The following is a 57671-nucleotide window of genomic DNA, read 5'->3' as shown; positions in this document are numbered from 1 at the left end:
TACCGACCCCGATCAGGCCGCGCACCACGTTGTTGACGCGACGGTCCACCGCTTCGTAGGTGTGCACGCGGCCGTCGAACAACAGGAACTCGCCGTCGGGATTGTTCATGGCCTGTTCGGACATGATCCGGCCCAGCGAGATCCGGGTGTGGTCGTTCACCTGCCCCAGACGCGCCAGCCTGGGCAGCGTGCGTGCGGTCTCGACGGCCAGCGTGCGTGCCGATTTCTGCGCTGCCACAACGGCATCCGCGGCGGTGCGGGCCAGGCCGAACGCCACCTCGGTCGCCGCCGCGGTACCTGCGGCCACCCGGGAGGCGAACGGGACACCACTGTCCGTCGCCGCGGTCTCCGACCGGACCGCCATCGGCACCACACCGTCGGGCAGCGCCCCGGCGCCGCCGCGCCATTTGACCCACGCGGCGACCGTCGGCCACGACTGAACGGCCGCCTTGGAACCTACGACGAGACCGAAATGTCCAGTCCTGATCAGATATTCGTACACATCGGCCTTGGGCGCGGCGCGCTTGATACCGCGTACCGAGGCCGGCTGGCCGATATCGTCGACCTCACCGACCACCGCGAGGATCGGGCAGTCGATATCGGCAAGGGTCACCAGATCCCCACGCACGGAGAACCCACCGGACATCATCCGGTTGTGCGCGATGAACTGCTTGAGCAGTTCGGAGATCGCCGGTCCCGACCAGGCGATCCAGCCCTCGGAGTCCAAGAAGCGTCGCTGCTGTTCCCGCGGTAACAGCGCCTCACGGTCATGCAACTGGCGCAGGAAGTCCAGCCGGGCCTGCGCGGTCTTCAGCGGATCCAGCATCTGGAAACCGGTGCGCGCCAACCACCCTGGAATGTCGATACGGGAGAAGACGTGGTCGGCCATGAAGTTCGCCGCCACCGCCCCCATGTTCGGGGGGATACCCATCGGCAGCGCGGCCAGGGTGTCCACCGGCGAACCGAAGGTGATGATGCTCGCCAGGTCCTTGGCGCGGCGGTAGGCCGCGGTCTGGTAGCAGAACATCCCGCCCTGGGAGTAGCCGATCAGATGGACGTCGTGCCCGGTCACTCGTTTGACGGTGTCGACGGCCTCGCTCAGCGCCACCACGTGGTCGGCGAGGTTGCGCTGCATCCCGCCCTCGACCTGGTCGGGTGACCCGAAGTCGATGACCCAGGGATCGAGTCCCGAGGCGTGCAGGATCCCTGCGGCGCCGTCGGCGCGGGTCACGTCCCACATATCGGCCGACATCATCATCGGGTGCACCATGAGCACCGGCGCACCGGGCGCCGCCGCACCCGGACGGCTGTCCGGCGGAAAATAACGGCGCAGCTTGTACATCGGGACGCTCTCGACGATCTGGTACGGCGACGGCACCGCGCCGGTCTCCAAGCCGCCGTAGCGGAGCACCTCGATCCCGTTCTGGGCGGTGGCCAGAAAACGGCCGACCGGTCCGGTGATCAACGAGAAATCGACCAACGCCCGCTCCCCTACGTATCACGAGTCCAATCCCCCGATTGCCCCGACATCATGGCACAGCAACAGCTGCCGGCCACCGCGAATATGGTCGGTGAATGGACGTCGCGAGGTCCGCCTAGCCTTAGGGGGACATGGCGCATCTTCTCGGGGCAGAAGCCCTCCACCTCGAATACCCGACCAAGGTCGTCTTCGACTCCGTCTCCCTCGGCGTGAACGAGGGCGACCGGATCGGAATCGTCGGCCGAAACGGCGACGGCAAATCCAGCTTGCTGGCCATGCTGGCCGGCCGGGTGAAGCCGGACGGCGGCCGGGTCACGGTGCGCGGCGGCGTGCGCATCGGCGTCCTCGACCAGGCCGACACGCTGGACCCCACCGACACCGTCGGGCACGCGGTGGTCGGCGATACGCCCGAGCACGAATGGGCGGGCGATCCGCGCGGGCGGGATGTGATCGCCGGCCTGCTCAGCGACCTGGACTGGCACGCGGTGCTGGGCACCCTGTCCGGCGGGCAACGCCGCCGGGTGGCGCTGGCCAGGCTGCTGGCCGGCGATGACGACGTCCTGGCACTCGACGAGCCGACCAACCATCTCGACGTGGAGGGCATCACCTGGCTGGCCGAGCACCTGAAACGGCGCTGGAGCCCCAACGCCGGCGGACTCCTGGTGGTCACCCACGACCGCTGGTTCCTCGACGAAGTGTGCACGGTGACGTGGGAGGTGCACGACCGGATCGTGGAGCCGTTCGACGGCGGCTACGCGGCCTACATCCTCCAGCGGGTCGAGCGGGACCGCCAAGCCGCCACCATCGAGGAGCGGCGGCAGAACCTGGCCCGCAAGGAGCTGGCCTGGCTGCGCCGTGGCGCACCGGCGCGCACGTCGAAACCGAAATTCCGGATCGACGCCGCCAACGCCCTGATCGCCGATGTCCCGGAGATCCGCGACAAAGTGGCGCTGCAGTCGCTTGCCGTGACGCGACTGGGCAAACAGGTGATCGACCTGCTCGATGCGTCGGTGAGCTACAACGGGCGCGAGGTGCTGCACGGCGTCGAATGGCTCATCGCGCCGGGTGAGCGCACCGGCATCCTCGGCGTCAACGGAGCGGGTAAGTCGACGCTGCTCGGCCTGGTCGACGGTTCGGTGCAGCCGACCGAGGGCCGGGTGAAGCGCGGTAAGACGGTGAAGGTCGCGACGCTGACCCAGGGTGTGGACAAGCTGGCCGGACACCTCGACGACCCGGTCCGGGTGGTGCTGACCCAGCTGGCCAGCACCTACACCTTCGGATCGGGCTCCAAGGCCCAGGAACTCACGCCCAGCCAACTGCTGGAACGCCTCGGCTTCGCCAGCGCCCAACTGTCCACCCCGATCAAGGACCTCTCCGGCGGCCAGCAGCGCCGGCTGCAGTTTCTGCTCATCCTGTTGGAGCAGCCCAACGTGCTGATCCTCGACGAGCCGACCAACGACCTGGACACCGACATGCTGGCCGCGATGGAGGACCTGCTGGACTCCTGGCCCGGCACGCTGATCGTCGTCAGCCACGACCGGTACTTCCTGGAACGGGTCACCGATCAGCAGTACGGGATCCTCGGTGGCCGGTTGCGGCACCTGCCCGGCGGCGTGGACGAATACCTCCGGTTGCGCGCCTCGCATGCCGCCCAGACCGGCCCCGCGCCGACCAAACCCGTTGCCCAGGAAGGGCTCTCCGGTGCCGATCTGCGGGCCGCGCAGAAGGAAGTGGCCTCGATCGAACGCAGGCTGGAGAAGCTGACCGGACAGATCGACACAGCTCACCAGCGCCTTGCCGAACACGATCAAGGCGATTTCGAAGGGCTGCAGGGGCTTAGCGGCAAGCTTCGCGACCTGGAGACCGAGGTCGCCGAACTCGAGGAGAAATGGCTGGAGCTGACCGAGATGCTGGGCTGAGTCTCGCAGTGCCCCGGTTACGATGACCCGGTGCGCTACTTGCTGATGCCGGTGACGCTGTTCGTCCGTCACTTTCCACAGCTGGTGGCCTGTTATCTGCTCGGCTACCTCGGCCGTACCGCCGCCATCGAGTGGGCGGCGTGGGCCGGGTACGACAACGACCTCTGGGCGTCGCTCATCATGCCGCTGGCCGGTATGGCGCGGCTCGGCTCCTATGTGGGCATGTTCCTGGTGCTGCGCAGCGGCATCCCCGCACTCGCTGCGCTGCCACCGCGCCCGTCCCGTCAGATCGACGTGTTCGCCACCATCATCGTGCCGTTCTTCGCGATCTATCTGGCGTGGCAGATGTTCCGCGAGGACTGGCTGTCCTTCGAGTATCGCGGCTTGTATTACAAGCTCGGCGCGATGTCTCCGTCGAGCGGTCCGGTCGAGTTACATCCGGAGCTGCTGCCGGTAGGCACGGTCACCATCGTGATCATCGTCGCCGCACTGGTAGCCCGATTCCTGTTCGGCCGGTTGAAGGACAAGATGCCGGCCTGGCTGCTGCCCGTACGCGTGTATCTCGACACGCTGTGGGTGTTCCTGGTGCTCACCTTCTCGGCGAGTCACGGCGTGACGTTCCTGATCAATCCGTCGGCATGGGTGTCCGAACGACGGATCATCGTGTGGTTCAACGACACCCGCGAAGGTGTGTTCTCGCACTTCCACCCGCTGGAGGCGGCGTGGGACGGCGCGATGTGGGCGCTGAGAACCGTATTCGGCGGTGCGGCGGTACCGCTCATCTGGCTCGCCGTCGCGTGCATCGTCTACGGCGCCACAGTCAAGCCCGACTGGCACGCCGCCGCCCGGCGCGTCGGCGGGGACCGGATCGGCAGGTGGCTCGAGCGTTCGGAGACCGCCCGGACACAGCTGAGCAGCGGGTGGAAACGCGTTCCCGGCAAGGTGCGTACCGAGGTCCGCGAGCAGATCACCGGACAGCTCGGCAAGTTCAAACCCATCACCGACTCGGCCCACGTCATCGCCGCCGGCGGTATCTTCGCGGTGTCGCTGTACGTGCTGGCCTATCTGAGCCTGGCCTGGCTGGACATGTCGGGCAGCTTCTTCCGGGCACAACTGGGATCGGGATACCTGTTACGCGGAATGGCCTGGCTGCTCGGCCCCCACGACATCACATTCTGGTACGGCACGTGGGATCTGCTGGCGCTGATCTCGCACTCGATCATCGAGCCGCTGCGGATCTGTCTGATCGCGACCACGCTGGCCTGGTGTCTGGACCGCAGCGCCGCGGCGACAGCTGCACGGCCTACAGCCGAAGCCGAAGCAGAATCGAGAAATCCGGTTTCCTGAGGTCGACCGCCTTCGGCTCGGCGCTCGCCGGAATCAGAAAACTCCACTCCATCGACGTCGCCGGCCCGCACGGAGCCCCCGCGATGGCGCGCCAGGACCGGTCACCGTCGACGAGATAACCGGTACAAGGAATCCCGTCGGCCGGCGATCCCGACCGTTCGACGACGACATTCATCCGGACGGTGCCGCTGGGCACGGGGGCGCCGGACCCGAGCTGCGTCGTCGACCTGCTGACATTACGGACCGACCAGGTCAGCCCGTCGACCTCGATCGGTTGATGCGCGGCGGCGACGTGTGCCGGCCGCACGGTGCGCTCGTAGTCCCCCCATGCCGGCAGGAGGGTGAACCAGGTGATCGCCGTCAGCGTTACGGCTGCCACACCCGTTCCGATGAGATTGCGCTGCCAGAGCCTGCCGGTCATGTGCCGACCTGCGTTCCCGGCGGGATTTGGATGAGGTCGGTGCGCTGCACCCGCGAATCATCAAGACCGATGGTGAAGACCAGCCGGGAGTCCTGCCGTCCGTCGCCGGTCCACGCGCGCACGGTGATGTCGCCGCGCCCCGGCGCCACGAGTTCGGCGGGCACGTCGAAGACCCACGACCCGCGCACGGTGATACCGGGAGCCAACGAGCCGGCGAGCGGCATGAATCCGAGGCGCTGGGTGAGCGCATACGTGTTCGGCCCGACGAGCAGCTGGACGGTCGGCACCTCGTCGGTGCGGGTCGTCATCGCCTCGCCGTCCACCGCCACCCAGGTGCTCACCGCGTCGACCAGGATCGGACGATACTGCTGCTTGCGGATCCGTGGGCCGATGCGCACGCCGGTGACCTGCGCCGTGAGGGTCCGGCCGGTGGCCTGTTGTCCCATCCCGGCGTCGACGTCGAAGGGGGCGTACACGTCGTCAGGGGCCGGCAAGTTGTGCCACATCCACGCCGCGGCCGCCACAACCACGGCGGTGGCCAGGGCGTAGAGCGCCCGCATCACGGCCGGCCTCCGACCGGGACGGTCAATTCACCGTAGTCGTTGCCCAGAATCCAGCCCTGCCCGGCGGTCACGTTCAGCCTCCGCATTTCTTTCCAGACCCGGACGGGCAACTGGCTGCCGACCGACAGCGCGGTCTCCGGCAGCTGCCACAGCAGCACGATCTGGTCGGTGAGACCGGGACCGAGCCGCCCTGCGATCGTGCCGTCTGCCACCCGCATCGGCGCCAGCACTCTGGCCCGCGGCTGATCGACCAGTTGCACCGGCTTGTCCACCACGCCGGGCAGCGTGCCGATGTTGTGGGCGGTGACCACCAGACCGAGATAGCGGCTACCCGGTTGCGCGGGGAACAGCAGCCGGTTACCGGCCCGCACCTCGTTCACCAGCGTGGCGCGCTGCACCGTCATCTCGAACTCGCCGGTGTTGAACTGCTCGCCGGGTTTGAGCTCGGTGACCTGCTTGTTCACCGTGTCCAGCCCACCGAACGCAGCGGTGCCCGCGAGCACCACGATCAGCCCGGCCCGCCGCCACTGTGTGACACCCCAGCCCGAAAGCCACCGCCGGACACGCCCGATGACGGTCACGGTGCTCCCCCCGGGCTCCATGGCTGCCGATGATACCTAGCGCAGCCGGACCCTCAGCTGGTCGAGTGCGTCACGCACCCCGCCCAGTTGCTTGGCCACCTGGACGGGCGCGGTACCGCCGCGGGCATCGCGGGAGTCGACCGAGCCGGCGATGGTCAGCACCTCACGCACCTGCGCGGTCAGCCCGGGATGGATGCCGGCGAGTTCGTCGTCGGCGAGTTCCTCCAGGCCCACCCCGCGCGCCTCGGCCGCTTTGACCGCCGCGCCGGCGGCCTCGTGTGCGACGCGGAACGGGATGCCCTGGCGCACCATCCATTCGGCGATATCGGTGGCCAGCGTGTAGCCCAGCGGAGCGAGTTGCGCCATCCGGTCGGTGTCGAAGGTCAGGGTGCCGACCAGTCCGGCCATCGCCGGCAGCAGCAGCTGCAGCTGCGCCACCGAGTCGAACACCGGCTCCTTGTCTTCCTGCAGATCGCGGTTGTAGGCCAGCGGCTGCGCCTTCAGGGTGGCCAGCAGGCCGGTCAGGTTGCCGATCAGGCGGCCGGACTTGCCGCGGGCCAACTCGGCGATATCGGGGTTCTTCTTCTGCGGCATGATCGAGCTGCCCGTCGACCAGGAGTCGTGCAGCTTGGCATAACCGAATTCCGTTGTGCTCCAGAGGATGATGTCCTCGGACAGCCGGGACAGATCCACCGCGATCATCGCGAACACGAACGCCGCCTCGGCGGCGAAATCGCGGGATGCGGTCGCGTCGATCGAATTGTCCGCCGCCGAGGCGAATCCGAGCTCCGCGGCGATCGCGTCGGGATCGAGCCCCAGCGACGAACCCGCCAGTGCCCCGGAACCGTACGGGGACACCGCTGCCCGCTTGTCCAGATCGACGAGCCGGTCGGCGTCGCGCAGCAGGGGGTGGGCGTGCGCCAGCAGGTGATGAGCCAGCAGCACCGGCTGCGCGGACTGCAGATGCGTCTTGCCCGGCATGATCGCCGTCGGGTGCGTGGCAGCCTGGGTGGCCAGCGCGGCCGCCACGTCGAGCACACCGTCACCGACGGTCTTGATGGCGTCGCGCAGCCACATCCGGAACAGCGTGGCCACCTGGTCGTTTCGCGACCGTCCGGCCCGCAGCCGGCCACCGAGTTCGGGACCGACCCGGTCGATCAGGCCGCGTTCCAGCGCGCCGTGCACATCCTCATCGGTGGGCAGCGGACCGAAGCTGCCGTCCGCGACGTCTTCACCGAGGCTGTCCAGGCCGGCCAGCAGGCCGTCGCGCTGCTCATCGGTGAGCAGCCCGGCGCGGTGCAGCACCCGGGCGTGCGCCTTGGAGGCGGTCACGTCATAGGGTGCGAGCACCCAGTCGAAGTGTGTCGACTTGCTCAGCGCGGCAAGGGCTTCCGAGGGGCCGTCGGCGAACCGGCCACCCCATAAGGACCCCTCGTTGGTGCTCATCTACAGACCGAGGTCGCGCTTGGCCGAGATCTTGCTGGACAGACCGTGCACGTGCACGAAACCCTTGGCCGACGACTGGTCGAAGCTGTCGCCCTCGTCGTAGGTGGCCAGATTGAAGTCGTACAGCGAGGTGGGGCTGCGCCGGCCGTTGACGGCGATGTGCCCGCCGTGCAGCACCAGCCGGATCTCGCCGGTCACATGTTCCTGGGTGTGCGCGACGAACGACTCCAGGGCCCGCTTGAGCGGCGAGTACCAGAGGCCGTCGTAGACCAGCTCGCCCCACTTCTGGTCGGTGCCGCGCTTGTAGCGGCCCAGTTCGCGTTCCAGGGTGACGTGCTCGAGTTCGGTGTGCGCGGTGATCAGGACCATGGCGCCAGGCGCCTCATAGATCTCGCGACTCTTGATGCCGACGAGGCGATCCTCGACCACGTCGAGTCGGCCGACACCCTGGGCACCGGCACGCCGGTTCAGCTCGACGATGGCCTCCAACACGGTGACCGGGCGGCCGTCGATGGACACCGGCACACCCTTCTCGAAGCCGACGATCACCTCGTCGGGGGTGCTCCAGTTGAGCGTCGGGTCCTCGGTGTAGTCGTAGACATCCTTGGTCGGCGCGTTCCAGAGGTGCTCCAGGAAGCCGGTCTCCACCGCGCGGCCCCACACGTTCTGGTCGATCGAGAACGGGGACCGCTTGGTGACGTTGATCGGGATGGCGTTCTCCTCGGCGAAGGCGATGGCCTTTTCCCTGGTCCACGCGTAGTCACGCACCGGGGCCAGCACCTGCAGGTCAGGAGCCAGCGAGGCGAAGCCGACCTCGAACCGGACCTGGTCGTTGCCCTTGCCGGTGCAGCCGTGTGCGACGGTGCCGCCCTTGTGCTCCCGGGCGGCGGCGACCAGGTGCTTGACGATCAGCGGCCGGCTGATGGCCGACACCAGCGGGTAGCGGTCCATGTAGAGCGCATTGGACTGGATCGTCGGCAGGCAGTACTCGTCGGCGAACTCGTCGCGGGCGTCGACGACGACGGCCTCGACGGCCCCGCAGTCGAGGGCACGCTGCCGGACCACGTCCATGTCTTCGCCGCCCTGGCCGAGGTCGATGGCCACGGCCACGACCTCACGGCCGGTCTCCTTGCCGATCCAGCTGATCGCGACCGAGGTGTCCAGACCGCCGGAATACGCCAGGATGACGCGTTCGGACATTCGTTGATCTCCCTTTTTTCTCTGAACTGCTATTTCAAGTTTTGGAACATGGTCGCGAGCTCGGCGCCGGTCATCGGCTCACGCGCTATCACGAAGATGGTGTCATCACCGGCGATGGTGCCGACAACCTGGGGCAACGACGCCCGGTCGATGGCACTGGCCAGGTAGTGCGCCGCGCCCGGCGGTGTGCGCAGTACGGCGATGTTCGCGCTGGCGTCGGTGGACACCAGAAGTTCGCCGAGCAGCTTCGTCACCCGCTCGGTGCCACCGGATACCCCACGCACCGGGCTGCCGTCCTCAGGCACGACGTATACGCCGACCCCACCGTCGGCGCCGCGCAGTTTCACCGCGCCGAGCTCCTCCAGATCGCGCGACAGGGTGGCCTGGGTGACGTCGATCCCCTCCTCGGCCAGCAAGGCCGCGAGTTCGGTCTGGCTACTGATCGGATTCGACGACAGCAGCGTGACGATGCGGGCCTGTCGTCCGACGCGGGTCGGCGAGCTCATGGTCAGGAACGCTCCAACAGCCACACCAGCAGCGCTTTCTGCGCGTGCAGCCGGTTCTCCGCCTCGTCGAACACCGCGCTCTGCGGACCGTCGATCACCTCGTCGGTGATCTCGTGTCCGCGGTGCGCCGGAAGGCAATGCAGCACCACCGCATCCGGGTCGGCGAGCTTGACCAGCTCGTTGTTGACCTGGAACGGGCGGAACGGGCGTACCCGGTCCAGGCCGTCGTTCTCCTGACCCATCGACGTCCAGGTGTCGGTCACCAGGACGTCGATCCCCTCGGCGGCGGCCTTCGGGTCGCTGCTGAGGGTGACGGTCGCCCCGGTCTCGGCGGCGCGGCGTCTGGCGGCGTCGACGAACTGCGGATGCGGTTCGAAACCGGCGGGCGCGGCGATCGTCACGCTGATACCGGCCGTGACACCGCCCAGCATCAGCGAATGTGCCATGTTGTTCGCGCCGTCGCCGAAGTAGGTCAGCTTCAGCCCTTTGAGGGCGGATATCCCGCCCTTGCGTTCGGCCAGCGTCTGCAGATCGGCCAGCACCTGGCAGGGATGGAACTCGTCGGAGAGCGCATTGACAATCGGGACGGAGGCACCACTCGCCATGGCGGTCAGGCGTTCCTGGGCAAAAGTGCGCCACACGATGGCATCGACATAGCGCGACAGCACCACCCCGGTGTCCTCGAGGGTTTCCTCGCGCCCCAGCTGGGTGCTGCGCCCATCGACCACCACGGCGTGTCCGCCCAGTTGCGCGATCCCCATTTCGAAGGAGAACCGGGTGCGGGTGGAGTTCTTCTCGAAGATGACGGCCACCCCACGGGGGCCCTCCAGTGGGCGCTTGCTGAACGGCGCCTTCTTGAGTTCGGCGGCCAGGGCCAGCACCTCGGCCTGTTCGGCCGGGCTCAGGTCGTCATCGCGGAGGAAATGTCGCAGTGTCATGAGGCGTCCAGTATCGCGGGCAGGGCAGTGAGGAACTGTTCGATCTGCGCTTCGGTGATGATCAGCGGTGGGGCCAGCCGGATCACATCGGGTGCGGCGGCGTTCACCAGGAAGCCGGCGTCGCGTGCGCTTGCCTCGACGCCCTTGGCGCTGGGTGCGGTGAGCACGATGCCCTGCAGCAGGCCCTTGCCCCGGACGTGGTCGACGAGCGGATGGCCCAGTTCTTCGATCCCGTGGCTGATGGTCTTACCCAGCACTCCGGCTTTGGCGACGAGATCCTCGTCGGCCAGGGCCTTGAGCACACCCAGGGCCGCCGCGGTGCACACCGGGTTACCGCCGAAGGTGCTGCCGTGCAGGCCCGGGGTGAGCAGGTCGCCGGTCGCACCGAGGGCCAGGCAGGCACCGATCGGCAGGCCGCCGCCCAGGCCCTTGGCCAGGGTGACGATGTCGGGGGTGATGCCGTCGTGTTGATGCGCGTAGAAGGCGCCGGTACGCCCGACACCTGTCTGCACCTCGTCGAGCACCAGCAGCGCACCGTGTTTCGCGGTGATCTCACGCGCCTTGACCAGGTAGCCGGCCGGCGGAACGACAACGCCGCCCTCCCCCATGATCGGTTCGAGGAACACCGCCGCGGTGCGGTCATCCACGGCCCGCGCGAGCGCCTCGGCATCGCCGTACGGCACGTGGGTGACATTTCCGGGCAGCGGCTCGAACGGCGCCTGCTTGGCCGGCTGGCCGGTCAAGGCCAGCGAGCCCATGGTGCGGCCATGGAAAGCGCCTTCAGCGGCAACGATATTCGTCCGCCCGGTCAGCCGGGTGATCTTGAAGGCGACCTCGTTGGCCTCGGTGCCCGAGTTGCAGAAGAACACCCGCGCAGGATGGCCGAGGTGGTCGACGAGTTTCTCGGCGAGCGCGATTCCCGGCTCGGTGGCATACAGATTCGAGGTGTGGCCCAACGTGTTGAGCTGCGTGGTGACGGCGTCGATGACGGCCCGGTGGCGATGGCCGAGCAGGTTCACCGCGATCCCGCCGAGCAGGTCCAGGTAGGACTTGCCGTCGACGTCGGTGACCACCGCGCCCTCCCCGCTGGCCAGTGCCAGCGGCGGGGTGCCGTAGTTGTTCATCATCACCGCTTCCCAGCGGGTTTGGAGACTGAGTTGATTCGCCAAGTCGCTCATGAGCCGACCACCTTCGTACCGGTCCCTTCGTCGGTGAAAAGTTCTACGAGCACGCAATGTTCGACGCGGCCATCAATCACGTGGGCGCTCGGCACGCCGTTGCTGACCGCGCGCAGGCAGGCCTCGATCTTGGGCACCATGCCCGACTCCAGGGTCGGCAGCAGTTGCGTCAGTGTGGCGGTGTCGATCTCGCTGACCAGTGAGGTGCGGTCGGGCCAGTCGGTGTAGAGGCCTTCGACATCGGTGAGCATGAGCAGCTTCTCGGCGCCCAGCGCTTCGGCGACCGCGGCGGCTGCGGTGTCGGCGTTGATGTTGTGCACCACACCGTCCTTGTCCGGTGCGATGGTGGAGATCACCGGAATCCGGCCGGCGGCAATCAGATCGAGCACCGCCGCGGCGTTGACCTGCTCGACGTCACCGACCAGTCCGATATCGGTCGGCACGCCGTCGACCAGTACGCTGCGCCGCACCGCGGTGAGCAGGTGGGCATCCTCACCGGTGATCCCGACGGCGTACGGGCCGTGGGCGTTGATCAGCCCGACCAGTTCGCGGCCGACCTGACCGAACAGCACCATCCGGGCCACATCGAGCACTTCCGGTGTGGTGACCCGGAATCCGCCCTTGAACTCGCCGTCGATACCGAGCTTCTTGAGCATGGCGCTGATCTGCGGACCCCCGCCGTGCACGACGACCGGGTGCACACCGCAGTTGCGCAGGAAGACCATATCGGCGGCGAAGGCGGCCTTGAGGGTGTCGTCGGTCATGGCGTTGCCGCCGTACTTGACGACGACGATCTTGCCGTTGAGCTGCTTGAGCCACGGCAGTGCTTCGGCCAACACCTGGGCTTTGGTGCTGGTGGACGTGGTCCCGGTACTCACGACGAGTAGGCCGAGTTCTCTTCGACGTACCCGTGCGACAGATCGGTGGTCCTGACCGACGCGGTATCGGTGCCCACGGCGAGGTCGATGACGACCTCGATATCCGCGCCGGACAGATCGGCCTCGCGGGCACCGGGGGCACCGGCCCCGTCGATGCACACCGGATAACCGTTGAACGACACACTGATCCGCTGCGGATCCAGCTTCACCGGCGCAATGCCGACGGCGGCCAGCACCCGGCCCCAGTTCGGATCCGAGCCGAACAGCGCGGTCTTGACCAGACTGTCGCGGGCCACCGCGCGGGCGGCCACCAGCGCATCGTCCTCGCCGGCGGCGCCCTGGACCGTGATGGTGACCCGCTTGGTGACACCCTCGGCGTCGGCCTGCAGCTGGGCGCACAGATCGTCGCACACGGCGAACACCGCGTCGTCGAGATCGTCCTGGCTGGGCGCGATCTCGCTGGCGCCGGAGGCCAACAGCAGCACGGTGTCGTTCGTCGAGCAGCTACCGTCGACGTCGAGGCGGTCGAAAGTCCTTGCGGCGGCGCGCCGGAGCGCGGTATCCAGCGATTTCGCGTCGGCAACCGCGTCGGTGGTGATCACCACCAGCATGGTGGCCAGCGACGGGGCGAGCATGCCCGCACCCTTGGCCATGCCGCCGACGGTCCAGTCTCCGGGGTGATGCAGCGCGACCTGCTTGGGCACGGTGTCGGTCGTCATGATGGCCCGCGCGGCCTCTTCGCCACCGGTGAGTCCACCGGCCATCTCGTGCACGATCTCGGTGACCCCGGCCAGCACCTTCTCCATCGGCAGCCGGTCGCCGATGAGGCCGGTCGAGCACACCGCCACCTCGATGGCGCCGGTCTCGGTCCCCCAGTCGGACAGCGCCGCGGCGAGCGCCTCCGCGGTGGCGTGGGTGTCCTGGAATCCCAGCGGGCCGGTGCAGGCGTTGGCGCCGCCGGAGTTCAGAATGACCGCGCGCAACCGCCCGGTGGTGAGCACCTGTTGAGACCACTGCACGGGCGCGGCCTTGATCTGGTTGCGGGTGAACACTCCCGCGGCGCCGTGATCAGGACCTTCGTTGAACACCAGCGCCAAGTCCAGCGCGCCGGATGCCTTGATACCGGCCGAGATTCCGGTGGCCCGGAACCCCGCGGGGGCGGTGACGCCCTGAGTACGGACGAGTTTCCCTTCCCGGGTCGCGTCGTTCTTGCCCTCGGCGCTCACGGTGCCACTCCCACGATGGACAGTCCTTCTGTTTCGGGCCAGCCGAGGGCCAGGTTCATCGATTGCACGGCGGCACCTCCGGTGCCCTTGGTCAGGTTGTCGATCGCGCAGATCGCCACCAGGGTTTTGGCGTCTTCGTCCACCGCGACGGCCAGCTGAGCGGCGTTGCTGCCGATCACCGAACCGGTCTTGGGCAGCTGCCCCTCCGGCAGCAGGTGGATGAAAGGTTCATCGTCATAGGCCTTTTCATAGGCGGCACGGATCTCACCGGCAGTCGCGGCGGTGCGCGCGGTGCAGGTGGCCAGGATGCCGCGCGCCGTGGGGATGAGCACCGGGGTGAACGACACGGTGACGTCCTTGTCGGTGACCTTGCGCAGACCCTGCGCGATCTCCGGGGTGTGCCGGTGCTTGCCCGCGATGTTGTAGGCCCGCGCCGACCCGATGACCTCGGAGCCGAGCAGGTCCACCTTGGCGGCCTTGCCGGCTCCCGACGTGCCACTCACGGCCACGACGGTGACATTCGGATCCACCAGGTCCGCGGCGACGGCGGGCAGCAGCGCCAACAGCGCCGCCGTCGGGTAGCAGCCGGGCACGGCGATCCGGGTGGCCCCGTTGAGCGATTCCCGGTTACCGGGCAGCTCGGGCAGGCCGTAGGGCCAGGTACCGGCATGCGCGGAACCGTAGAACCGCTCCCAGTCGGCGGCGTCGGTGAGCCGGAAATCGGCACCACAGTCGATGATCACGGTGTCGCCGAGCTGTTCGGCCAACGCCGCCGAATGTCCGTGCGGCAGTCCGAGGAACACCACGTCATGGCCGGCGAGCACGGCGGCGTCGGTGGGCTCCAGCACCCGCCCGGCCAGCGGCAGCAGATGCGGGTGATGCTCGGCCAGGGTGCTGCCTGCACTCGCCGCCGCCGTCAGAGCACCGATGGTCAGACGCCCGTCGGCGTATGCGGGGTGGCCCAGCAACAGCCGCAGGATCTCCCCGCCCGCATAGCCGCTGGCACCGGCGACAGCTACCGAAGTCATGCCTCGATCTTTGCATTGTTATGCAGTTGATTGCAAACTCATTAATCATCGGCGTCGAGATCGACGATATGGTGGCCTCCACCTGGCACTTTCCCGCCCGATTGATCAATTGGGCGGGAGGGGGTCAGGCGCGCTGGGTGGCTCCGACCTGTTCAGCGGCGGCCGCCACCGCGGCATCGCGTGCCGCGCTGGCCTCATCCTCGGTCAGGGTCCGATCGGCGGCTCGGAACCGCAGCGCCAGCGTCAACGACTTGCGCCCCTCCCCGATCTGCGGGCCGGTGTATACGTCGAACAACCGGACATCCTCCAGCAGCTCGCCGGCCCCGGCACGCACCACGTCGACGACCGCTTGGGCCTCGACCTCCGCGGCGACGATGAGGCTGATGTCTTGGAACACCGCCGGGAACGGCGATACCGACGGGGCGGGCAGTCGCTCCACGATCGGGATCGCGTCCAGATCCAATTCCACCGCGCAGGTGCCCGCCGGCAATCCGGCGCGCTCGACCACCGCCGGGTGCAGTTGCCCCGCGAAGCCGACGGATGTCTCCCCGGCGAAGACCTCGGCGCAACGGCCCGGATGCCACGGCAGCTCTTGGGCGGCCCGCAGGGTCAGTTCGGTTCCGACCGCACGGCCGATCACCCGCACCGCCTCGAACGCGTCGGCGGCCTCGACCTTACGGCCGGCACCCCAGGGCCCGGCCGGCTCGCGCAGTCCGGTGAGCACCACACCGACATGTTCGGGCTGTCGCGGTAGCGATGCGTCCAGCCCGGCGATCTCCTCCTCGGTCGGCCGCCGGTCTGTCGGGATGCGCTGCACCGCGCGGGTGTCGGCGGTGGGCAGCACCACTTCGGCGATGGCGAACAGCGCGGCGTCGACCGCGCCGCGGGACACGTTGCGCACCAGGGCTTCCAGCAGTCCGGGCAACAGCGTGGTGGCCAGATGCGGACGGTCGGCTTCCAGTGGATTGAGCACTGTCGTGGTGTTCCGGCGCGGATCGTCGGGTCCCAGTCCCCAGGTGTCGAACACCCCGGCCGGCAGGAACGGGGTCGGCAACACCTCGACGTAGCCGTTGAGTGCCAACGACTTCCCGACGGCACGACGGCGCTTCTGCACCGGTGTCAGGCCACGACCGGCGGGCGCGTGCGGCAGCACCGACGGGATGAGGTCGAGCCCTTCCAGGCGCAGCACCTCCTCCACCAGGTCCGCAGGCTCCCGCAGATCGGGACGCCAGCTCGGCGGGATCGCGGTGATCACCCCGTCGGCCACCGACACCTCGGCACCGATCTGGGCGAGGCGCCGTGGTGTCACGCCCTCGGCGTAGGTGATCCCGGCGGTGCGATCGGGCAGGTCGATCGGCATGCTCACCGGCGGACGCGTCCAGTCGGTGCGCGGCGGATCGCCACGCCAGTCCGTCAGCTTGGGTTGTACTGTGCCACCGGCTATCTCGACAAGCAGAGCGGCGCAACGATCCAAGGCGGCTACCGAAATGGCCGGATCCACGGTCCGCTCGTAACGGCGTCCGGCCTCACTGGAGAGGCGCAACCGGCGCTGGGTGCGTGACACCGCGGCTGGATCCCACACCGCGGCTTCGAGCAGCACGTCGGTGGTGGAGTCCCGGACCTCGGTGGTGCCGGCACCCATCACGCCACCGATCGCAGCGGTCGCCACATCGTCGACGATCAGCACGTCACCGGCGTTCAGCGTGCGGGTCACATCGTCGAGCGTGACCACCTGCTCGCCCTCTTCGGCGAAGCGCACGTTGAATGCACCGTTGATCAGGGACTGGTCATGGGCGTGCATCGGGTGCCCGATCTCGAGCATCACGTAGTTGGTGACGTCGACGGCGGGCGAGATGGCCCGGATACCGGACAGCAGTAGCCGGCGCTGCAGCCACCACGGCGACACCGCGGCGGGATCGATCCCGGTGACCGGCCGCAGCCCGAACCGCTGTACCCCAGTACCGGGTTGCACGGTCAGCGGCCAGGCCTCCCCCTCGACCGGCAGGGCCGGGATATCGGCGGGGTCGACGAAGTCCAGATCCAAAGCGCACGCGATATCGCGTGCCATACCGCGGATTGACAGGCAGTAGCCGCGGTCCGGGGTGATGGCCAGGTTGAACACCACGTCGTCCAGGCCCAGCACCTCGATACCGGAGGCTCCCGGCTCGGCGGTGCCCGGCGGCAGCACGATGATCCCGGACTGCTCGGCACCAAGGTTCAGTTCGGCGGCCGAACAGATCATGCCGTCGGAGGTACGGCCGTAGGTCTTGCGCTGGGCGATGCGGAAATCGCCCGGCAACACCGTGCCGGGCAGCGCCACGACCACCAGGTCACCGACCGCGAAATTGCGTGCGCCGCAGACGATATCGCGTGGCTCTTGTTCGCCGACATTGACCTTGCAGGCCCGGATGGGTTTCTTGAACTCGGTGAGTTCCTCGATCTCGACGACCCGGCCCACGGTCAGCGGACCGGTGACCGGCCCCAGCGGAAGGATCTCCTCGACCTCGTGGCCGATACGGACCAACGTCGCTTCGAGCTCGTCGACGCTGCTGTCCCAGCCCGGCGCGCCGGCCCGGATCACGTCACGGAGCCAGCTGTAGGGAATACGCATCAGGCGCCCACTCCGAACGGCAGGGAGAACCGCACGTCACCCTCCACCATGTCGCGCATATCGGGAATTCCGTTGCGGAACTGCAGGGTTCGCTCCAATCCCATACCGAAGGCAAAGCCCGAATACTCAGCCGGGTCGATACCGCAGGCGCGCAGCACATTCGGGTTCACCATGCCGCAGCCACCCCATTCCACCCAGCCGGGCCCGCCCTTCTTGTTCTCGAACCACACGTCGACCTCGGCCGAGGGCTCGGTGAACGGGAAGAAGTGCGGCCGGAACCGGGTGCGTCCCGCAGGTCCGAACTCGGCGCGTGCCAGCGCGTCCAGCGTGCCGCGCAGGTGCGCCATGGTCAGGCCCTTGTCCACCGCCAGCCCCTCCACCTGGTGGAACACCGGGGTGTGGGTGGCGTCCAGCTCGTCGGTACGGAAGGTCCGGCCCAGCGAGATGATGTACACCGGCAGGTCGCGCTCCAGCAAGGCGCGGATCTGCACCGGGGAGGTGTGGGTGCGCAGCACCTGACGCGAGCCGTCCGGGGCTATCTGGAAGGTGTCCTGCTCGCTGCGGGCCGGGTGATCCGGCGGGAAGTTCAGCGCGTCGAAGTTGAACTGCTCGGTCTCCACCTCAGGACCCTCGGCCAGCTCCCAGCCCATCGCCACGAACGTGTCCGCGATGCGCTCGGTCAGCAGGGTGATGGGATGTCGCGCCCCGACCGGCTGCCGAGTGGACGGCAAGGTGACGTCGATGCGCTCGGCGACCAGCACCGCCGCGTCGCGTTCGGCGCGCAGCTGCGCCAGCCGGTCGTCGAAGGCCTGTTGCGCCTGTGTCCTGGCGACGTTGACCCGCTTACCAGCGTCGGCACGTTCAGTCTTCGGCAAGGCACCCAGGGCCTGCCTTGCCAGTGCGATCGGAGAGCGGTCGCCGAGGTGTTCGGTCTTGGCTCGGGCGAGTGCGTCCAGGTCGACGGCAGCGTCGAACGCCGCACGGGCCGCATCGACAGCGTCGGTCAGAGCTTCTTCCGAGAGGTCACTGGGCTCGCCTTGCCGGTCAGTCTGGACAGCCACCCGGCGATCATAGCGACGGACCCACGCTGTCCCGCCGCCAGCGCTGCCCCGGCCGCGATGATGCTCGCCACAACGGCGGTGCCCGCCGGCGCGGAAGCAGCCACGACCAGGTAACCGAACGCCGATCCCACGGTCAGCAGCGCCAGCCGGGGCCCGGTCCACAGACCCGGGGCGCCGAAGCGCGACGACACCAGCATGCCGAGGGTGAGGGCCACCACATGCCCGGCGTCGGTGAAGTCGTGGGTGCTGAGGGCCACGACAGCGCCGAGAGTGAGCCACCAGCACACCCACGCCGGGCGGTGGCGTGACGGGATCGCCGCCGTCAGCATGCCCAGCACACCCATGGCGCCGTAACTCATGCCGACGTCGGAGACCCGGGTGATCGAATGCGCAACCCAGTCCTCGCGCACGGCCAGAGCCAGCGCCGCCGCGATCACCAGGGTGGCACCGATGTGGGCGACCAGGAAGGTCAGCACGAGTGTGCGGCTGCGCCAGAGCAGCTCGGCCACCGCGAGCAGGCACACCAGACCGGGCAGCCACAATGCCATTCCGTCGTTGTCGACGACGAAGGCGCTGCCGAGCAGCGTCCCGATGCGGCCGTGCGCCAGGTTGTGCAGATTGGTACTCGCGTACCTGATCACCCGGTCGTGGACGGCGGGCCCCGCCGCCGCGAGCACCGCGGCGACGGCCACCAGCGCGGCGGCGTAGCCAATGGTCACCCGTAGTCCCGACACCCATTTCACCGGCATGGGCTACCCACCCGCCGCGGTATCGTCGTCGGAATCCTCGCCCGGGTCTGCGGCGCGGGACCGCACCCAGTACATCTGCAGATCCTCGGGTACCCCGCTCGGCCTCGCGGCGAACAGTGGCTTGCGCACGCGCTTGGCAGCCAGCCGCATGGCTTCGAAGTCCTCGTCGGAGATGCCGTCCAGGGTCGACTGGGACACCACCAGCCCGCCCTTGGTGGCCCGCTCCATCACCCGGGAGGCGATGTTGACGTCCACCCCCAGCCAGTCCGAGCCGATGCGCTGCGGGCGGCCGGTGTGGATACCGGCCCGCATTGTCGGCGTGTAACCGTCCACCTCGACGCTGCCCGCCGCATCCAGGGCGGTCAACACGGCCCGCACCGCGGGCACCGGGTTCCGGAACACCACCATGGCGCCGTCGCCCATCCGTTTCACGATATGTCCGCCGGCGGCCAGCAGCGGGGGCTCCACCACGGAGGTGACGCGGCGCAGCAGTCGCAGCGTGGCATCGTCACCGGCACGCAGCGACCAGTCCGAGAAGCCGACGAGGTCGGTGAAGACCAGCGTGACCTCGCGATAAGCGGGCCGCCCCGAGACACGTTCGGTGAGCGCCTGCCACACCTGCAGCGCGCCGAGGCTGACCTCGCGGGAGGCGGCGTCGCGCTCGAGCAGACGGTCCGCGGCCCGGGCCGCGGCTCGCGGGCCGCCGACACCGGCAGCCGAGAGCGGATCGCCGAAATCGGGATCGCCGGGCAGCGCTCGGCGCATCCGCTTGATCAGCGCGATCACCCCAGGGTGATGGTTGGTGTCCTTGAGCCATTCCAGCGGCCCGCCCAACGCACCCACCGGTGTCGGGAATTCGACCGCTTCGATGCCGCCGGACGGTCCGTCCAACGGTTCAGCATCCACAGCGCCACGATAGGTGGCACCGCCGGTAGCGGCAATCATGCGGTGACACGACCTTGCTCACACACGGAAAGCGCCAGGTCACGGCTTCATGGCAGCAAGATCGCCATCACGTCACGGCCGCGCACCACACCGTCCGGGCACATAGACAACACCCGTTGTCAAGATTATGGTGGCGGGACAACGGTGGGGTTTCGTCAGCGAGGACGCCATGACCACAGCACAGTCTCATGCCGGCACGGAGAATCCAGCTCCTACGGCCACCGTGCCACTGGGCCCTGATTCACTGACCTGGAAGTACTTCGGCGATCTGCGCACCGGGCTGCTCGGGGTGTGGATCGGCTCCATCCAGAACATGTATCCCGAACTCGGCGCGGGCGTGGAGGACCACTCGATTCTGCTGCGCGAGCCGCTGCAGCGGGTGGCGCGGTCGGTGTATCCGATCATGGGCGTGGTCTACGACGGCGACCGCGCCGCACAGACCGGCGAGCAGATCAAGAGCTTCCACCACGACATCAAGGGGGTGGACGCCAACGGCCGGCGCTATCACGCGCTGAACCCGGAGACCTTCTATTGGGCCCACGCCACCTTCTTCATGCTCATCGTCAAGACCGCGGAGTATTTCTGCGGTGGGCTGACCGAAGCGGAGAAGCACCAGCTCTTCGACGAGCACGTGCAGTGGTACCGGATGTACGGGATGAGCATGCGGCCCGTCCCGGCCACCTGGGAGGACTTCTGCGCGTACTGGGATCACAAGTGCCGTGAGGAACTGGAGATCAACCGCGCCACGCTGGACATCTTCAGCATCCGCATTCCCAAGCCCTGGTTCGTCCTGATGCCCACACCGGTCTGGGACCAGTTGTTCAAACCGATGGTCGGCGCCCAACGCTGGGTCGCCGCCGGGCTGTTCGACCCGGCACTGCGGGAGAAGGCGGGCATGCGCTGGACGCCGGGTGACGAGGTGGTGCTGCGCCTGCTGGGCAAGATGGTCGAGTTGGCCTTCGTTGCGGTGCCCGACGAGATCCGGCTGCACCCCCGGGCACTCGCCGCCTACCGCCGCGCCTCAGGCAAGGTGCCCGACGACGCGCCGCTGGTGGAGGCACCGGCATTCATGGCACCGCCCCGGGACCGTCGCGGCCTGCCCATGCACTATCAGCCGCCGCACACGTCGCTGCTGGACCGTGCCGGGTCTCTGGTCCATGCCACCTTCTCGCTGACGGGACTCAGTCGTCTCCCCTCACTTCGCTCACCCAGGAAGCCCACGGGCTCCCGACGAAAGGTTGCTTGACACGATGCTGGAATGGTCTGACGTCGATATCGCCGTGCGCGATGCGGTACGCGAGTTCATCGACAAGGAGATCCGGCCTCATATCGACGCCCTCGAAGACGGCGAGCTGGAGCCCTATCCGATCGTCCGGAAGCTGTTCGCCACCTTCGGAATCGACACGATGGCCAGGGAGGCGCTGGAGCGCCGGCTGTCGCGGCTGCGGGACGGTTCCCCTGCGCGGGAAACCAAGTCCTCGGGTGGCATGTTCGGCGGCGGGCCCGACCAGGCCGGCATGGGGTTCGTCCTGATCGCCGAATTGTGCCGGGTGTCCATGGGTCTGGTGACCGGAATGGGTGTCAGCCTGGGACTGACCGTGCCCACCATCCAGAGTCGGGGCACGCTGGCTCAACAGGAACGGTGGCTGCCGGGCCTGGTGACCTACGAGAAGATCGGCGCCTGGGCCATCACCGAACCCGATTCCGGCTCGGATGCGTTCGGCGGCATGAAGTCCTATGTGACCCGTGACGGTGACGAGTATGTGCTCAACGGGCAGAAGACCTTCATCACCAACGGACCTGACGCCGATGTGGTGGTGGTGTACGCCAAGTTGGACGAGCCTGGTATCTCCACGCGCGACCGTAAGGTGCTGACCTTCGTGCTGGATCGCGGGATGGCCGGCTTCGTGCAGTCGAAGCCGTTCCGCAAGATGGGAATTCACAGCTCGCGCACCGGCGAGCTGTTCTTCAACAACGTCCGGCTGGGCCGGGACCGCCTGTTGGGCGAGACGGAGGGAAGCGGCGACGGTACCGATCAGGGCCGGGACAGCGCACGGTCCAGTTTCTCGGCCGAACGCATCGGGGTGGCCGCGATGTCACTGGGCATCATCGAGGAGTGTCTGCGACTGTCGGTGGACTACGCCAAGAACCGGGTGCTGTGGGGCAAGGAGATCTCCCAGTTCCAGCTGATCCAGTTGAAGCTGGCGAATATGGAAGTTGCGCGGATGAATGTGCGCAACATGCTGTTCCGGGTGATCGAGTCGGCCCAAAAGGGTTTCCCGATCTCTCTGTCCGAGGCGTCGGCCATCAAGTGGTACTGCTCGCAGGCCGCCACCGATGTCGCGATGGAGGCCGTGCAGCTGTTCGGCGGTAACGGCTATATGACCGAGTACCGCGTCGAGCAGCTGGCCCGTGACGCGAAATCGCTGATGATCTACGCCGGGAGTAACGAGGTGCAGATCACGCATGTGGCCAAGGGGCTGCTGAACACCTGACGTGCGATACCGAGTGGCCAGTTGTGGCACGGTTTTCGGCGATACGCGTGCCACAACCAGCCACTCGGCGTCACACGGCTTGCGAACTCTGATACAGACAGATCGCCGCGGCCGCCGCGATGTTGAGGCTCTCGGCGCTGCCCTGCATCGGGATCGTCACCCGATGATCCGCCGCGGCGGCGACCTCGGGAGCCAGCCCGTGCGCCTCGGAACCGAACAGCCACGCTGTGGGGTTTCTCAATTCAGCTGCGGGCAAAGGTGTTTCACCATCCAACGTGGTCGCGAGCACCTGCAGGCCCGCATCCCGAAGCGCGGTGATGAGCGCCCCCGTATCGGGAGCCTGCACCACCGGCACCCCGAAGATACTGCCCGCGGAAGATCGCAGGCACTTCCCGTTGTAGGGGTCCACCGAGTTGCCGGCCAGGATCACCGCGTCGGCGCCCATGGCATCGGCCAACCGGATCAGGGTGCCGGCATTGCCGGGCTCGGAGGTCTCGACGGCCACCGCCACCAGACGCGGCGCACCGGAGAGCACCTGCACGAGCGTCGTGTCGGGCAGCCGGCACACCGCGACCAGCCCGACCGGGGTGACGGTGTCCGACAAGGCTTTCGCGGCGCGATCGGTGACCTCGAAGACGGGTGCCCCGGCCAGCAGATCGCTGAATCGGGCGAGGGCATCCGCGGTGGCGAAAACCTCCTCAACGAGACCACGCCGCAACGCGGCCTCGACGAGGTTGGACCCCTCGGCGAGGAAACGTGCGGCGTGGCGACGTCCCGCGGGACGCTGCAGCTTGATCGCTGCAGCCACCCGGTTGGAGCGCTCGGTGAGCGGCGTGGCTGCGCCACTCATTCAGCGAAGCCTCAGGCGGCTTCACCGGAGGGTGCGTTGACATCCTCGGGCAGTGCGGCCTTGGCGACCTCGACGAGGGCGGTGAACGCGGCCGCGTCGCTGACGGCGATCTCGGCGAGGTTCTTGCGGTCCACCTCGACACCAGCGGCCTTGAGGCCCTGGATCAGGCGGTTGTAGGTGATGCCGTTGGCGCGGGCCGCGGCGTTGATACGCGAGATCCACAGCTTGCGGAACTCACCCTTGCGGGCGCGACGGTCGCGGTAGGCATAGGTCAAGGAGTGCAGCTGCTGTTCCTTGGCCTTGCGGTAGAGCCGCGAACGCTGGCCGCGGTAACCCTTCGACGCCTTGAGAACTGTGCGCCGCTTCTTCTGGGCATTGAGTGCGCGCTTCACGCGTGCCATGTGAGTGTTCCTATTCTTGCGGGGGGAAGTCGAAAAGTGAAGCGGCTGTTAGCCGTTCAGCAGCTTGTTGATACGGCTCGCATCGGCGGGGGCGACCACTGCGCGGCCATCGAGACGGCGGGTGCGCTTGCTGGCCTTGTGCTCCAGCAGGTGGCGCTTGCCGGCCTTCTGGCGCACGATCTTGCCGGTCCCGGTCTTACGGAAACGCTTGGAAGCGCCGCTGTGGGTCTTGGCCTTGGGCATTGGTGTCCTCTGGTTTTCTCGTGGATCAGGTGGTCGGTGGTTCTTGGTTCTCGACGGGCGGCTCGGCGGCGGCGGCTGCGTTGCCTCGCTGAGCAGGTGGCGCATCTGCGTCATGGGCCGCCTTGGCGCGAGTCTTCGCGCCGCGGTGCGGCGCCAGCACCATCGTCATGTTGCGGCCGTCCTGCTTGGCCGAGGTCTCGACGAAGCCGTAGTCGGCGACGTCGGCGCCCAGGCGCTGCAGCAGTCGGTAACCCAGTTCGGGACGGGACTGCTCGCGGCCGCGGAACATGATCGTGACCTTGACCTTGGAGCCGGCTTCCAGGAAGCGGACCACGTGGCCCTTCTTCGTCTGGTAGTCGTGATCGTCGATCTTCGGCCGCAGCTTCTGTTCCTTGACGACGGTCTGCTGCTGGTTCTTGCGAGACTCGCGCTCCTTGAGTGCCGTCTCATACTTGAACTTGCCGTAGTCCATGATCTTGCAAACCGGGGGTTTGGCGTCAGGAGCTACTTCGACAAGGTCGAGATCGGCGTCGACGGCGACGCGGAGCGCATCTTCGATGCGCACGATGCCTACCTGCTCTCCACCCGGTCCGATCAGGCGGACTTCAGGTACGCGGATGCGCTCGTTGATGCGGGTCTCAGTGCTGATGGGGCCTCCTACGTTGTCTGCTAGTCCACGACCGTAGGGAAACGACGGGCCAGCAGGGGGCACCACACCATCGGCATTTCTGCTCTGGCGAACAGAAAGGCCCTGCATATAGCAGGGCCCGATGCCGACCGATCACGGCTTACGCCGCCTGCGCAAAACGCAGTACAGGGCATCCGCAGATGCCTGCGACCGGACCGCGGGACCGTTAAGGTCTGCGGTGGGAGCGGGACTCCACTTGCTGTCCCTGGCGTTCGCCGGGACGGTCGATCGTGACAGTCTATCAGGCATGACGGATGATCAGATACCACCCAGCAGCGACGCCTCCGCCGAGCCGTCTGTGCGTGAGCTCGCCGAGATCCCCGCTGTCGAGGTCATCACCCGCTCCGCCGTGATGCTGATGAGCGCGGCCGCCGAGAAGCTGGGTCTGGCCGACCCGGATCCCGACGACAGCCCGCACCGCGACCTGGACGAAGCCCGCCGTCTGATCACCGCTCTCGCCGGTCTGGTGACCGCCTCCGCAGAGTATCTCGGACTGCACGCGGGCCCGTTGCGCGACGGATTGAAGAGCCTCCAGTTGGCCTTCCGGGAAGCCAGCGTGGATCCCGAAGAACCCGGCAAAGGGCCTGGCGAAAAATACACCGGCCCGGTCTGGTAGCCACTCACACGAAATTCATTGTTCAAAGGAATATCCTCGCCGCCTATGACCTCGACAATCGCCCGGCAGCCGTCGAGAACCGGCCGTCGGTCCAGATTTACGTGGGTGCCCGCCGTCGCGGGCTGGATCGTCGGCATCATCGCCACGCTGTCACTGCTCGCCAGCGTGTCGCCGCTGGTGCGATTGTTGATCCGGGTGCCGCGGGAATTCGTCAACGACTACATCTTCAACTTCCCCGACACCAGCTTCGCCTGGGCCGTCGTGCTGGCACTGCTGGCCGCCGCGCTGGCTGCCCGCAAACGGATCGCCTGGTGGATCCTGGTGCTCTACATGGTCGCCGCGGTCGGCTGGAACCTCGGCGATCTCGCCAGCGGTGAGGAGTCGGTCGCCGAAGAGCTCGGCGAGATCGTCGGCCTGGTGTTCCACCTGGCCGCCATCGGGGCACTGGTGCTGGCGCGCCCGCAGTTCTGGGCGAAGGTCCGCCGCGGGGCGCTGCTGAAAGCGGCCGCGACGCTGGTCGCCGGGATGGCCGTGGGCACCCTCGTCGGGTGGGGGCTGTTGGAGTTCTTCCCTGGTTCGCTGGCCCAGGCCGATCGCCCCTGGTACGCGCTCAACCGGGTGAGTGCGTTCGCGGGCGCGGACGCCGATGCCTTCACCGGCCACCCGCACGGCCTGGTCAATGCGCTGCTCGGTTTGTTCGGCGCGGTGGCACTGGTGGTCGCCGCGATCGTGCTGTTCGCATCCCAGCGCGCCACCAACGCATTGACCGGTGAGGACGAATCCGCGATCCGCGGGCTGCTCGAACTGTTCGGCAAGAACGACTCGCTGGGCTATTTCGCGACCCGCCGCGACAAGTCCGTGGTGTTCGCCCCCAACGGGCGGGCCGCGATCACCTATCGGGTGGAGGTGGGCGTATGCCTGGCCAGCGGCGACCCGGTCGGCGATCCGCGGGCCTGGCCGGCCGCGATCGAGGCGTGGCTGCACCTGTGCCAGACCTACGGTTGGGCGCCCGGGGTCATGGGTGCCAGCGCCTCGGGTGCCCAGGCCTTCCGGGAAGCCGGCCTGAACGCACTGGAGCTCGGCGACGAGGCGATTCTCTACCCCGACGGGTTCAAGCTGTCCGGCCCCGATATGAAACCGGTGCGCCAGGCGGTCACCCGGGCCCGCCGGGCCGGGCTGACGGTCCGGATCCGTCGCCACCGCGACCTGTCGGTCGAGGAGATGGCCCAGGTCATCAAGCGCGCCGATCAGTGGCGCGATACCGAGACCGAGCGCGGCTTCTCGATGGCGCTGGGCCGCCTCGGCGACCCGGCCGACAACGACTGCCTGCTGGTCGAGGCCGTCAGCGCCGACGGCGAGGTGGTCGCGCTGCTGTCGCTGGTCCCGTGGGGCAGCAACGGCGTCTCGTTGGACGTCATGCGCCGCTCGCCGCAGTCCCCCAACGGCACCATCGAACTGATGGTCAGCGAGCTCTGCCTGCAGGCCGAAGATCTCGGTATCAGCCGGATTTCGCTGAACTTCGCCATGTTCCGATCCGCGTTCGAACAAGGCGCCCAGCTCGGTGCCGGCCCGATCGCCCGGCTGTGGCGCGCCCTGCTGGTGTTCTTCTCCCGCTGGTGGCAGCTGGAGACGCTGTACCGCTCCAACATGAAGTACCAGCCCGAGTGGGTGCCACGGTTCGCCTGCTACGAAGATGCCCGGCTGATCCCCCGCGTCGGCGTCGCCTCGGTGATCGCCGAGGGCTTCCTGGTGCTGCCGTTCTCCCGGCGCAAGCCCCATACCGGTGAGCACATCGCCGCCCCGAAACAGCTGCTGGACAGCGGCCTCCTGCATCAGGACGGCACCACCCCGGACGTCAATGAGCTGCGCGCCGACCTGCCCGCCGCCGAGGACGAGCACCGGTTGCCCGACCAGGTGCGGGTCCGGATGGCCAAGCTGAAGACCCTGCGGGACCACGGTGTGGATGCGTACCCGGTGGGGCAACCGCCGAGCCACACCGTTGCGGCCGCGCTGGAGATCACCGACCCCGCCGCCACCGTCACCGTTGCCGGTCGCATCCTGCGGATCCGCGACTACGGCGGGGTGCTGTTCGCGGTGCTGCGGGACTGGTCGGGCGAGGTCCAGTTATTGCTCGACGGAACGCAGCTGACGCAGAACGGCCTGGACTTCGACGCATCGATCGACCTCGGCGATCTGGTCGAGGTGACCGGCACCATGGGGCACAGCCGCAACGGCACGCAGTCGCTGCTGGTCACCGACTGGCGGCTGATCGGCAAATGCCTGCGGCCGCTGCCCGACAAGTGGAAGGGCCTCACCGACCCGGAGGCCCGGGTGCGCAGCCGCTACGTCGACCTGGCGATCAACACCGACGCCCGCGACCTGATCACCGCGCGCAGCGCGATCCTGCACGCCATCCGCGAAACCCTGGTCGGCAAGGGCTTCCTGGAAGTCGAGACCCCGATCCTGCAGCAGATCCACGGCGGCGCCAACGCCCGCCCGTTCCAGACCCATATCAACGCCTACGACCTCGACCTCTACCTACGGATCGCTCCGGAGCTGTATCTCAAGAAGCTCTGCGTCGGCGGTGTCGAGCGGGTCTTCGAGTTGGGCCGCGCCTTCCGCAACGAGGGCGTGGACTTCAGCCACAACCCGGAATTCACGCTGTTGGAGGCCTACCAGGCGCATGCGGACTACCACGTCTGGATCGACGGCTGCCGGGAGCTCATCCAGAATGCGGCACAGGCAGCAAACGGCGCCCAGGTGGTGATGCGGCCCGGCCCGGACGGCCGGCTGGAGCCGGTCGACATCTCCGGTGAATGGCCGGTGAAGACGGTGCACGGCGCCGTGTCCGAGGCGCTCGGCGAACAGATCGGGCCGGACACCGGCCTGCCCCGGCTGCGCGAGTTGTGCGACGGCGCGGGCGTGCCGTATCTCAAGCACTGGGATGCGGGCGCGGTGGTGCTCGAGCTCTATGAACGTCTCGTCGAGGGCCAGACCGAGCAGCCCACCTTCTACAAGGACTTCCCCACCTCGGTTTCCCCGCTGACGCGTCCACATCGCAGCATCGCCGGCGTGGCCGAACGCTGGGATCTGGTGGCCTGGGGTGTGGAGTTGGGCACCGCCTACAGCGAGCTCACCGATCCGGTCGAGCAGCGCCGCCGACTGCAGGAACAGTCCATGTTGGCCGCCGGGGGTGACCACGAGGCCATGGAACTGGACGAGGACTTCCTGCAAGCGATGGAGTACGCCATGCCACCCACGGGCGGGCTCGGAATGGGTGTGGACCGGGTGGTCATGCTGATCACCGGGCGCAGCATCCGCGAGACGCTGCCGTTCCCGCTGGCAAAACCGCGCTGAACCGAGCACGGACGGAGACTCACAGTCATCACCCAGGATCTCCGTCCACGATGGAGGCGTGACACCTTCGACGACCGGAACTCCGCTGGCCGCCGCACATCTTCTGGCCGATGCGAATGATTCGATCCTGCACCGTATTTCGCTGATGCACGGCTGGCTTCCGGTGCTCGCCCAACTACTCGCGGCAGTCGTCGTCATCGCCGCCGTGGGCTGGCGTAGCAGGCGCTGGCATCGACTGGGACTACCGGTGTCACTGGTGGCCGGGATCGCGTTGGCTACTGTCGTGCACTGGTACATCGGCAGCCAGGGGCTGGCCGGTGACCCCGCCCCACACGCCTTGTGGATCTGGGTGGGCCTGATCGGTTTCGTCGCCGCCGTCCTGGTGACCGGCTGGCGGCGCACCAGTTGGTGGCGTCGCGGCACCACCGCGCTGGCGGTCCCCCTGTGCACCCTGTGCGCGGCGCTGTCGCTGAACTTGTGGGTCGGCTATTTCCCGACGATGCAGACGGCCTGGAGTCAACTGACCGAGGGCCCACTACCGGACCAGACCGATATGGCGACGGTCACCGCGATGCAGCACGATCGCGTCATCCCGGCCAACGGCACCGTGGTGCCGATCGACACCGGCGACGCCGGCTCGGGGTTCAAGCATCGCGGCGAACTCGTGTACCTGCCGCCGGCCTGGTACGCGTCCAACCCGCCGCCGAAGTTGCCCACCCTGATGATGATCGGCGGCGAGTTCAACACGCCGGCGGACTGGCTGCGCGCCGGCGACGCCATCCGGGTGGTCGACCGGTTCGCCGCCGCGCACGACGGCAACGCACCGGTGCTCGTGTTCGTCGACTCCGGCGGTGCCTTCAACAACGACACCGAATGCGTGAACGGGCGCCGCGGTAAGGCCGCCGACCATCTCACCAAAGACGTGGTGCCTGCCATGATCGCGAAGTTCGGGGTGAGCGCGAACCCGGCCAATTGGGGCTCGGTGGGCTGGTCGATGGGCGGCACCTGCGCCGTCGACCTGACGGTGATGCATCCCGACATGTTCTCGGTGTTCGAGGACATCGCCGGTGATATCAGCCCCAATTCGGGCACCAAGGCGCAGACCATCGACCGGCTGTTCGGCGGAAACATCGCCCAGTACGCGTCCTTCGACCCCAGCGCGGTGATGAACCGGCACGGCCGGTACTCCGGTATCGCCGGCTGGTTCGCGGTCAACGACGCGGGCTCGCCCCCCGGCAACCAGGCGTCGCACCCCAGCGACCAGGCGCTGGCCGCCCAGTCGTTGTGCGGGCTGGGCTCCACCAACGGGATCGACTGCGCGGTGATCATCCAGCCGGGCAAGCATGACTGGCCGTTCGCCGCGCGCGCCTTCGAGACTGCCCTGCCCTGGCTGGCCGGCCAGATCGGCACCCCCGGTGTGCAGCGGGTCCCGCTGCCCCGCTCCGGGCCGCCGACCCTACAGGCCGCCGCCCGCTGATCGGTCGGCGTGGCTCAGTAGTCGGCTTCGGCAGCCAGGATCTCGGCCAGGAACGCGTCCCGCCCCGGCCGGCGTAACCGGTCGCGCACCATGGCCCGGACCCTTTCGCGTTCCTGCGCCGTCTCGGTGGCGCCGCCCCCGACCGTCACCGTGGTGTCCCGCCAATCACGGTTCCAGGCCACCGGTTCGGGCACCGGACCACCCAAGCGGTCGAGCAAGGGAATCGTCGCGGCGCCGGTGTCGTCCAGCGACCCCGAGCCACCGATCTCGCCCGCCGTCACCCCCACCGCGATACCCGCAGGCGAGTGCGGTCCGCCGAGTTCCGCCCGCACCACCACGCTGACGACGCCGCCGGCGGATACCACTCGCCAGTCCACCGTGTCCTCGGCCGCATCGAAGATGCCGGCCGGGACGGCCGCCCAGCTCACCGACGTCACGCCTGCGGCGATGCCCGACGCCGCCGTGCCGGTTCGGTCCGCACCGGCGACCAGCGCGTAGTCGTCTCGGCGACCCACCCGTGCCGGGGCGACGGGGACTACCCCGGCGGCCCCGATATCCTCGGCCAATTCAGCACAGGCGCGGGCGATCTCGCCGATGCGCGGGTCACCGAGCGCTGCCTGCGCATCGAGCACGGCAACGTGTGGGCGCAACAGCTCGGCCACGTCCGAGTCGAAGGTGTCGTCGGCGAAATACGCCTCGGCGGCCGTCGTCAGAAGCGCCAGTTCACCGGCGAGGATCGCCGGATCGAGTTCGGCGATACCGTCGCGGCTACTGGCCGGCCACCATCGGCGCAGCCAGTGTCCCAGCGCCAACCGCCGCAACGGTTCCAGTGCCGCAGCGTCGAAAGTCACTTCCCCGACGTCGACCGGATCTCCGGCGGCCGCCTCGAGCGCGCGGGCGATCGCATCGTGCCCACGCTCCCCGACCACCCGCCAGAGCCAGTCGGCCCGCGCCGGATCCGTGAAGGCGAGGTGCACGTCGGCGGCTGGGCGGTCCACCGGCCAGGACAACACGGCGCCCGCGACCTCCAGCACGGCCGTCAGCGGCACCGGCGCGGGTGCCGGTCCGGTGGACCACAATCCGGATTCCTCGACGAACCTCATGACAGGTCCTGCGCTTCGAGCATGGCTTTGATCCGCTGACGGTGATCCAGGCTGACCGAACGCGATACGCCCTCCAACAGCTCGCGGACGTCATCGACGTCGGAGCATGGCTCCTGCCAGACGTCGCGGCCGTGCAGGCGGGCCCACAACCGGTTCAGATACGGCCGGCAGAATGCGGCGAGTTCGTCGACGATCAGCTGCTGGCGCGGATGGATCGGGGCGTCGCCGGCCAGATAGCGCCGCGCGTGCAGCACATACGCCTCTTTGCGGAGCCTGGCCTGGATATGGCGCGACAGGTCATGACGGGCCTGCGCCGTCTCGTCGAGCGGCGCAAGATCGACAGCGATCTCGATACCGGCGATCAGCGTCGCCTGCTTGTCCTCGCCCAGCAGGCCCCACGGCGAGCAGACGCGATCGACCTCTTCGGCGCACAGCAACGGCACATCGGGCAGTTCGTCACGGGCCAGTGCCCGGCGCAGCGTCGCCCGCACGCGGTCGACGACGCTGCGGTCCAGCGGACGATCCCCCTCACCACCGGCGATGGTCGGACATTGTTGCGGTGCAGCGGAACTCAGCCCCAGATCGACGATCGACCACGGCAGTTCGGCACCGGCCGAATGTGCCGCGGCCCCGAGGTTGTACGGGGTTGCGTCGGCCACCAACGCCGACCACACCCGCTGCCGGGCCACCGCGGCGTTGTGCCCGTCGACACTGCCGAGCACAGTGCCCAGCCCGGCCAGGAAGGGGCCGGTGATCTCGTTGCCTGCACGCACATCGCGCCAGCTGCGGGCGAGCTGGGCCGTCAACGCCGCGACCACGGCGTCGTCCCCGATGTGACGATTGAGTACCTCGATCGCCATGCGATCGCGGTCGGAGTGGATGTCGCGCAGCAGAACTCCGGCGCCCGCCAGGTCCTCGTCCGACGGTGCACCCTTGGTGACCGCGAGTTCGAAACACAGCGGGAAATAGAGTTCCTGGGCGTTGCCGGTGGTGATGCGCTGTCTGCGGCGTTCCCGCTTGAGCGTGTCGAACCACCGTGCGGTGGCACGCAGCGTATCGGCGTGACCGACGATCGCGTCGTGGATCTCGGCGGCGACGTCCGCCGTCACGAACGGCGCCGAATACCTGGTGTTGGAGCGCAGACGCAGCACCAGCGGATCGATGATCCGTTTGACCGTCCGGCTCAACGGTCCGCCGTCATCGGCGCTGAGCACCTCGACACCGGCACCGATGGCGCGCCACGCCTGTTCGATCACCGCGCGGCGGGGTTGCCGCACGGCCACCGGCGTATCGGGGGCTGCGCTCATCGCAACAGGATAGAAGTTGGGTTCGGTAGCCGCGCATGTCGTCCAGGGTGAACGCATGCCTACCCTGCCCACCCTGGTCTTCTTCAGCTTCCTGTTCGGCGGAACGGCCGCGGTCCTGCTGGTCCCGACGACCGCCATGGTGCGATCCCGCGGCGTGATCGTCGGGTTGCGCCTCACCGGCGACTTCTGCGCGGACTGCCACGAGGTCGAACTCGACATCATGGTCACCCGTCCCGACGGAGGACAGTTCGCGGCCCGCGAGACGACGATGATTCCCGAAGCGTCGTTGGCGAGCTTCACTCCTGGCAGCATCGTCGACACCTACTACCGTCCCGGCGACGAGTCGTCGGTCGCGGTCGCCGCCCCGGACCCGCGTTGAGGGCTCATCGCGCACCGTCCACCGCGAAGGTGGCAAGAGCGGCCCAGTACAGCGGACTCGCGGCACCGTCACCGTCACGCCAGCGGATCAGCTGGGAGCGTTGCCATGCGTTGACCGCCCGGCCCGCCTCGACCGCTTCGTGCGCGGAGTCGACGGCGATGACGACTTCGGCCATCGGATCGATGGATTCCGTTGCGGTGCCGCTGAACTGGCGGTAGCCGGCGGCGGTGGGCAATGACCACAGCGTGGCCGTGACGAGCACGGCACCGCCGAGGATGAGTGCCGCGACCAGTCCGGTCGCCTCGTCGAACCGGTAGTCGCCACCCGAGGAGCAGGCCAGTAGCGCCGCCCGCGGCGGGATCGGCAACTGCGCGGTCATCAGGTCCGCGGCCGACAGCGGACTGGCGTCGGCCAGATGCACCGATGCGCGGTCGGCGTGGCCGACCTCACCGTCGGCGGCGGTGGCATGGCCGACGAACAACAATCGGCTCGGCGCCGCCGCGAGCTGGCCGGCGAACCACCTGCGATCGGCTTGCGTGCTGCGGAACAGCTCGACCGTCGACTCCACCTGGGGCAGCACGTCACGGTGGGCCCGGCGCTGCGCGAAGTGACGGGTCAGCGGACCGGTGGGGTCGGGCCGGCCGAGCACCGAGCCGAGCGCGGAGTCCGGTCGCTGGCCGGGCACGCGCGGGTCGAGGATCAGCAGTGCCGCGTGATCGCGCCGCTGCGCCCAGCTCGCCGGCTTTCGCGGGGCGTTGGCGATGTTGGGCGGCGCGGCCAACAGGATGTCGGCGAGTTCGATCAGCCGTCGCCCCGGTGCGTCCGGCATCGCCAGCGCCATCCACGGCACCTGAGCCAGGCCCGCGGTCGGCGCGACGAAGAGCGTGGCCGGCGCGTCCCCCGCGGCGCCGACGATCAACTCCCAGCCGGCGGCCGGGATCAGCCCCGCGCCCAGGAGTTCGGCCATCTCCTGCTCGGCCGCCGGCGCCGCGAACGCCCCGGTGGTGAGCGCACGTTCGAGCGCGGTCCGGATCGTCTCGCCCGGACGCGGGTCGGGCAGCGCCTCGCCGAGCCGGTCGCGCACCGCACCGAGGGCGGGCTCGTCGAGCACCCAGGTGACGGTTCGGTCCGGTTGCCCGACGACGCGAAGGCTGCCGTAGGTGGCCACGCCGACGTCGGCGTAGCGCAGGACCAGGGTGGTTTCGCTCATGGCCAGGTGGACCACTCGGCTTCGGCAGAGGTGACGGTCTTGCCGTACCGCTGTTGCGCGAGTTCGCGGTAGCGCGCCAGGACCGGCCCCGTGGCCGGGTCCATCCGCAACGGCGGTAGCGGGCCGAGCCTGGTGAGCGCTCCCCCGGCCGTCGATCCCGGCCCGGACGCGACCAACGCGTATTCGTCGGCGTCGTCGACGGGCACCGCCGCGGTCGCGGTGTCCGCCCAACCCATCGTCAGTGGTGATTGCGGAACGCTGAATGCGCCTCGCGCGCAATGGTATTCGATGAGCTCGCTGACCAGGCCGGTGTTACCCCATTCCCACGCGACGGCGAATGCCCCGGCCAGCAGGCGGCCCGAGACATGGGTGGCCCATCTCATCCGGGCGTCGGCGTCGGCAATGGTGTGCCGCACCGTGTCGACGGCCAGCGCGGCCGGCACCTTGAGATCGGCGGCCCGCGCGAACTTCTCCTCGGCGGTCTCCGTGTCCGCGAGCGCCTCCGCCCGCAGGATCGATCCGAGATGGTCGTCGAGCCGCGCGTACTGCAGCCAGCTGCTCCTGGGCCAGCTGTCGAGTAGCTCACGCGCCTCCGCGACACGGTCGCCGGCGGCGGCGAAGTCACCGCGCAGGATGTCGACCCAGCTGCGCTGCACCAGGATTCGGTGGATGTGCAGCGGCTTTTCGATCTCACGCCAGTGCCGTTCGGCATGGCTGAGACGCTCGTCGGCGTCGTCGAGGGCTCCCACCGAGATGCTGATCAGGCCGAAGTACAGCCAGCTGCGCGAGACATCGTGGGCGCGGGCGTGTTCGGCGATGACCGGATAGGCGCCGTGCACCAGATCTTGGGCGCGAGCCCGGTCCCCCGCCGCCCACGCCGCGGTGGCGCGCTCCAATTCGGTTCTGGCCGTGGCGAGATCCCACCCACGTGCAAGGGCGCGGGCCCCGGCCCGGCGCAGCCAGGGTTCGGCCTCGGTCAGGCGGCCCGTCTCGACACAGAAACGTCCGTAGCCGGTGCCGGCCAGGACACGCAGGGTATCGTCGAATTCGGTGTCGTCCCCCGGGCCGTCCAGGGCATCGAACACTTTCTCCCACAAGGGAAGTGACTGGACGTGAAGATCGTCATCACACAGGGCGGCCGCGCACAGGATGCGGGCATGGGTCACCAGGTACGCATGCTCGGCGGTCAGGTCGTCGAACCTGCCGGGATCCTCGGCCAGCTGGTGCAGTGCGGCCGCGGCCGCCTCGTGCTCACCGTGCGCGGCGGCCAAACCAGTCTGCAGAAACCGGGCGCGCCGGGTGTAACGGCAGACCATGTGGTCGATTTCGGCCGCGGTCATGGTGACCTGCGCTGCGTCCTCGGGCCGCGTACCCGCCCGGATGCCGCGATAGGTCTGCAGGCAGTCGTCGATACGTTTCATTGCTTCGGTGACTCCGTCATAAGCCGTCCGCACCAGGTAAATCTCGCCGAGTTGAGCGAGAACCTCCAGCATCAGGTCGTCCCGGTCGGCCGCCTCGATCGGCGCCATCAGCGAGAGCAACAGCTCTTTGGCCCCGAGTTCATCCGAGGCGAAGGCCAGCCGCCGGGCCCGCTCCAGGTCGTCGGGTATCGACATCGGGCCATCATAAGTGGGCCACCGAAGACGGCGGGCGCGCCAGGCGCGCCCGCCGCCACCGGGTGTCTTCGCGTCGCCCCGACGGTGGACGATCAGTTGCAGGTGACCTTGATCTCGAACTTCTTGCTGATCATCCCGGCCATGGGGTTCTTCAGGTCGGCGCCGGCGGCTTCACCGGTGATGGTGTAGGTGCTGCCGTCCACCTTCACATCTGCCGAACCGGTGTTCGCACCGCCCATGGAGGCCACGGCGAGGGCGTTCCCGTCCACCACCAGACCCAGCGACTCGACCTTCGGGGTTGCCTCGTCGGTCATCACGACGCCCAGGCCCTGCTGGCCGCCGATGGCACCGCTGGCGATGTTGATCTTGCCGCCCTGCTTGACGCAGGTCACCGTCTTGACGTCCAGGCCGGACAGGTCCTGGCCCTCGACCTTGACCTCGGTGCCACCACCCGAGCTGACCTGGGTGCTGCCGTTGTTGGCCGACGGCGTGCTGCCCTTCGATGAGCTGTCATCGGAGCAGCCGACCAGTACCGCGGCGGCCGCGACCATTCCGATGCCTGCAACCAGAACGCGATTCTTCGTCATTTCGTGAGAGTCCCTTCGTTTCGCCCGGCGCCCCGGTGGCGCGGCGTGGGAGAAGTACATCCGGGCGTCCTTGCTACCGATCCCAAACTTCGCGGTGGGTATCGTGGCGATATGGCCGATGAGCAGCAGTCTTCCGTCCCGCCGGAACCCGTGCCACCGGCACCGGTGCTGCCCGCCACCCCACCGGATCCCGGGTACGACCCCAGCGGTGTACCGACCTTCGAGTCGGTCCGGGAGAAGATCGAGAACAGGTTCGGTACCGCGATCGGCGCCACCGAACTGGCCGAGGCGACGCCGGAGGGCCGCTCGGTGACTGAGCAGTACGAGAAGCGTCAGGAAGCCGCTGCCGAACGCCTGCGCCAGATCCGGGAGTCGATGGATCAGCCCGAGAAACCCCGTGCCGGTGGTGACGATTAGGTCCTTCACGGTCGAGGAGCGGCGCGCCCGGCTGGCCCGACGGCATTTCCTGGCCTCGCGCGGCGGCAGCGCGGAGAGCGTCTCCTCGGCACTGGTCGGCCTGCACGCCAGCGATCCGGCGACCCCTTATCTGTCGCTGTGGGCGCGGATGCCGGGATTCACCGTCGCCGATCTCGACAGTGCGTTGTACGAGCGGCGGTCCCTGGTCAAACATCTCGCGATGCGCCGCACCCTGTGGGTGGTCGGCTCCGAGAGTCTGGCCGCGGTGCAGGCGGCAGCCAGCGACCGGGTGGCGGCCAACGAACGGCGCAAGCTGATCGCCGATGTCGAGAAGGGCGGGATCGCCACGGACGGTGCGGCGTGGCTGGACACCGCGTGCGCGGCGGTGCTGGCATATCTGGACACACACGGACCGACCGGTGCGGCGCAGCTGCGCACTGCCCTGCCCGAACTCGCGGGCAGCTACGACCCCGCACCCGGAAAACCCTGGGGCGGAGCGACGCCGGTGTCACCCCGGGTGCTGACGGTGCTGTCGGTGCGCGGCGATATCGTCCGTGGCCCGAACACCGGCGCGTGGACGACATCGCGGCCGCTGTGGGCGTCGCGGACGTCCTGGCTGGGTGACGGTGCGTCCGCCGACGCCGATTCGGCCGGAACCGAGCTGGTCCGCACCTGGCTGCGCGCCTTCGGGCCGGCCACCGTCGCGGATATCGCCTGGTGGTTCGGCCACACCCTGACGTGGACGCGGCGCGCCCTGGCCCAGGTCGGTGCGGTGCAGGTGGATCTGCACGGCACCCCCGGTGTGGCGCTGCCCGATGACCTGGAGCCCGAGCCTGCGGCCGAACCATGGTGCGCGTTGCTCCCCGGCCTGGATGTCACCACCATGGGCTGGTTCGACCGCGACTGGTACCTGGACGGTCACCGCGAGCAGGTGTTCGACCGCTATGGAAATGCCGGGCCGACCACTTGGGTAGATGGCCGCGTGGTGGGCGGCTGGGTGCACGACGAGGACGGCCGAGTGCACCTGCAGTTGACGGCGGATGTCACCGCGAGCGCACGGAAAACTCTGCAGCACAAGGCTGACGAGCTCACCGCCTGGCTGGACGGGGTGCGGGTGAAACCGCGGTTCCCCTCCCCGCTGACGAAGTCCGCTACGCGCTGACCTTGCGCCGCTTCCGGCTCGGGGCAGGCGCGGATACCGGCGCGGGCATACCGAGCATCTCTGCGAGGAACTGCCCGGTGTAGCTCTCCGGCGTGGCCGCCACATCCTCGGGGGTGCCCTGCGCGACGACGGTGCCGCCACCTGCACCCCCTTCGGGACCCATGTCGACGATCCAGTCGGAGGTCTTGATGACATCCAGGTTGTGCTCGATCACGATGACCGAATTGCCCTTGTCGACAAGACCGTTGATCACCTTGAGCAACTTGCGGATGTCCTCGAAATGCAGACCGGTGGTGGGCTCGTCGAGGATGTAGACGGTGCGGCCGGTGGACCGCTTCTGCAATTCGGCCGCCAGCTTCACCCGTTGCGCCTCACCACCGGACAGCGTGGGCGCCGGCTGTCCCAACCGCACATAGCCGAGCCCGACATCCACCAGCGTCTTGAGATAGCGGTGGATCGAGGAGATCGGCTCGAAGAACTCGGTGGCCTCCTCGATCGGCATGTCGAGCACCTCGGAGATGGTCTTGCCCTTGTAGTGCACCTCGAGGGTCTCCCGGTTGTACCGGGCGCCATGGCAAACCTCGCACGGCACATACACATCGGGCAGGAAGTTCATCTCGATCTTCAGCGTGCCGTCGCCCGAACATGCTTCGCAGCGGCCGCCTTTGACGTTGAACGAGAACCGGCCCGGCTGGTACCCGCGCACCTTGGCCTCGGTGGTCGCGGCGAACAGGGTGCGGATCTTGTCGAACACCCCGGTGTAGGTGGCCGGGTTGGACCGCGGGGTGCGACCGATCGGCGACTGGTCGACGCGGACCAGCTTGTCCAGTTGGTCGATCCCGTTGATCCGGGTGTGCCGGCCCGGGACCTGACGCGCGCCGTTGAGCTTGTTCGCCAGCACCGTCGCCAGGATGTCGTTGACCAGGGTGGACTTCCCCGACCCCGACACCCCGGTGACCGAGGTCAGCACCCCCAGGGGGAAGGCCACGTCGACCTCTTTGAGGTTGTGCTCGCGCGCACCCACCACGGTGAGCTGACGTTTGCGGTCCACGGGCCGGCGAATGGCCGGGACCTCGATGCTCTCCTTACCCGAAAGATAGGCTCCGGTAAGGGATTCCGGGTTCTTCAGCAGGTCCGCGTACGAACCGCTGTGCACGATCCGCCCGCCGTGCTCACCGGCATAGGGGCCGATGTCGACCACCCAGTCGGCGTGCGCGATGGTGTCCAGATCGTGCTCGACGACGATCAACGTATTGCCCAGATTGCGCAACCGCATCAGGGTGTCGATCAGCTTGCGGTTGTCGCGCTGGTGCAGACCGATGGACGGCTCGTCGAGCACATACAGCACGCCCACCAGTCCGGAACCGATTTGGGTGGCCAGCCGGATGCGCTGCGCCTCGCCGCCGGACAGCGTCGCCGCGGCCCGCGACAGCGACAGGTATTCCAGGCCGACGTCGAGCAGGAAGCCCAGCCGGGACTGGATCTCCTTGAGCACCTGCCCGGCGATCGCCTGCTCACGTGTGCCCAGGGTGAGTGCGTTGAGGAAGGCCGCGCAGTCGGCGATGGACAGTTCGGCGACCTCGGCGATGGACTTGGCACCGTGGGTCCCGGCCGCCAGGGTCACCGCGAGGATTTCGGGCTTGAGCCGGGTACCGGCGCATTCCGGGCACGGAATGTCGCGCATGAAGCCCTCGTAGCGTTCCTTCATCTGCTCGGACTCGGTCTGTTCCATCCGTCGCTGCAGGAAGGCGAGGACGCCCTCGAAGTCGGCGTAGTAGGACCGGGTGCGGCCATAGCGGTTCTTGTACCGCACATGAACCTGGTGGTCGGAGCCCTCCAGAATGGCCTTGCGTGCCTTGGCCGGCAGCCGCTTCCACGGGGTGTCGACGTCGAAGCCGAGCTCCTCGCCGAGGCCGGCCATCATGCGGGTGAAGTACTCGGAGGTGTGGCCCATCGACCACGGTGCCACCGCTCCCTCCGCCAGGGTCAACTCCGGGTCGGGGACGACGAGCTCCGGGTCGACCTCCTTCTTGATGCCCAACCCGGTGCATTCGGGGCAGGCGCCGTAGGGCGAGTTGAACGAGAACGACCGCGGTTCCAGGTCGTCGACGGCCAGCGGATGCCCGTTGGGGCAGGCCAGCTTCTCGGAGAAGCGTTGTTCGCGATGCGGGTGGTCGTCTTCGCGGTCGACGAAATCGAGGACGACGATCCCGTCGGCCAGGCCCAGCGCGGTCTCGACCGAGTCGGTCAGGCGCTGTTTGCTGCTGGCCTTGACGGTGAGGCGGTCGACGACCACCTCGATATCGTGCTTCTCCTGCTTCTTCAGCTTGGGTGGATCGGTCAGTGGATGAACCACCCCGTCCACCCGCACCCGGCTGTAACCCTGCGAGTTCAGCTTGTCGAAGAGATCCACGAATTCGCCCTTGCGGGTACGCACCACCGGCGCGAGCACCTGGAACTTGGTGCCGTCCTCCATGGCCAGCACCTGGTCGACGATCTGCTGCGGCGTCTGCCGCGCGATGCGCTCCCCACACACCGGGCAGTGCGGCGTGCCGGCCCGGGCGTACAGCAGACGCAGGTAGTCGTAGACCTCGGTGATGGTGCCGACGGTGGAGCGCGGGTTGCGGTTGGTGGACTTCTGGTCGATGGACACCGCCGGCGAGAGGCCTTCGATGAAGTCGACATCGGGTTTGTCCATCTGCCCGAGGAACTGCCGGGCGTAGGCCGACAACGACTCGACGTAGCGGCGCTGCCCCTCGGCGAAGATCGTGTCGAAAGCCAGCGACGACTTGCCGGACCCGGACAAACCGGTGAACACGATCATCGCGTCGCGGGGCAGGTCAAGGTCCACGCCACGCAGATTGTGCTCGCGCGCACCCTTGACGATCAGACGGTCAGACACACTCCACCCTTTCCGTTCCTGCGCAAGGCACAAGAATCCAGGCCCCATGCTAGGTGCCGGCACCGACAAGCCCGCTAGCGTGGGATTGTGAACAGCCCACACAGCCTCGTCAGCGACGACTACACCGGTCACGTCGACCCCGGGACCGCGGCCCGGCGCACCCTGCCCGCGGCCACCATCATCAAGGCATCCGTCGGCCCGATGGACAACAACGCCTACCTGATCACCTGTTCCGCAACCGGGAAAACCCTGCTCATCGACGCGGCCAATGACGCCGACCGGCTCATCGAGCTGATCGACACGTATGCCCCCGAGGTCTCGCTCATCGTCACCACCCACCAGCATCTCGACCACTGGCAGGCACTGCAAGCTGTGGCCGAGGCCACGGGTGCACCGACCGCAGCGCACGCGCTGGACGCCGAACCGCTACCCGTCACCCCGTACCGCATCCTCTCCGACGGCGACACCATCGACATCGGCGAGCTCACCTTCGACGTCATTCATCTGCAGGGTCACACCGAGGGGTCGGTCGCCTTGGCGCTGCGCGGCGGCGGGGACGGGGCGGGGGACGTCACCCATCTGTTCACCGGGGACTGCCTGTTCCCGGGCGGGGTCGGCAAGACGTGGAAGGACGGCGACTTCGAGCGGCTGCTCGGCGATGTGGCCACGAAGCTGTTCGACCGCTATCCGGATTCAACCGTGGTGCATCCGGGCCACGGCGATGACACCACTCTCGGTGCCGAGCGGCCCCATCTCGCCGAATGGCGCGCCCGCGGGTGGTGACCCGATGAGCAGCCGGCCCGTCCCCGACACACCGGGCCCCGGTCAGGAATCGGTGTGGGACTACCCACGCCCGCCCCGGCTGGAAGAGTTCCGGGGGTCGATCACCGTCGAACTCGGCGGCGAGCGGATCGCGTCGACCGAACGGGGCTGGCGAGTCCTGGAGACCAGCCATCCGCCGACGTACTACCTGCCTCGCGCGGCATTCGGTGACGGGGTGCTGCGCGACGCGGCGGGTTCGTCGTCAGGTGAGTGGACGTGGTGTGAGTGGAAGGGCGCGGCCAGCTACTACGACCTGGTGTCGGGGTCGGTCGTGGCGAAGCGGGCGGCGTGGACCTACCTCAAGCCGACGCGCGACTTCGCACCGTTGACCGGAGCAATCGCGGTGATGGCCGCGGATGTCGACCGCTGCACCGTGAACGGCGAGGAGGTCCTGCCGCAGCCCGGTGGCTTCTACGGCGGATGGATCACCAGCTGGGTGACCGGTCCCTTCAAGGGCATCCCCGGATCGACGGGCTGGTGAATCGCGGGGCCGGGCTCAATCCCATGCCACGGGCAGCCGCTTGATCCCGTGGATGAAGGCCGACCGCAGGATCGCCGGCTCGGCGGTCGCGACGATGTCGGGAACCTGGCGGTACAGCTCGTCGAAGACCACCCGGACCTCGCGGCGGGCCAGGTTGGCCCCCAGACAGAAGTGCGCGCCGCCGGCGCCGTAGCCGATCTGCGGGTTGGGGTCACGGGTCACGTCGAACCGGTAGGGGTCGGCGAACCTCTGCTCGTCGCGGTTGGCCGAGGCGTACCACATCGAGATCTTGTCGCCGGCCTTCATCTGGATGCCGCGCAACTCGATGTCTTCGGTCAGGTTGCGTCGCATGAAGATGAGCGGTGAGCCCCACCGGACGATCTCCTCGACCGCCGTCGGAGCCACCCGGTCGAAATCCTGCCACCAGATATCGCGCTGCTCGGGATAGCGGGTCAGCGCCACCATCCCGTGGCTGATGGCGTTGCGTGTCGTCTCGTTACCCGCCGCCGACAGCAGGATGAAGAACGAGGCGATCTCCGCGGAGCTCAGTCGCTCGCCGTCGACCTCGGCCTGCACCAGATTGGTGGTCAGGTCCTCGGCCGGCTTGGCCCGCCGTTGTTCGGCCAGGTTCATCCCATAGTTGGCGAGATTCGTTGACACCTTGAGGATTTCGTCGTAGTCGCCGGACACTTCGTCATCGCCTGCGCCGAGCAGCACCGTCGTCCAGTGGAAGATCTCGGCCTCGTCCTCCTCGGGGATGCCCATCAGATCGCAGATGATCTGCAGCGGCAGTTGGCCGGCCACCTCGGATACGAATTCCGCCTCGCCGTCCGGGTGCCGCTCGACCATCTGCGCGACCAGCCGGCGGGCCCGCTCGCGCACACTGTCCTCGATGCGCGCCACCACCTTGGGAGTGAAGGCCCGGTTGACGATGCCGCGCAAGCGCAGGTGGCGCGGATCGTCGAGGGTGATCATCGAGCCGAAGAACTCGGAGATCTCGGCAGGCACATCCGACAGCGAGGTGCTGGTCGGGCTGGAACTGAAGATCTCAGGGTGTCGGCTGGCGTGACGCACGTCGTCATAGGTGGTCAGCGCCCAGTGCCCCGCCCCCGACGGGAACCCGGCGAACTCCGGCACCCCGAAGAAGGTGATCGGCGATTCACGGCGCAGGGTGGCGAAAGCACCGTCGCGCAGGTCGTCGTCCCACTCCCAGAACTCCAGCGAGCCGAGATCGATATCGCCGAGCGGCACGTCGGGCGGTGGTGCACCGTTCCTGCGGGGTGGGATTCCGGTATGAGTCAGTGTTGCGGTCATCGTCGACCTCCCGTCAGTGCCGAGTGTGGCACCGCGACAAGTGGTCTGTCCGCAATTTCTCCGCCGGAGTCACCGAATTTTGTCTTCAGAGCTTGGCGATGACCTGCTCGCCGAACTGCTCGACCGCCTCGACAGCGTGGGCCAGGCTGTCACCGGGCACCTGCACCTGGATCCAGGTGACACCGCAGTCGGCCAGCGCGGCGACACCGTCCAGGTAGGCGGCGGCGTCGAAGCCGTCCGCACCGGGTACGCCGCCCTGGCTGTTGCTGAAGGTGATGTCGACGGTCGCCGGATCGCGACCGGTCTCGTCGAGACGCCGCCGCAGATCGCCGATCCCCACTTCGAGTTCCGCCAGCGATTCCAGCGATGCCGTCCGGGCGGTCTGGGCCAGCACCGCGGGTGCGGGAAACGGGCACCATCCGTCGCCGTACAGCGCGGCGCGGCGCCTGGCGGCGCCGGTGTTGCCGCCGACCCAGATGGGCGGGGCGACGGCCGGGCGGGGATGAGCGGTGACCCCCGCGGCCGTGAAATGCCTGCCTTCGAAGCTGTAGTCATCGGTGGTCCAGATGGCCCGGATCACCTGCAGTGCCTCGTCGACCAGGCCTGCCCGCTCCTCGAAATCGACGCCCAGGGCCATGAATTCACGCTTGAGGTAACCGACGCCGACGGCCAGGGTGAAGCGCCCACCCGACAACAGGTCGAGCGTCGCACCGGCTTTGGCGACCACGAAGGGGTTGCGGTACGGCAGCACCACCACATTGGGTATCAGCCGCAGGGTCGTGGTGTGTGCCGCGGCAAACCCCATGGCCACGAACGGATCCAGGGCGTCATGCCCGCCGGCCCGCAGCCATTTCTCGGTGGGGGCCGGGTGATCGGTGAATCCGAAACCGCCGAAACCCGCCTTCTCCGCTGCCACGGCCACCGCCGCCACCCCGGCCCCGCCGACCAATTCGGGGTTGTACGGATGGCTGTGCATTGGATGCGTGAACGCGAATTTCATCGGACTCCACTCGAGGTCGGCGAGGGACCCGGCCGCCCGGAGAGCCAGATGTCCTGCCCGGCCGGAATTCTCACCGGTTCACGGCCCCGCCGGAGCGCACGACTCTGATCGGATAGCGGCACGTCCACCCGGACACCGTGACATTTCATCGTACTTTTGTAAAGTCCATCAACGGCCGGAGATGCAAAAAGCCCGGCACACCGCAGTGTGCCGGGCCTTCGGACGTGATGTCAGGACGTGTGCACGATGAGCACGTCGACCTTCGACCGACGTGCCACGTTCGCGGGCACCGAGCCCAGAAGCCGGCCCGCGATGGTCGAAAGACCGACGTTGCCGACCACCAGCAGATCCGCTCCGGAATCATTGGCCAGGTCGACCAAGGCATCGACGGGTGCCCCGACGATCGCCTTCTCCTCGATATCCTTCGCGCCCGCGACCTTCGCGCGATCGCTCGCTTCCTTGAGGATCGCGTAGATAGGGGCGTTGCCGGTCGTCTTGTAGCCCTCGTCCTTCAGCACGTCGGCGGCGTGGTGGTCTTCGCTCTGCGGGAAGTATGCCGTCGCGACGATGAGTTTCGCGCCCGCTCCAGCAGCGATCTCTCCGGCGCGTTCCACGGCACGCAGTGACGAATCAGATCCGTCCGTGCCGACGACCACGGTCCGATAGGCGCTCATTCATGCCCTCCAAGTGTCAGTAGCTAAGCCAACGCAGACAGTAACCCTTTGCTCGGCGGCCGTGGGCGCGATTCGCGACACCCGGCGCGCCGACCACCGTCCCGTTGGCGCCTTTCGAATACCGATGGTATCGGTCAGGCGTCCGGATCAGGCCTTTTGGTGATGCAGGACATGGGCTGGACGTGACCTGCGTCAAAGCCCGTCCGGCCCCTGCCGAGGGTCACAACGGTACCGAATTTCGTTCACTGCGCCGATGTTTGGCACCTCAACGGCGTCCAGGGTCGACATCCGCCGACATGGCGGTGCCATGTCGGCGGCAAAATCACTGTCCGAGAACATGTATCCGGTGCCGTCCCGTCGGCGAACACCGGACCCGCACCGACGTGCGGTAGCGGCACCGCGGGCCGGGTATTACGGTTCTGCCCTATAGCGAAAATCGGGGGTCCGCCAGGTGCAACTGTCACAGCTCACGCTGGGCCGGCGTGATCCGGCCGCCCGGTTGCGCACCGGCGGACTCGACAGTGTCCTGGTCGGAGTCTTCGCCGTAGTCGTGAGCGCGGCCGGGGCGGCCCGCCCTTCGCTGTGGTTCGACGAGGCGGCCACCATCTCCGCGGGGACCCGCACCGTCGGCCAGCTGTGGGGTCTGCTGGGCAATATCGATGCGGTGCACGGCGCGTACTACCTGCTGATGCACGGGTGGTTCACGGTGTTCCCCGCCACCGAGTTCTGGACCCGATTCTCCAGCTGCCTGGCCGTCGGCGTCGCCGCCGCCGGGGTGGTGGCGCTGGCCCGGCAATTCGTCGGCCGTTCCTCGGCGGTCACCGCGGGTGTGGTGTTCGCGATCCTGCCGAGGATGACGTGGGCCGGGATCGAGGCGCGGTCCTACGCGCTGACCGCAGCGGTCGCCGTGTGGCTGACGGTGCTGCTGGTCGTATCCACGCGCCGGCAGCGACCCGGTTTGTGGGCGTGGTACGGCGCCGGCCTGGCGCTGGCCACCGTGCTCAACGTCTTCATGGTGCTGCTGGTGCTGGTGCACGCGGCCCATGTGGCGACCCTGAGAGCCCGCCGGCCGGCGGTCGCCTGGGCGGTCGCGACCGGCACCGCGGTCACCGCGGTCGCGCCGTTCCTGTTCTTCTGCCGCACCCAGATCGCGCAGGTGCACTGGATCTCTCCGCTGTCGGCCGGCACATTCGGCGAGCTTCTCAAGAAGCAGTACTTCGATCAGAGCCTGGCGTTCGCCGTGTGCGCCGCAGCGATTCTTGCGCTCCCGCTGGTGTTCCGGCGACTGCGGCCGACCGACCCCGGCGCACAGGCCCTGATCCGGCTCGCGCTGGCATGGGTGATACTGCCGACCGCCGTCATGCTGGCGTATTCCGCTGTGGCCGAACCGATCTACTACCCGCGTTACCTGACCTACACCGCCCCGGCCATGGCACTGCTGCTCGGTGTGTGCATCGTGGCCCTCGTACGGACCCGCGAGCGGGCCACCGCCGCGGTGGCAGTGCTCGCCGTCGCCGCCACCCCGAACTTCCTGGTGGTCCAGCGCGGCCCGTACGCGAAGGAGGGTATGGATTTCAGCCAGGTCGCCGATATCGTCACCGCGCACGCCGCCCCCGGGGACTGCCTGATCATGGACAACACCACCACCTGGCTACCCGGCCCGATCCGGCCCCTGACCGCGGCCCGGCCCGCGGCCTACGCCAAGTTGGTGGACCCGGGCCGTGGCGCGCGCGCCGCGGACCGAAACCGGCTCTGGGACGCACATCTGGGCATCTGGGGGGTGGCCGACCAGGTCCGCAAGTGCACGGTGCTGTGGACGGTGTCGCAACGGGACGCGTCCGTGCCGGACCACCAGAGCGGCCCGGGCCTGGATCCCGGCCCGCGGTTGCGCCGGGCACCGGCGTACCAGGTGTCCGAGCGGATGGGGTTCCACATCGTGGAGCGCTGGCAGTTCAACTTCGCGCAGATCGTGAAGTCCACCCGCTGACGGGCTCAGTACAGTTCGGGGCGCCGGTCGCCGAAGAGATCGACGTGAGCGGTCAACGATTTGTCGTGGGTCACCGAAAGGTCGACGTCGGCGATGGCGATACCCGCGCCGGACCCCACACTGTCGAGTACCCACCCGTCGGGTGAGACCACCACACTGCCTTCGGTCCACGGCTGGCCACGTTCCACGCCGGTGCGGTCACAGCAGGCCACGGCCACCTTGCTGGCCCGTGCGGTGGCCATGGCATTGATCACCTCACCCGGATGCTCACCCTCGGGCCGCGGGAACAACGGCCAATTGACCGGTGCGGCAATGAGTTCGGCCCCAGCCAAGGCCACCGGCCGGGTCAGCTCGGGGAATTCCAGGTCGTAGCAGATCATCACGGCGATGGCGCCGTGCCGGGTGGCCAGCACTTGCGGGACCGCGGCACCCGGGGTGAAGATCAGCTTCTCCCGGTCCCACAGATGTGACTTGCGGTAGAACCCCAGCACGCCGGTGGCATCGAGCATGACCGCGCTGTTGTACAGCAGCCCGTCCGGGCCGATCTCCGGGAAGCCGCCGACGACGATCGCGTCACCGGCCGCGCCGATCCAGTTCGCGAACGACGTGGTGGCGGCCGGCAGGGCGTGCGCCCGGGCCTCGTCGGCGTCGTCGAACATGTACCCAGAGGTGGCGAGCTCCGGAAGAACGATGACATCGGCGCCGGCCGTGACGGCAGCTCGGATCTGCTCGACGATCACACCGCTGTTGGCGTCGGGGGCTCCGAGCTGGGGTGCGATCTGTGCGCACGCGATCCGGGTCATCAGCGAAGTCTAGTCACGGCAGCGCCGTGCGGGCCTTGAGCGCCAGCCACAACTCCATCCGGTCGTCGCCGTCATCGAGCCGGCGCCCGGTGAGTTGCGCGATTCGGTCGATGCGATTGCGAACCGTGTTGCGGTGCACAGACAACCGAGCAGCTGCCGGATCCCACGCACCGTTGACCCGCAGCCATTGATCAAGCGTCCGCAACATCTCGGCCCGGTCCCCCGGTTCGAGCGCCTCCAGTGGCGCCAGCACCGCGTCGGCGAATCCACGGACCGCCTCGGTCGCCCCCAGCGATAGCAGCAAGGACACGGTCTCGCCTTCGACCGCGCTGACGGTGCGGCCGAGTCGTCGGCTGACAGCGACCAGGGACCGCGCCTGCATGGCCGAAACCCCCAGCGTGTCAGGGCTGGTCGCTGCGCCGATGCCGGTGGGCAGTCCGCCGGCATGCGACTGCAGGGTCTCGGTGAGTGCGTTCAGATTCCAGTGCGCGATCTCCACCGTGTGGCCGTGGACCCGGACCAAGGCTCCGTCCAGGGTGGAGCGCAGCCGGAACGCGAGCTCCTCCCCCGCCTCGTCCACCACCGCGACGTGGCAGTGCTCGGCGGTCAAGCCGACGCTCGACGCAAGTTGTTGGGCGCGTTCGCGTTTGATCCCGGTGCGCAGTAGCTGTCCGAATACCTGTTCCCTGCGCCGACGCTCGGGCTCATCGGAGAGTTCACGCCGCTCGCGGTCCACGGCGATGAGCGAGACCAGCACGGTCGACGACGCGCGGGCGGTGGCGTCCATATCGGCGCCGAACGCCACGAACGCCAGGGGTATCTGCGCGCCGATGGTGTGCACCTCCAACCCATTGAGCACCGCCCAATTGCGTCCCTCCATCTGGGCGCAGGCCCGGCGTGCCTGTTCGACGGTGTCCGGCGGGGTCCCCGGGCTGGCGGCTACCAGTCCGCCGGCACCGTCGCACACCACACATGGGGTGGCGCTCGTCGAAGCCCACGCCGCGAGCAGCGCCGGCAGCGGTGCGGAGCTCGTCGCCACCGCGGTGAGCCGCCGATTGTTCTCCATGGCCTGTTGAAGTCCACGACGTTCCTGCCGTGCGATGGTTTCGAAGACCCATTTGGTGACGGCGATGAACGGGGTCTGGTCGGGCACGACGAGCATGGCGATACCCTCCTGCTCCGCGGCCGCCCGCAGCGGTTCCGGACATTCCCGGTACGGCAGCCCGTGGCCGACTCCCAGCGCGAGTGCGGCCACACCGGCCGCGGCGCATTCGGAAACGTAGGTGCGGCACGCCGCGGCGTTCATCGGTAGCAGCAGGCCGACGGTCATCAGGAGCTCGCCTCCGCGCAGCCAGTCCCCGGGCGAGGTGAGTTCGGAGACATGCGCGGTGGTGATCTCGCGTTCCAGCCCCGCCGCGCCGGCCACCACTGTCAGCTGCAGTGACGCAGCGGTCGCGACATCGCGGACGGTGATCACCGCCGCTCCGGTGTCTTGTACATATCGTCCAATCTTAATGGTCAGACTGAACAAAACGGCTATGGCTTCCAACAGCAGATTTGGCCAAAGTATGACCACCGCCACACAGGGAGATAGACATGGCCATGCCCAACGCCGACCGGACGGCGACGTTGATCGAGACCCGCTCCATCGACTACGTGCCCGATGACGAACGGCACGGCAAGGTCGCCCACCAGGGGCCGTTCTGGTTCGTCGGCAACTTTCAGCCGTTCACCCTCGCGCTCGGGTTCGTCGGACCCAGCCTCGGCCTCTCGCTGTGGTGGACGGTGGTCGCAGGAATCGCGGGCATCGCGTTCGGCACCCTGTTCATGGCCTTCCACGCCACCCAGGGGCCCGTGCTCGGGCTGCCCCAGATGATCCAGTCGCGGGCGCAGTTCGGCTTCCGCGGGGTGCTGGTGCCGCTGATCGGCACATTGTTCACCTTCGTCGGGTTCAACGTCGTCGATGTCGTCATCCTCAAATCCGGCCTCCAGGAGATCTTCGGCTGGAATTCGGCCGTGGTGGCGGTGGTGATCACCGTGGTGGCCGCCGGCCTGGCCATCTTCGGACATGACTTGCTGCACAGAGCTTTCCGCGTGCTGTTCTGGATATCCCTACCGCTGTGGCTGGTACTCACCTACGGAGTGCTGTCCGGCGGGGTACCCGGAACCGATTCGGTTACAGGCTCTTTCACTTGGGTCGCGTTTCTGGCCCAGTTCGGGGTGGCCGCGTCCTACAACATCACCTATGCGCCCTATGTATCCGACTACAGCCGGTACCTGCCGCGGGGCACCCGGCCGGCGGCGATCATCGCGTCGGTATTCGTGGGAGCCACCGCATCCCCGGTGTGGTTGATCCCGCTGGGCGCCTGGATGGCCACCTACTTGGGCGCCTCCGATGCGCTGGCCGGGATCAACACCACCGGCAACGCCACGGTACCGATGCTGGGCAGCGTGCTGGCGGTGGTCGCGACACTCGTACTGGTGGCGACCATGGGCCTCAACGCCTACAGCGGGATGCTGACGGTGGTCACCGGGCTGGATTCGGTGCGTTCGGTACGCCCCACGCGGAGGTTGCGAGTGATCACCATCGTGGTGCTCGCGCTTGCCTGGCTGGCGATGAGCCTGCTGTTGTCCAACGCGACGGCGGCGCTGAACACCACGTTGCTGATCATGCTGTACCTGTTGGTGCCGTGGACCGCGGTGAACCTCACCGACTTCTTCTTCGTACGCCGCGGGCACTACGTCATCGCCGACCTGTTCACCCCGGCGGGGGTGTACGGCGCCTGGTCCTGGCGCGGGCTGGTGGCCTTCGCCGCGGGCATCGCCGCAGAGATCCCGTTCGTGGTGCTGCCGTTCTATACCGGCCCGGTCGCCGCTGCGATGGGCGATGTCGATATCGCCTTCATCGTCGGGCTGGCGGTGTCCGGTCTGGTGTACATCGCGCTGACCCGGTCGCTGAACTTGTCCCATGAGCTCGCCCTCATCGCCGAGGATCCATCCCTGGCCGATCCCGCCGATGCGGTGGCGATCGCCAACACCGTTGAAACGGAGGAGAAATGACCGATCCGATCGGTCCGGTGGATGCCACGCGCCGGCCCCGCTACACCGAACCCGGCACCTTTGCGCGACTGCCGCGCATCGACCAGGTCGACAGCGCCGATGTGAGCATCGTGGGCATCCCGTTCGACAGCGGGGTGTCCTACCGGCCCGGGGCCCGCTTCGGACCCGGTCATGTCCGCGCCTCGTCGAAACTGCTGCGGCCGTACAACCCCGCGGTCGGGATCGAACCGTTCGCGGTTCAGCAGGTCGCCGACTGCGGGGATATCGCGGTGAATCCGTTCGACATCGCCGAGGCGATCGAGACCATCGACACCGCCGTGACCGATCTGCGCAAGGACGGCTCGAAGGTGCTGACCATCGGCGGCGACCACACCATCGCCCTGCCCATCCTGCGGTCCCTGGCCCGCGATCACGGCCCCATCGGCGTGCTGCATTTCGATGCCCACCTGGACACCTGGGATACCTACTTCGGGGCACCGTTCACCCACGGCACGCCGTTCCGCCGGGCCAGCGAGGAGGGTCTGATCGATATGGAACGGTCCCAGCACATCGGCATTCGCGGTCCACTGTACAGCAAGCACGACCTCGAGGACGACGCGGTGCTCGGATTCCAGGTGATCCGCTCCGACGACTACGAATTCGACGGCGTGGCATCGATCGTCGAGCGGATGCGCAAGCGCCTCTCCGGCGGCCCGGTCTACGTCTCGGTCGACATCGACGTGCTCGACCCCGCACACGCGCCGGGTACGGGCACCCCCGAAGCGGGCGGCATGACGTCGCGGGAACTACTGAACACGCTGCGTGGGCTGGTCGGGCTGGAGGTGGTCGGGGCCGACATCGTCGAGGTGGCGCCCGCCTACGACCATGCCGAGATCACCGGCATCGCCGCAGCGCACGTCGGTTACGAACTGCTCTCGGTGCTCGCGGCCAATCGGGGTTGACCGGGCCTGGCGTGCCGGCCCGCGAAAGGGCGGTGATGGGGCGAGGTTTCGGGGAATCGCCGGTGCAACCCGTCGATCAGCCGGTGCGCCTCGTAGAGCTCGCGCCGCAGATCGCCGGCCCGGGGATCGACCCGCGCGTTGCCACGCGACCGTGCCCTCCGATTTCGTGCATCGACGATTTCCAGTTTGTGCGAGATGTCGGCGACTTGGTCGTAGAGAGCGGTCAGTAGCTGTCGCGCCTGGCTCACCGCCGCATCTTCTGTCACGCAGGGATCTTCTCACCATTTTCTAAGGTGCGCGCACCGGGGTGGGCGTTCCGCGGCAATCGACGAACCCCTTTCCCGCCCCGGCGAACACCGTGACTTTGCTCGAGAATGCCTCGACCTGGCAAAGGCCGAGAGGGCGTGATTTGCCGCCGGCGACTTCCCCCTCCCTGCGTCGACAAGCAAGGTTTGCGGTCGAGCACGTCTGCTGCCAGGCGGCCGGTCGATGTGTGCGCGATCACCGAATTCTTCGACTGCTTCGGCCTGGCGATGGGTGTGGTGTCACCTCGCCGAGGCAGAATGCTTAAGCCGCCCGCCGATCGGGGGGCGGCTGACACGGCGAGGGCAGGCTCGCTGGGCAGTGACGCACCGACGGGATCCGGCCGCGCCGCGGCATCGGCCCTGGTGGAAGGGATAGCAGTGAGTTACAACGCCGCAGACATCACCGAGCTCGACGATGTCCAGCACACCCGCCTGCGGCCGGCGGTGAACCTCGGCCTGGATGTTCTCAACACGGCCCTGCGCGAGTTGGTGGACAACGCGGTCGAAGAGGTCGCCGACCCCAGCCACGGCGGCTCGACCGTCACCATCACCCTGCACGCCGACGGATCGGTCAGTGTCGCCGATGACGGCCGTGGCCTGCCCGTCGACTCCGACCCCGTCACCGGGAAGAACGGCATCGTCAAGACACTGGGCACCGCGCGGGCCGGCGGCAAGTTCTCCGCCCATTCCGACGCGACCAGCACGGGTGCCGGACTCAACGGGATCGGCGCCGCGGCGGCGGTGTTCATCTCCGCACGCACCGATGTGACGGTGCGCCGGGCCGGAAAGACCTACCTGCAGAGTTTCGGCGGCGGCTACCCCGGCACCTTCGAAGGCAAGGACTTCGACCCGAACGCCCCGTTCACCCGCTCCGACACGCAGAAACTGCGCGGCGTGGGTAACCGTAAGCCGGATGCCCACGGCACCACCGTGCGCATCCTGTTCGACTCGGCCGTGGTGCCCGATTCCAGCGTGGATGTCGGTGAGGTGCTGTTGCGGGCGCACGCCGCGGCGCGGATGTCGCCAGGTGTGCACCTGATCGTGGTCGACGAGGGGTGGCCGGGCGGAGAGATCCGGCCCGAGCTGATCGAGCCCTTCCACGGTCCGTGGGGCACCGATACCCTACTGGACCTCATGTGCACCGCCGCCGGCACTCCCGTACCCGGCGTGCGCGCCGTGGTAGAGGGCCGCGGTGAGTACACCACCGGCCGCGGGCCGACCCCGTTTCGCTGGTCGCTGACCGCAGGCCCGGCCGAACCTGCCACCGTCGCCGCGTTCTGCAATACCGTGCGGACCCCGGGTGGGGGGTCCCACCTGACGGCCGCCGTGAAGGGGCTGTCCGAAGCCCTGGCCGATCGCGCTTCCCGGATCCGCGACCTCGGCCTGGCCAAAGGCGAGGACGGTCCGGAGCCGCAGGATTTCGCGGCGGTCACCGCACTGGCCGTCGACACCCGCGCCCCCGATGTGGCATGGGACTCCCAAGCCAAGACGGCGGTGTCCTCGCGGTCGCTGAACCTGGCGATGGCCCCGGATGTGGCGCGCAGCGTCACCGTATGGGCGGCCAACCCCGCCAACAGCGACACCGTGTCGTTGTGGACGAAACTGGCGCTGGAATCGGCGCGAGCGCGGCGCAGCGCCGAAGGCGCCAAGGCCCGGTCCCGCGCGGCATCCAAGGCCAAGGGCCTGGGCACCAACCTGTCGCTGCCACCGAAGCTGCTGCCCAGCAGGGAGACCGGCCGCGGATCCGGTGCCGAGTTGTTCTTGTGCGAGGGCGATTCGGCCCTGGGCACCATCAAGGCGGCGCGCGACGCCACCTTCCAGGCGGCCTTCCCCCTGAAAGGCAAGCCGCCCAACGTCTATGGGTTCACGCTGAGCAAGGCACGGGTCAAAGACGAGTTCGATTCCATCGAACGCATCCTGGGCTGCGGCGTGCGTGACCACTGCGATCCGGAACTGTGCCGCTACGACCGCATCCTGTTCGCCTCCGACGCCGACCCCGACGGCGGCAATATCAACTCCAGCCTCATCTCGATGTTCCTGGACTTCTACCGCCCACTCGTCGAAGCGGGCATGGTCTACGTGACGCTGCCGCCGCTGTTCGTCGTCAAGGACGGCACGCAGCGGATCTACTGCCAGGACGAATCCGAGCGCGATGCCGCGGTGGCCCAACTGAAAGCCACCTCCAAACGCAAGGTCGAAGTACAACGAAACAAAGGTCTCGGCGAGATGGATGCCGACGACTTCTGGAACACCGTGCTGGATCCGCAGCGGCGCACCGTCATTCGAGTGCATCTCGACGACGGCGAATCCAAGCTGCACCACACTTTGTTCGGCGGGCCGCCGGAAGGCAGGCGGACGTGGATGGCCGATATCGCCTCCCGCGTCGACACCTCTGCTCTTGACCTGACGTAGGAGAACTCATTGTGACCGCCACCCTGGACGTGCCCGAGCAGAACCCCGATCTGGTGCTCGACCAGAGCGCAGATGACTACTGGAATCACTACCAGCTGACCTTCGCGCTCTACAGCGTCAGCGACCGCGCCATCCCGTCCGCGTTCGACGGGCTCAAGCCCGGCCAACGGCGCCTGCTCTATCAGATGCACGATTCGAAGCTGCTGCCCGGTAACAAGCCGCAGAAATCCTCCAAGGTCTGCTCAGCCGTCACCGGCAACCTGCACCCGCACGGCGGCGCGTCGATGTACGGCGCCGCGGCACTGATGGCCGCCGAGTTCCAACGGGTGAAAGTCATTGACGGGCAGGGCGCATTCCCGCGCATCCAAGGTGACATTCCCGCAGCTGACCGCTATACCGAGATGCGGCTGTCGGCACCCGGTGCAGCACTGACCGCCGAACTCGACGATCACGCCGTACCGATGGTCTCGACGTTCGACGGAGAGTGGATCGAGCCGACAGTGCTGCCGGCGCGCTGGCCGGTGCTGCTGTGCAACGGTGCCGTCGGTATCGCCGAGGGCTGGGCCACCAAGGTGCCGGCGCACAACCCCCGCGAGATCATGGCCGCCTGCCGGGCGCTGCTGGCGACGCCGAAGATGACCGACGACAGGTTGGTCAAGCTCATTCCCGGCCCCGACTGGGGCTGCGGCGCCACCGTGGTCGGCACCGCCGGGTTGCGCGAATACCTCACCACCGGACGCGGCGCGTTCACCGTGCGCGGCACCGTATCCGTGGAGGGCAAGAACGTCATCATCACCGAGCTTCCGCCCGGTGTCGCCAGTTCCACTGTCCAGGAACGGATCCGGGCCTTGGTCGAGTCCGGGGAACTCCCCGGTGTGGCCGATATGTCCGATCTGACCGACCGGCGTAACGGGCTGCGGATCGTGGTCACCGCCAAACGTGGTCACAATGCCGAGCAGATCCGTGAGCAGTTGCTCGCACTGACACCGTTGGAGTCCACCTTCGCCGCCAGCCTCGTCGCTCTCGACGAGGACCGGGTACCTCGCTGGTGGTCGGTACGTGAACTGATCTCGGCATTCCTGCACCTGCGCGACTCGGTGGTGGTGCGCCGCAGCGAGTATCGCCTGGAGAAGGTCACCGCCCGTCGCCACCTCGTGGCCGGCCTGATGCTCATCCACCTCGACATCGATGCCGCGGTGGCGGTCATCCGCAGTTCCGATACCGTCGACGAGGCTCGCCAGGGCTTGCAGGAGCGCTTCTCGATCGACGCCGAGCAGGCCGATTATGTTCTGGGACTGCAGCTTCGACGGTTGACCCGACTCGACGTCATCGAACTGCAGGCCGAAGCCGAAAAACTGGATGCCGAGTTCCTCGAACTGACCGAACTGGTGTCGAACCCCGACGCGCGACGCGCGGTCATCGACAAGGAACTGGTGGAGACCGCGAAACTGTTCAAGGGAGCCGAGTTCGACCGTCGCACGGTGCTGGACTTCGAGGCCACACCGACGGTGGCGGGCTCCGATGAGGACGGGGCGCGCGAGCGGAAGGTCAATGCCTCCTGGCGTCTTGATGACCGCGGGGTGTTCTCCGACAGTCACGGTGACCTGCTCACCTCGGGCCTGGGGTGGGCGGTGTGGACCGACGGGCGCGTCAAGTTCACCACCGGCAACGGCCTGCCCTACAAGATCCGCGACATCCCCGTGGCGCCGGACATCACCGGGTTGGTGCGCTCAGGTGTGCTGACACCGGGGTATCACCTGGCGCTGGTGACCCGGCGCGGAAAGGTGTTGCGCATCGACCCCGCCGCCGTGAACCCGCAGGGTGCGGCCGGCAATGGTGTGGCCGGGGTGAAGCTGACGGCCGGTGACCCCGGCGACGAGGTCATTGCCGCGCTGCCGCTCACCTGCGAGAACGGCGAGGCTGTCCTTTCGATCTCCGAAAAGGGTTGGAAAGTCACCGAAGTCGCCGATATTCCGGTGAAGGGGCGCGGTGGCGCAGGCGTCACGTTCCACCCGTTCGTCAACGGCGAGGACGCGTTGATGGCGGCGTCGGTCTCCCCCGCCGGGTTCGTCCGAGGCGGCAAGCCGGTGCGTGCCGAGAAGCGTGCGAAGGCTTCGATCAAGGGTTCCGGCAGGGATGTGACGCCCGCGACCTAGCAACCGCTCAACTACGCAGCGGGCGGCCTTCCACGTCGGGCACCTTGCCGAGAAGGATCAGGATGCCATCGATGAAGGGCCAGATGCCGCCGATTCCCAGCGTCAGCCAGGTGACCGCGATCTGCGCGACGGCCAGCTTGGTGTACCCGAGGTAGAAGCGGCCGAGCCCGAAGCTGCCGAGGAGGATTCCCAGCAGACCCGCGGTCACCTTGCTCTTGTCGGAGAGCGGCCGACCGGTCAGCGGATCCACTCCGGGGTGGGCCGGCTGAGGTGCGTAGGTGGGGTCTTGCTGGGGCTGAGGTGTTGTTGTCATGGCGGTAATCGTCGTTGCGGTCCTTGGAATAATCTTGGAGCTCGCGCACGCCGATGTGGACGATCGTTCGCGCGCTCACGGGCCGATACGGATCGGCCCCGGGTTCCAGAGGCCGCTACGGGTGGCGGTCGCGAGGTTCAGGTGCGCTTCGGGGGCTTCGACGACGGGATCGAAGCGGCGTAACGAACCCCAGTCGCGGCCCCAGTCCCGGGACAGGTAAGTGGGGACCTGGGTGACACCGTTGGCGTGCAGCATGGGCTGCGTGCACCACTTCGAGCTGATGAACTGGCCGGAAAGCACACTGACCATTCGATTATGGCTGATCACGGCCATCTCCTGCGGTCTCGGAGTCGCGCTCTTCTACAGCGAATGGTTGACGGCCGCCGCGAACTGCACGTGCTTTCTCTCAGCTCGCTCGCTTCGTCGCGGAATCAACTGCGCCACTTCCGGATCGTCCTGGTGGGCCGGCGGGCTCGGGTGACTTGTCTGCGCCACTCGTATTCGCACGGCAAGATC

General features: G+C 68.0%; 50 protein-coding genes and 3 pseudogenes (2 of these 53 only partly in view). 18 read left to right on the top strand and 35 right to left on the bottom strand.

Going from position 1 to position 57671, the window contains the following annotated elements:
* Positions 1-1480, bottom strand: the 5' end (the start) of a protein-coding gene (locus FHU31_RS23190) for an acyl-CoA synthetase (protein ID WP_167162807.1). 1487 nt of this gene lie to the left of the window's left edge; 1480 of the gene's 2967 nt are visible here — the first part of the coding sequence; it begins with the start codon at positions 1478-1480; the stop codon falls past the left edge of the window.
* 131 nt (positions 1481-1611) lie between these two features.
* On the opposite strand from FHU31_RS23190, the gene FHU31_RS23185 reads away from it, so the two are divergent.
* Entirely contained in the window at positions 1612-3399 is a 1788-nt protein-coding gene (locus FHU31_RS23185) for an ABC-F family ATP-binding cassette domain-containing protein (RefSeq protein WP_167162805.1), read from the top strand.
* Between the two features lie 30 nt (positions 3400-3429).
* The gene (locus FHU31_RS23180; protein ID WP_208411150.1) at positions 3430-4746 is read left to right on the top strand and encodes a hypothetical protein; all 1317 of its coding nucleotides are present in this window, start codon (positions 3430-3432) and stop codon (positions 4744-4746) included.
* Here the strand turns inward: FHU31_RS23180 and FHU31_RS23175 are convergent.
* From FHU31_RS23175 to FHU31_RS23105, 15 genes are all read right to left on the bottom strand, one after another.
* Complete coding sequence (locus FHU31_RS23175) at positions 4703-5167, bottom strand: hypothetical protein (protein ID WP_167162803.1); 465 nt, start codon at positions 5165-5167, stop codon at positions 4703-4705. The genes FHU31_RS23180 and FHU31_RS23175 overlap by 44 nt on opposite strands.
* Positions 5164-5730: a hypothetical protein gene (locus FHU31_RS23170; protein WP_167162801.1), complete on the bottom strand. Its 567-nt coding sequence runs from the start codon at positions 5728-5730 to the stop codon at positions 5164-5166. The genes FHU31_RS23175 and FHU31_RS23170 overlap by 4 nt, the downstream gene beginning before the upstream one ends.
* The gene (locus FHU31_RS23165; protein WP_167162799.1) at positions 5727-6332 is read right to left on the bottom strand and encodes a hypothetical protein; all 606 of its coding nucleotides are present in this window, start codon (positions 6330-6332) and stop codon (positions 5727-5729) included. The genes FHU31_RS23170 and FHU31_RS23165 overlap by 4 nt, the downstream gene beginning before the upstream one ends.
* A 15-nt stretch (positions 6333-6347) precedes the next feature.
* Positions 6348-7757, bottom strand: a complete 1410-nt coding sequence (gene argH, locus FHU31_RS23160) for an argininosuccinate lyase (protein WP_167162797.1) — start codon at positions 7755-7757, stop codon at positions 6348-6350.
* Positions 7758-8957 carry an argininosuccinate synthase gene (locus tag FHU31_RS23155; protein WP_167162796.1) on the bottom strand — a complete coding sequence of 400 codons (1200 nt, stop codon included), beginning with the start codon at positions 8955-8957 and terminating at the stop codon, positions 7758-7760.
* A gap of 29 nt (positions 8958-8986) precedes the next feature.
* Complete coding sequence (locus tag FHU31_RS23150) at positions 8987-9463, bottom strand: arginine repressor (protein ID WP_167162794.1); 477 nt, start codon at positions 9461-9463, stop codon at positions 8987-8989.
* A gap of 2 nt (positions 9464-9465) precedes the next feature.
* Positions 9466-10401, bottom strand: a complete 936-nt coding sequence (argF, locus tag FHU31_RS23145; RefSeq protein ID WP_167162792.1) for an ornithine carbamoyltransferase — start codon at positions 10399-10401, stop codon at positions 9466-9468.
* The gene (locus FHU31_RS23140) at positions 10398-11579 is read right to left on the bottom strand and encodes an acetylornithine transaminase (RefSeq protein WP_167162789.1); all 1182 of its coding nucleotides are present in this window, start codon (positions 11577-11579) and stop codon (positions 10398-10400) included. The genes argF and FHU31_RS23140 overlap by 4 nt, the downstream gene beginning before the upstream one ends.
* A complete protein-coding gene (argB, locus tag FHU31_RS23135) occupies positions 11576-12457 on the bottom strand; it encodes an acetylglutamate kinase (RefSeq protein ID WP_167162787.1) in 882 nt (293 codons plus the stop codon). The genes FHU31_RS23140 and argB overlap by 4 nt, the downstream gene beginning before the upstream one ends.
* Positions 12454-13683 carry a bifunctional glutamate N-acetyltransferase/amino-acid acetyltransferase ArgJ gene (gene argJ / locus FHU31_RS23130; protein WP_167162785.1) on the bottom strand — a complete coding sequence of 410 codons (1230 nt, stop codon included), beginning with the start codon at positions 13681-13683 and terminating at the stop codon, positions 12454-12456. The genes argB and argJ overlap by 4 nt, the downstream gene beginning before the upstream one ends.
* Positions 13680-14711: an N-acetyl-gamma-glutamyl-phosphate reductase gene (argC, locus tag FHU31_RS23125; protein WP_167162783.1), complete on the bottom strand. Its 1032-nt coding sequence runs from the start codon at positions 14709-14711 to the stop codon at positions 13680-13682. Before argC ends, argJ begins: the two co-directional genes overlap by 4 nt.
* Positions 14712-14835: 124 nt before the next feature.
* Positions 14836-17322 carry a phenylalanine--tRNA ligase subunit beta gene (gene pheT / locus FHU31_RS23120; RefSeq protein ID WP_167162781.1) on the bottom strand — a complete coding sequence of 829 codons (2487 nt, stop codon included), beginning with the start codon at positions 17320-17322 and terminating at the stop codon, positions 14836-14838.
* Positions 17322-18383 carry a phenylalanine--tRNA ligase subunit alpha gene (pheS, locus tag FHU31_RS23115; RefSeq protein WP_167162779.1) on the bottom strand — a complete coding sequence of 354 codons (1062 nt, stop codon included), beginning with the start codon at positions 18381-18383 and terminating at the stop codon, positions 17322-17324. The genes pheT and pheS overlap by 1 nt, the downstream gene beginning before the upstream one ends.
* Positions 18326-19132, bottom strand: coding sequence for a rhomboid-like protein (locus tag FHU31_RS23110; protein WP_208411149.1), 807 nt, complete (start codon positions 19130-19132; stop codon positions 18326-18328). The genes pheS and FHU31_RS23110 overlap by 58 nt, the downstream gene beginning before the upstream one ends.
* 3 nt (positions 19133-19135) lie before the next feature.
* A complete protein-coding gene (locus FHU31_RS23105; RefSeq protein ID WP_409371269.1) occupies positions 19136-20038 on the bottom strand; it encodes an adenylate/guanylate cyclase domain-containing protein in 903 nt (300 codons plus the stop codon).
* A 208-nt stretch (positions 20039-20246) separates the two neighbouring features.
* Here FHU31_RS23105 and FHU31_RS23100 point away from each other — a divergent pair, with 208 nt between their 5' ends.
* Positions 20247-21323, top strand: coding sequence for an oxygenase MpaB family protein (locus FHU31_RS23100; RefSeq protein ID WP_167162775.1), 1077 nt, complete (start codon positions 20247-20249; stop codon positions 21321-21323).
* 4 nt (positions 21324-21327) lie between these two features.
* On the top strand, positions 21328-22572 hold the full coding sequence (locus FHU31_RS23095) for an acyl-CoA dehydrogenase family protein (protein WP_167162772.1): 1245 nt from the start codon (positions 21328-21330) through the stop codon (positions 22570-22572).
* A 70-nt stretch (positions 22573-22642) separates the two neighbouring features.
* Here FHU31_RS23095 and FHU31_RS23090 read toward each other — a convergent pair whose 3' ends face one another.
* Genes FHU31_RS23090 through infC form a run of 4 tightly spaced genes read right to left on the bottom strand, consistent with a single transcriptional unit; the run spans position 22643 to position 24715 of the window.
* Complete coding sequence (locus FHU31_RS23090; RefSeq protein ID WP_208411148.1) at positions 22643-23422, bottom strand: TrmH family RNA methyltransferase; 780 nt, start codon at positions 23420-23422, stop codon at positions 22643-22645.
* A gap of 11 nt (positions 23423-23433) precedes the next feature.
* Positions 23434-23823 (bottom strand): 50S ribosomal protein L20, encoded by a 390-nt coding sequence (gene rplT, locus FHU31_RS23085; protein ID WP_090364263.1) that lies wholly within the window; start codon positions 23821-23823, stop codon positions 23434-23436.
* Between the two features lie 48 nt (positions 23824-23871).
* Positions 23872-24066 (bottom strand): 50S ribosomal protein L35, encoded by a 195-nt coding sequence (gene rpmI / locus FHU31_RS23080; protein ID WP_090364265.1) that lies wholly within the window; start codon positions 24064-24066, stop codon positions 23872-23874.
* A gap of 25 nt (positions 24067-24091) precedes the next feature.
* Positions 24092-24715 (bottom strand): translation initiation factor IF-3, encoded by a 624-nt coding sequence (gene infC / locus FHU31_RS23075; RefSeq protein ID WP_090364339.1) that lies wholly within the window; start codon positions 24713-24715, stop codon positions 24092-24094.
* Between the two features lie 286 nt (positions 24716-25001).
* Here infC and FHU31_RS23070 point away from each other — a divergent pair, with 286 nt between their 5' ends.
* From FHU31_RS23070 to FHU31_RS23060, 3 genes are read left to right on the top strand one after another with little or no spacing between them, the layout of a single operon-like run.
* The gene (locus FHU31_RS23070) at positions 25002-25370 is read left to right on the top strand and encodes a DUF1844 domain-containing protein (protein WP_167162770.1); all 369 of its coding nucleotides are present in this window, start codon (positions 25002-25004) and stop codon (positions 25368-25370) included.
* Between the two features lie 45 nt (positions 25371-25415).
* Positions 25416-28727, top strand: a complete 3312-nt coding sequence (gene lysX / locus FHU31_RS23065) for a bifunctional lysylphosphatidylglycerol synthetase/lysine--tRNA ligase LysX (protein WP_167162769.1) — start codon at positions 25416-25418, stop codon at positions 28725-28727.
* 58 nt (positions 28728-28785) lie between these two features.
* Positions 28786-30204, top strand: coding sequence for an alpha/beta hydrolase (locus FHU31_RS23060; protein WP_409371268.1), 1419 nt, complete (start codon positions 28786-28788; stop codon positions 30202-30204).
* A gap of 14 nt (positions 30205-30218) precedes the next feature.
* Here the strand turns inward: FHU31_RS23060 and FHU31_RS23055 are convergent, their stop codons facing one another.
* Positions 30219-31307 carry a hypothetical protein gene (locus tag FHU31_RS23055; protein ID WP_167162767.1) on the bottom strand — a complete coding sequence of 363 codons (1089 nt, stop codon included), beginning with the start codon at positions 31305-31307 and terminating at the stop codon, positions 30219-30221.
* Entirely contained in the window at positions 31304-32614 is a 1311-nt protein-coding gene (locus tag FHU31_RS23050) for a hypothetical protein (RefSeq protein WP_167162765.1), read from the bottom strand. Before FHU31_RS23050 ends, FHU31_RS23055 begins: the two co-directional genes overlap by 4 nt.
* A gap of 55 nt (positions 32615-32669) precedes the next feature.
* Here FHU31_RS23050 and FHU31_RS23045 point away from each other — a divergent pair, with 55 nt between their 5' ends.
* A complete protein-coding gene (locus FHU31_RS23045; protein WP_167162763.1) occupies positions 32670-32993 on the top strand; it encodes a hypothetical protein in 324 nt (107 codons plus the stop codon).
* A gap of 4 nt (positions 32994-32997) precedes the next feature.
* Here FHU31_RS23045 and FHU31_RS23040 read toward each other — a convergent pair whose 3' ends face one another.
* From FHU31_RS23040 to FHU31_RS23030, 3 genes are all read right to left on the bottom strand, one after another.
* Complete coding sequence (locus FHU31_RS23040; RefSeq protein WP_208411147.1) at positions 32998-34203, bottom strand: CHAT domain-containing protein; 1206 nt, start codon at positions 34201-34203, stop codon at positions 32998-33000.
* Entirely contained in the window at positions 34200-35819 is a 1620-nt protein-coding gene (locus FHU31_RS23035; protein WP_167162759.1) for a hypothetical protein, read from the bottom strand. The genes FHU31_RS23040 and FHU31_RS23035 overlap by 4 nt, the downstream gene beginning before the upstream one ends.
* Positions 35820-35911: 92 nt before the next feature.
* Positions 35912-36406 carry a lipoprotein LpqH gene (locus FHU31_RS23030; protein WP_167162757.1) on the bottom strand — a complete coding sequence of 165 codons (495 nt, stop codon included), beginning with the start codon at positions 36404-36406 and terminating at the stop codon, positions 35912-35914.
* Between the two features lie 111 nt (positions 36407-36517).
* Here FHU31_RS23030 and FHU31_RS23025 point away from each other — a divergent pair, with 111 nt between their 5' ends.
* A complete protein-coding gene (locus tag FHU31_RS23025; RefSeq protein ID WP_167162755.1) occupies positions 36518-36823 on the top strand; it encodes a hypothetical protein in 306 nt (101 codons plus the stop codon).
* Positions 36819-37985, top strand: a complete 1167-nt coding sequence (locus FHU31_RS23020; RefSeq protein ID WP_167163017.1) for a winged helix DNA-binding domain-containing protein — start codon at positions 36819-36821, stop codon at positions 37983-37985. Before FHU31_RS23025 ends, FHU31_RS23020 begins: the two co-directional genes overlap by 5 nt.
* Here FHU31_RS23020 and uvrA read toward each other — a convergent pair.
* Positions 37975-40887 carry an excinuclease ABC subunit UvrA gene (gene uvrA / locus FHU31_RS23015; protein WP_167162753.1) on the bottom strand — a complete coding sequence of 971 codons (2913 nt, stop codon included), beginning with the start codon at positions 40885-40887 and terminating at the stop codon, positions 37975-37977. The two genes, FHU31_RS23020 and uvrA, sit on opposite strands and share 11 nt — an antisense overlap.
* 87 nt (positions 40888-40974) lie before the next feature.
* Here uvrA and FHU31_RS23010 point away from each other — a divergent pair, with 87 nt between their 5' ends.
* Together FHU31_RS23010 and FHU31_RS23005 are read left to right on the top strand one after the other, a co-directional pair.
* Positions 40975-41670 carry an MBL fold metallo-hydrolase gene (locus FHU31_RS23010; RefSeq protein ID WP_167162752.1) on the top strand — a complete coding sequence of 232 codons (696 nt, stop codon included), beginning with the start codon at positions 40975-40977 and terminating at the stop codon, positions 41668-41670.
* 4 nt (positions 41671-41674) lie between these two features.
* Positions 41675-42190, top strand: coding sequence for a DUF427 domain-containing protein (locus tag FHU31_RS23005; protein WP_167162750.1), 516 nt, complete (start codon positions 41675-41677; stop codon positions 42188-42190).
* 15 nt (positions 42191-42205) lie between these two features.
* Here the strand turns inward: FHU31_RS23005 and FHU31_RS23000 are convergent, their stop codons facing one another.
* From FHU31_RS23000 to FHU31_RS22990, 3 genes are all read right to left on the bottom strand, one after another.
* Positions 42206-43504, bottom strand: coding sequence for a cytochrome P450 (locus tag FHU31_RS23000; RefSeq protein ID WP_167162748.1), 1299 nt, complete (start codon positions 43502-43504; stop codon positions 42206-42208).
* 85 nt (positions 43505-43589) lie between these two features.
* On the bottom strand, positions 43590-44504 hold the full coding sequence (locus FHU31_RS22995) for an LLM class F420-dependent oxidoreductase (RefSeq protein ID WP_167162747.1): 915 nt from the start codon (positions 44502-44504) through the stop codon (positions 43590-43592).
* 230 nt (positions 44505-44734) lie between these two features.
* Positions 44735-45178 (bottom strand): universal stress protein, encoded by a 444-nt coding sequence (locus tag FHU31_RS22990; RefSeq protein WP_167162745.1) that lies wholly within the window; start codon positions 45176-45178, stop codon positions 44735-44737.
* 451 nt (positions 45179-45629) lie between these two features.
* Here FHU31_RS22990 and FHU31_RS22985 point away from each other — a divergent pair, with 451 nt between their 5' ends.
* The gene (locus FHU31_RS22985) at positions 45630-47165 is read left to right on the top strand and encodes a glycosyltransferase family 39 protein (RefSeq protein ID WP_263988238.1); all 1536 of its coding nucleotides are present in this window, start codon (positions 45630-45632) and stop codon (positions 47163-47165) included.
* A 5-nt stretch (positions 47166-47170) separates the two neighbouring features.
* On the opposite strand, the gene FHU31_RS22980 is transcribed toward FHU31_RS22985, so the two are convergent.
* Complete coding sequence (locus FHU31_RS22980; RefSeq protein ID WP_167162743.1) at positions 47171-47968, bottom strand: nitrilase-related carbon-nitrogen hydrolase; 798 nt, start codon at positions 47966-47968, stop codon at positions 47171-47173.
* Between the two features lie 13 nt (positions 47969-47981).
* A complete protein-coding gene (locus tag FHU31_RS22975; RefSeq protein WP_167162741.1) occupies positions 47982-49445 on the bottom strand; it encodes a PucR family transcriptional regulator in 1464 nt (487 codons plus the stop codon).
* A gap of 119 nt (positions 49446-49564) precedes the next feature.
* Between FHU31_RS22975 and FHU31_RS22970 the strand changes: the two genes are divergently transcribed.
* Both FHU31_RS22970 and speB read left to right on the top strand, forming a co-directional pair.
* The gene (locus tag FHU31_RS22970; RefSeq protein WP_167162740.1) at positions 49565-51028 is read left to right on the top strand and encodes a purine-cytosine permease family protein; all 1464 of its coding nucleotides are present in this window, start codon (positions 49565-49567) and stop codon (positions 51026-51028) included.
* Positions 51025-51969: an agmatinase gene (speB, locus tag FHU31_RS22965; RefSeq protein ID WP_167162738.1), complete on the top strand. Its 945-nt coding sequence runs from the start codon at positions 51025-51027 to the stop codon at positions 51967-51969. The genes FHU31_RS22970 and speB overlap by 4 nt, the downstream gene beginning before the upstream one ends.
* Here speB and FHU31_RS22960 read toward each other — a convergent pair.
* Positions 51930-52235 (bottom strand): hypothetical protein, encoded by a 306-nt coding sequence (locus tag FHU31_RS22960; protein WP_167162736.1) that lies wholly within the window; start codon positions 52233-52235, stop codon positions 51930-51932. The genes speB and FHU31_RS22960 overlap by 40 nt on opposite strands.
* Before the next feature lie 417 nt (positions 52236-52652).
* On the opposite strand from FHU31_RS22960, the gene FHU31_RS22955 reads away from it, so the two are divergent.
* Together FHU31_RS22955 and FHU31_RS22950 are read left to right on the top strand one after the other, a co-directional pair.
* Positions 52653-54686 carry a toprim domain-containing protein gene (locus FHU31_RS22955; protein ID WP_167162734.1) on the top strand — a complete coding sequence of 678 codons (2034 nt, stop codon included), beginning with the start codon at positions 52653-52655 and terminating at the stop codon, positions 54684-54686.
* An 11-nt stretch (positions 54687-54697) separates the two neighbouring features.
* Positions 54698-56842 carry a DNA gyrase subunit A gene (locus tag FHU31_RS22950; RefSeq protein ID WP_167162732.1) on the top strand — a complete coding sequence of 715 codons (2145 nt, stop codon included), beginning with the start codon at positions 54698-54700 and terminating at the stop codon, positions 56840-56842.
* Positions 56843-56849: 7 nt separating this feature from the next.
* On the opposite strand, the pseudogene FHU31_RS22945 reads toward FHU31_RS22950, so the two are convergent.
* Together FHU31_RS22945 and FHU31_RS22940 are read right to left on the bottom strand one after the other, a co-directional pair.
* A pseudogene (locus FHU31_RS22945) lies at positions 56850-57137 on the bottom strand (TM2 domain-containing protein); the annotation flags it as partial.
* 93 nt (positions 57138-57230) lie between these two features.
* Positions 57231-57422, bottom strand: a pseudogene (locus FHU31_RS22940) (arabinosyltransferase C-terminal domain-containing protein); the annotation flags it as partial.
* Between FHU31_RS22940 and FHU31_RS31645 the strand changes: the two are divergent.
* A pseudogene (locus FHU31_RS31645) lies at positions 57421-57537 on the top strand (phospho-N-acetylmuramoyl-pentapeptide-transferase); the annotation flags it as partial. The pseudogenes FHU31_RS22940 and FHU31_RS31645 sit on opposite strands and share 2 nt — an antisense overlap.
* On the opposite strand, the gene FHU31_RS22930 reads toward FHU31_RS31645, so the two are convergent.
* Positions 57516-57671, bottom strand: the 3' end of a protein-coding gene (locus tag FHU31_RS22930) for a hypothetical protein (RefSeq protein ID WP_167161184.1). It continues 243 nt past the right edge of the window; only the last 156 of its 399 coding nucleotides appear in the window; its start codon lies off the right edge, out of view — the gene reads right to left on this strand; its stop codon occupies positions 57516-57518. The pseudogene FHU31_RS31645 and the gene FHU31_RS22930 sit on opposite strands and share 22 nt — an antisense overlap.

Origin of the sequence: Mycolicibacterium fluoranthenivorans, assembly GCF_011758805.1 — a bacterium.
Classification (GTDB): domain Bacteria; phylum Actinomycetota; class Actinomycetes; order Mycobacteriales; family Mycobacteriaceae; genus Mycobacterium; species Mycobacterium fluoranthenivorans.
The sequence above is the reverse complement of the archived record's forward strand: the minus strand, read 5'-3'. Positions and strand labels throughout refer to the sequence as shown.

Coding starts and splice junctions, on each gene's coding strand:
- FHU31_RS23165 (WP_167162799.1), bottom strand. CDS start 6,332: ATGGAGCCCGGGGGGAGCACCGTGACCGTCATCGGGCGTGTCCGGCGG.
- lysX (WP_167162769.1), top strand. CDS start 25,416: ATGACCTCGACAATCGCCCGGCAGCCGTCGAGAACCGGCCGTCGGTCC.
- speB (WP_167162738.1), top strand. CDS start 51,025: ATGACCGATCCGATCGGTCCGGTGGATGCCACGCGCCGGCCCCGCTAC.
- FHU31_RS23175 (WP_167162803.1), bottom strand. CDS start 5,167: ATGACCGGCAGGCTCTGGCAGCGCAATCTCATCGGAACGGGTGTGGCA.
- argH (WP_167162797.1), bottom strand. CDS start 7,757: ATGAGCACCAACGAGGGGTCCTTATGGGGTGGCCGGTTCGCCGACGGC.
- FHU31_RS22980 (WP_167162743.1), bottom strand. CDS start 47,968: ATGACCCGGATCGCGTGCGCACAGATCGCACCCCAGCTCGGAGCCCCC.
- FHU31_RS23040 (WP_208411147.1), bottom strand. CDS start 34,203: ATGAGCGAAACCACCCTGGTCCTGCGCTACGCCGACGTCGGCGTGGCC.
- FHU31_RS23070 (WP_167162770.1), top strand. CDS start 25,002: ATGACGGATGATCAGATACCACCCAGCAGCGACGCCTCCGCCGAGCCG.
- FHU31_RS23140 (WP_167162789.1), bottom strand. CDS start 11,579: ATGAGCGACTTGGCGAATCAACTCAGTCTCCAAACCCGCTGGGAAGCG.
- argC (WP_167162783.1), bottom strand. CDS start 14,711: ATGACTTCGGTAGCTGTCGCCGGTGCCAGCGGCTATGCGGGCGGGGAG.
- FHU31_RS23095 (WP_167162772.1), top strand. CDS start 21,328: ATGCTGGAATGGTCTGACGTCGATATCGCCGTGCGCGATGCGGTACGC.
- FHU31_RS23005 (WP_167162750.1), top strand. CDS start 41,675: ATGAGCAGCCGGCCCGTCCCCGACACACCGGGCCCCGGTCAGGAATCG.
- FHU31_RS22970 (WP_167162740.1), top strand. CDS start 49,565: ATGGCCATGCCCAACGCCGACCGGACGGCGACGTTGATCGAGACCCGC.
- FHU31_RS23050 (WP_167162765.1), bottom strand. CDS start 32,614: ATGAGCGCAGCCCCCGATACGCCGGTGGCCGTGCGGCAACCCCGCCGC.
- rpmI (WP_090364265.1), bottom strand. CDS start 24,066: ATGCCCAAGGCCAAGACCCACAGCGGCGCTTCCAAGCGTTTCCGTAAG.
- FHU31_RS23000 (WP_167162748.1), bottom strand. CDS start 43,504: ATGACCGCAACACTGACTCATACCGGAATCCCACCCCGCAGGAACGGT.
- FHU31_RS23035 (WP_167162759.1), bottom strand. CDS start 35,819: ATGTCGATACCCGACGACCTGGAGCGGGCCCGGCGGCTGGCCTTCGCC.
- FHU31_RS23100 (WP_167162775.1), top strand. CDS start 20,247: ATGACCACAGCACAGTCTCATGCCGGCACGGAGAATCCAGCTCCTACG.
- argF (WP_167162792.1), bottom strand. CDS start 10,401: ATGACACTGCGACATTTCCTCCGCGATGACGACCTGAGCCCGGCCGAA.
- rplT (WP_090364263.1), bottom strand. CDS start 23,823: ATGGCACGCGTGAAGCGCGCACTCAATGCCCAGAAGAAGCGGCGCACA.
- FHU31_RS23110 (WP_208411149.1), bottom strand. CDS start 19,132: ATGCCGGTGAAATGGGTGTCGGGACTACGGGTGACCATTGGCTACGCC.
- FHU31_RS23055 (WP_167162767.1), bottom strand. CDS start 31,307: ATGAGGTTCGTCGAGGAATCCGGATTGTGGTCCACCGGACCGGCACCC.
- FHU31_RS23150 (WP_167162794.1), bottom strand. CDS start 9,463: ATGAGCTCGCCGACCCGCGTCGGACGACAGGCCCGCATCGTCACGCTG.
- FHU31_RS23045 (WP_167162763.1), top strand. CDS start 32,670: ATGCCTACCCTGCCCACCCTGGTCTTCTTCAGCTTCCTGTTCGGCGGA.
- FHU31_RS23090 (WP_208411148.1), bottom strand. CDS start 23,422: ATGAGTGGCGCAGCCACGCCGCTCACCGAGCGCTCCAACCGGGTGGCT.
- FHU31_RS23185 (WP_167162805.1), top strand. CDS start 1,612: ATGGCGCATCTTCTCGGGGCAGAAGCCCTCCACCTCGAATACCCGACC.
- FHU31_RS23030 (WP_167162757.1), bottom strand. CDS start 36,406: ATGACGAAGAATCGCGTTCTGGTTGCAGGCATCGGAATGGTCGCGGCC.
- FHU31_RS23025 (WP_167162755.1), top strand. CDS start 36,518: ATGGCCGATGAGCAGCAGTCTTCCGTCCCGCCGGAACCCGTGCCACCG.
- FHU31_RS22990 (WP_167162745.1), bottom strand. CDS start 45,178: ATGAGCGCCTATCGGACCGTGGTCGTCGGCACGGACGGATCTGATTCG.
- FHU31_RS23155 (WP_167162796.1), bottom strand. CDS start 8,957: ATGTCCGAACGCGTCATCCTGGCGTATTCCGGCGGTCTGGACACCTCG.
- pheT (WP_167162781.1), bottom strand. CDS start 17,322: ATGCGTATTCCCTACAGCTGGCTCCGTGACGTGATCCGGGCCGGCGCG.
- FHU31_RS22995 (WP_167162747.1), bottom strand. CDS start 44,504: ATGAAATTCGCGTTCACGCATCCAATGCACAGCCATCCGTACAACCCC.